57 protein-coding genes (2 of these 57 cut by a window edge) are annotated in these 56,951 nt (G+C 66.6%); 38 read left to right on the forward strand and 19 right to left on the reverse strand.

Annotated features, from left to right (window positions below):
- The 7 genes in view from EDD25_RS14525 to mutM are tightly spaced (at most 27 nt apart) and all read left to right on the forward strand, a layout consistent with a single transcriptional unit that may run on beyond the window.
- Positions 1-979: the 3' portion of an AAA family ATPase gene (locus EDD25_RS14525; RefSeq protein WP_134174229.1), read on the forward strand. 101 nt of this gene lie to the left of the window's left edge; 979 of the gene's 1,080 nt are visible here — the last part of the coding sequence; the start codon falls outside the window, past its left edge; it ends in the stop codon at positions 977-979.
- Between the two features lie 20 nt (positions 980-999).
- A complete protein-coding gene (locus tag EDD25_RS14530) occupies positions 1,000-2,328 on the forward strand; it encodes a DUF58 domain-containing protein (protein WP_166671318.1) in 1,329 nt (442 codons plus the stop codon).
- A complete protein-coding gene (locus EDD25_RS14535) occupies positions 2,321-4,723 on the forward strand; it encodes a transglutaminase TgpA family protein (RefSeq protein WP_134174233.1) in 2,403 nt (800 codons plus the stop codon). Before EDD25_RS14530 ends, EDD25_RS14535 begins: the two co-directional genes overlap by 8 nt.
- Before the next feature lie 10 nt (positions 4,724-4,733).
- Positions 4,734-5,306 (forward strand): YceD family protein, encoded by a 573-nt coding sequence (locus EDD25_RS14540; RefSeq protein ID WP_241986412.1) that lies wholly within the window; start codon positions 4,734-4,736, stop codon positions 5,304-5,306.
- A 2-nt stretch (positions 5,307-5,308) separates the two neighbouring features.
- Entirely contained in the window at positions 5,309-5,512 is a 204-nt protein-coding gene (gene rpmF, locus EDD25_RS14545; protein WP_134174237.1) for a 50S ribosomal protein L32, read from the forward strand.
- A 27-nt stretch (positions 5,513-5,539) separates the two neighbouring features.
- Positions 5,540-6,232 carry a ribonuclease III gene (gene rnc, locus EDD25_RS14550; RefSeq protein ID WP_134174239.1) on the forward strand — a complete coding sequence of 231 codons (693 nt, stop codon included), beginning with the start codon at positions 5,540-5,542 and terminating at the stop codon, positions 6,230-6,232.
- Positions 6,233-6,237: 5 nt separating this feature from the next.
- Positions 6,238-7,188 (forward strand): bifunctional DNA-formamidopyrimidine glycosylase/DNA-(apurinic or apyrimidinic site) lyase, encoded by a 951-nt coding sequence (gene mutM, locus EDD25_RS14555; RefSeq protein WP_134174241.1) that lies wholly within the window; start codon positions 6,238-6,240, stop codon positions 7,186-7,188.
- Here the strand turns inward: mutM and EDD25_RS14560 are convergent.
- Both EDD25_RS14560 and EDD25_RS14565 read right to left on the reverse strand, forming a co-directional pair.
- On the reverse strand, positions 7,183-7,785 hold the full coding sequence (locus tag EDD25_RS14560; RefSeq protein ID WP_134574439.1) for a hypothetical protein: 603 nt from the start codon (positions 7,783-7,785) through the stop codon (positions 7,183-7,185). The two genes, mutM and EDD25_RS14560, sit on opposite strands and share 6 nt — an antisense overlap.
- Entirely contained in the window at positions 7,725-8,279 is a 555-nt protein-coding gene (locus EDD25_RS14565; RefSeq protein WP_134174245.1) for a GNAT family N-acetyltransferase, read from the reverse strand. The genes EDD25_RS14560 and EDD25_RS14565 overlap by 61 nt, the downstream gene beginning before the upstream one ends.
- Before the next feature lie 114 nt (positions 8,280-8,393).
- On the opposite strand from EDD25_RS14565, the gene smc reads away from it, so the two are divergent.
- Positions 8,394-11,999 carry a chromosome segregation protein SMC gene (gene smc, locus EDD25_RS14570; RefSeq protein WP_134174247.1) on the forward strand — a complete coding sequence of 1,202 codons (3,606 nt, stop codon included), beginning with the start codon at positions 8,394-8,396 and terminating at the stop codon, positions 11,997-11,999.
- 15 nt (positions 12,000-12,014) lie between these two features.
- Here smc and EDD25_RS14575 read toward each other — a convergent pair whose 3' ends face one another.
- The 10 genes from EDD25_RS14575 to EDD25_RS14620 form a co-directional block, all read right to left on the reverse strand.
- Entirely contained in the window at positions 12,015-12,983 is a 969-nt protein-coding gene (locus EDD25_RS14575; RefSeq protein ID WP_134174249.1) for an NAD(P)/FAD-dependent oxidoreductase, read from the reverse strand.
- Complete coding sequence (locus tag EDD25_RS14580; RefSeq protein WP_134174251.1) at positions 12,980-14,380, reverse strand: FAD-dependent oxidoreductase; 1,401 nt, start codon at positions 14,378-14,380, stop codon at positions 12,980-12,982. Before EDD25_RS14580 ends, EDD25_RS14575 begins: the two co-directional genes overlap by 4 nt.
- Positions 14,381-14,430: 50 nt before the next feature.
- The gene (locus tag EDD25_RS14585) at positions 14,431-15,360 is read right to left on the reverse strand and encodes an ABC transporter permease (RefSeq protein ID WP_134174253.1); all 930 of its coding nucleotides are present in this window, start codon (positions 15,358-15,360) and stop codon (positions 14,431-14,433) included.
- On the reverse strand, positions 15,350-16,096 hold the full coding sequence (locus tag EDD25_RS14590) for an ABC transporter ATP-binding protein (RefSeq protein ID WP_134174255.1): 747 nt from the start codon (positions 16,094-16,096) through the stop codon (positions 15,350-15,352). The genes EDD25_RS14585 and EDD25_RS14590 overlap by 11 nt, the downstream gene beginning before the upstream one ends.
- A complete protein-coding gene (locus EDD25_RS14595; RefSeq protein ID WP_134174257.1) occupies positions 16,093-17,415 on the reverse strand; it encodes a sulfate adenylyltransferase subunit 1 in 1,323 nt (440 codons plus the stop codon). The genes EDD25_RS14590 and EDD25_RS14595 overlap by 4 nt, the downstream gene beginning before the upstream one ends.
- A gap of 91 nt (positions 17,416-17,506) precedes the next feature.
- Positions 17,507-18,562, reverse strand: a complete 1,056-nt coding sequence (locus tag EDD25_RS14600) for an ABC transporter substrate-binding protein (RefSeq protein ID WP_134174259.1) — start codon at positions 18,560-18,562, stop codon at positions 17,507-17,509.
- On the reverse strand, positions 18,562-19,527 hold the full coding sequence (cysD, locus tag EDD25_RS14605) for a sulfate adenylyltransferase subunit CysD (RefSeq protein WP_134174261.1): 966 nt from the start codon (positions 19,525-19,527) through the stop codon (positions 18,562-18,564). The genes EDD25_RS14600 and cysD overlap by 1 nt, the downstream gene beginning before the upstream one ends.
- Positions 19,524-20,327 carry a phosphoadenylyl-sulfate reductase gene (locus EDD25_RS14610; protein ID WP_134174263.1) on the reverse strand — a complete coding sequence of 268 codons (804 nt, stop codon included), beginning with the start codon at positions 20,325-20,327 and terminating at the stop codon, positions 19,524-19,526. The genes cysD and EDD25_RS14610 overlap by 4 nt, the downstream gene beginning before the upstream one ends.
- Positions 20,291-21,997 (reverse strand): nitrite/sulfite reductase, encoded by a 1,707-nt coding sequence (locus tag EDD25_RS14615; protein ID WP_241986411.1) that lies wholly within the window; start codon positions 21,995-21,997, stop codon positions 20,291-20,293. Before EDD25_RS14615 ends, EDD25_RS14610 begins: the two co-directional genes overlap by 37 nt.
- Before the next feature lie 199 nt (positions 21,998-22,196).
- Positions 22,197-22,919, reverse strand: coding sequence for a sirohydrochlorin chelatase (locus EDD25_RS14620; RefSeq protein WP_134174267.1), 723 nt, complete (start codon positions 22,917-22,919; stop codon positions 22,197-22,199).
- A gap of 78 nt (positions 22,920-22,997) precedes the next feature.
- Between EDD25_RS14620 and ftsY the strand changes: the two genes are divergently transcribed.
- The gene (ftsY, locus tag EDD25_RS14625; RefSeq protein ID WP_134174269.1) at positions 22,998-23,873 is read left to right on the forward strand and encodes a signal recognition particle-docking protein FtsY; all 876 of its coding nucleotides are present in this window, start codon (positions 22,998-23,000) and stop codon (positions 23,871-23,873) included.
- 49 nt (positions 23,874-23,922) lie between these two features.
- Positions 23,923-24,426 carry a DUF2004 domain-containing protein gene (locus EDD25_RS14630; protein ID WP_134174271.1) on the forward strand — a complete coding sequence of 168 codons (504 nt, stop codon included), beginning with the start codon at positions 23,923-23,925 and terminating at the stop codon, positions 24,424-24,426.
- A gap of 30 nt (positions 24,427-24,456) precedes the next feature.
- Here the strand turns inward: EDD25_RS14630 and EDD25_RS14635 are convergent, their stop codons facing one another.
- Together EDD25_RS14635 and EDD25_RS14640 are read right to left on the reverse strand one after the other, a co-directional pair.
- Complete coding sequence (locus EDD25_RS14635; RefSeq protein ID WP_134174273.1) at positions 24,457-25,944, reverse strand: HNH endonuclease signature motif containing protein; 1,488 nt, start codon at positions 25,942-25,944, stop codon at positions 24,457-24,459.
- A gap of 352 nt (positions 25,945-26,296) precedes the next feature.
- A complete protein-coding gene (locus tag EDD25_RS14640; protein ID WP_134174275.1) occupies positions 26,297-26,608 on the reverse strand; it encodes a putative quinol monooxygenase in 312 nt (103 codons plus the stop codon).
- An 81-nt stretch (positions 26,609-26,689) separates the two neighbouring features.
- Between EDD25_RS14640 and ffh the strand changes: the two genes are divergently transcribed.
- The gene (gene ffh / locus EDD25_RS14645) at positions 26,690-28,279 is read left to right on the forward strand and encodes a signal recognition particle protein (RefSeq protein ID WP_134174277.1); all 1,590 of its coding nucleotides are present in this window, start codon (positions 26,690-26,692) and stop codon (positions 28,277-28,279) included.
- A gap of 187 nt (positions 28,280-28,466) precedes the next feature.
- Complete coding sequence (locus EDD25_RS14650) at positions 28,467-29,258, forward strand: LLM class F420-dependent oxidoreductase (protein ID WP_134174279.1); 792 nt, start codon at positions 28,467-28,469, stop codon at positions 29,256-29,258.
- A gap of 9 nt (positions 29,259-29,267) precedes the next feature.
- Here EDD25_RS14650 and EDD25_RS14655 read toward each other — a convergent pair whose 3' ends face one another.
- On the reverse strand, positions 29,268-30,404 hold the full coding sequence (locus EDD25_RS14655) for a glutamate--cysteine ligase (protein WP_134174281.1): 1,137 nt from the start codon (positions 30,402-30,404) through the stop codon (positions 29,268-29,270).
- 203 nt (positions 30,405-30,607) lie between these two features.
- Between EDD25_RS14655 and rpsP the strand changes: the two genes are divergently transcribed.
- The 3 genes from rpsP to rimM are packed head-to-tail and all read left to right on the forward strand — an operon-like array spanning position 30,608 to position 31,935.
- Positions 30,608-31,027: a 30S ribosomal protein S16 gene (gene rpsP, locus EDD25_RS14660; protein WP_134174283.1), complete on the forward strand. Its 420-nt coding sequence runs from the start codon at positions 30,608-30,610 to the stop codon at positions 31,025-31,027.
- A gap of 3 nt (positions 31,028-31,030) precedes the next feature.
- Positions 31,031-31,267, forward strand: a complete 237-nt coding sequence (locus tag EDD25_RS14665) for an RNA-binding protein (RefSeq protein WP_134174285.1) — start codon at positions 31,031-31,033, stop codon at positions 31,265-31,267.
- 8 nt (positions 31,268-31,275) lie between these two features.
- A complete protein-coding gene (rimM, locus tag EDD25_RS14670) occupies positions 31,276-31,935 on the forward strand; it encodes a ribosome maturation factor RimM (RefSeq protein ID WP_134174287.1) in 660 nt (219 codons plus the stop codon).
- Between the two features lie 169 nt (positions 31,936-32,104).
- On the opposite strand, the gene cobA is transcribed toward rimM, so the two are convergent.
- The gene (gene cobA, locus EDD25_RS14675) at positions 32,105-32,899 is read right to left on the reverse strand and encodes a uroporphyrinogen-III C-methyltransferase (RefSeq protein ID WP_134174289.1); all 795 of its coding nucleotides are present in this window, start codon (positions 32,897-32,899) and stop codon (positions 32,105-32,107) included.
- 274 nt (positions 32,900-33,173) lie between these two features.
- On the opposite strand from cobA, the gene EDD25_RS14680 reads away from it, so the two are divergent.
- The 8 genes from EDD25_RS14680 (at position 33,174) to EDD25_RS14715 (ending at position 40,684) form a co-directional block, all read left to right on the forward strand.
- Positions 33,174-35,189 carry a putative bifunctional diguanylate cyclase/phosphodiesterase gene (locus tag EDD25_RS14680; RefSeq protein WP_134174291.1) on the forward strand — a complete coding sequence of 672 codons (2,016 nt, stop codon included), beginning with the start codon at positions 33,174-33,176 and terminating at the stop codon, positions 35,187-35,189.
- Between the two features lie 200 nt (positions 35,190-35,389).
- Complete coding sequence (gene trmD / locus EDD25_RS14685; RefSeq protein ID WP_134174293.1) at positions 35,390-36,109, forward strand: tRNA (guanosine(37)-N1)-methyltransferase TrmD; 720 nt, start codon at positions 35,390-35,392, stop codon at positions 36,107-36,109.
- A gap of 112 nt (positions 36,110-36,221) precedes the next feature.
- The gene (locus tag EDD25_RS14690; protein WP_134174295.1) at positions 36,222-36,770 is read left to right on the forward strand and encodes an MFS transporter; all 549 of its coding nucleotides are present in this window, start codon (positions 36,222-36,224) and stop codon (positions 36,768-36,770) included.
- Positions 36,771-36,968: 198 nt separating this feature from the next.
- Positions 36,969-37,310: a 50S ribosomal protein L19 gene (gene rplS / locus EDD25_RS14695; protein ID WP_134174297.1), complete on the forward strand. Its 342-nt coding sequence runs from the start codon at positions 36,969-36,971 to the stop codon at positions 37,308-37,310.
- An 81-nt stretch (positions 37,311-37,391) separates the two neighbouring features.
- Positions 37,392-38,156 carry a signal peptidase I gene (lepB, locus tag EDD25_RS14700; RefSeq protein ID WP_134174299.1) on the forward strand — a complete coding sequence of 255 codons (765 nt, stop codon included), beginning with the start codon at positions 37,392-37,394 and terminating at the stop codon, positions 38,154-38,156.
- Complete coding sequence (locus EDD25_RS14705; RefSeq protein ID WP_134174301.1) at positions 38,157-38,801, forward strand: ribonuclease HII; 645 nt, start codon at positions 38,157-38,159, stop codon at positions 38,799-38,801.
- A gap of 12 nt (positions 38,802-38,813) precedes the next feature.
- Positions 38,814-39,137 carry a DUF2469 family protein gene (locus tag EDD25_RS14710; RefSeq protein ID WP_134174303.1) on the forward strand — a complete coding sequence of 108 codons (324 nt, stop codon included), beginning with the start codon at positions 38,814-38,816 and terminating at the stop codon, positions 39,135-39,137.
- A gap of 74 nt (positions 39,138-39,211) precedes the next feature.
- A complete protein-coding gene (locus EDD25_RS14715; protein ID WP_134174304.1) occupies positions 39,212-40,684 on the forward strand; it encodes a glyceraldehyde-3-phosphate dehydrogenase in 1,473 nt (490 codons plus the stop codon).
- 49 nt (positions 40,685-40,733) lie between these two features.
- Here EDD25_RS14715 and EDD25_RS14720 read toward each other — a convergent pair whose 3' ends face one another.
- On the reverse strand, positions 40,734-41,174 hold the full coding sequence (locus EDD25_RS14720) for a nitroreductase family deazaflavin-dependent oxidoreductase (RefSeq protein ID WP_134174306.1): 441 nt from the start codon (positions 41,172-41,174) through the stop codon (positions 40,734-40,736).
- 68 nt (positions 41,175-41,242) lie between these two features.
- On the opposite strand from EDD25_RS14720, the gene EDD25_RS14725 reads away from it, so the two are divergent.
- Both EDD25_RS14725 and EDD25_RS14730 read left to right on the forward strand, forming a co-directional pair.
- On the forward strand, positions 41,243-42,376 hold the full coding sequence (locus EDD25_RS14725; protein ID WP_241986410.1) for an alcohol dehydrogenase catalytic domain-containing protein: 1,134 nt from the start codon (positions 41,243-41,245) through the stop codon (positions 42,374-42,376).
- 69 nt (positions 42,377-42,445) lie between these two features.
- Positions 42,446-43,126: an SGNH/GDSL hydrolase family protein gene (locus EDD25_RS14730; protein WP_134174308.1), complete on the forward strand. Its 681-nt coding sequence runs from the start codon at positions 42,446-42,448 to the stop codon at positions 43,124-43,126.
- Between the two features lie 90 nt (positions 43,127-43,216).
- Here the strand turns inward: EDD25_RS14730 and EDD25_RS14735 are convergent, their stop codons facing one another.
- The gene (locus EDD25_RS14735; RefSeq protein ID WP_134174310.1) at positions 43,217-44,533 is read right to left on the reverse strand and encodes a YjiH family protein; all 1,317 of its coding nucleotides are present in this window, start codon (positions 44,531-44,533) and stop codon (positions 43,217-43,219) included.
- A gap of 174 nt (positions 44,534-44,707) precedes the next feature.
- Between EDD25_RS14735 and EDD25_RS14740 the strand changes: the two genes are divergently transcribed.
- The 6 genes from EDD25_RS14740 to EDD25_RS14765 all read left to right on the forward strand — a co-directional run bounded on the left by EDD25_RS14740 (position 44,708) and on the right by EDD25_RS14765 (position 50,839).
- Positions 44,708-45,475 (forward strand): IclR family transcriptional regulator, encoded by a 768-nt coding sequence (locus EDD25_RS14740; RefSeq protein ID WP_241986409.1) that lies wholly within the window; start codon positions 44,708-44,710, stop codon positions 45,473-45,475.
- A 192-nt stretch (positions 45,476-45,667) separates the two neighbouring features.
- The gene (locus EDD25_RS14745; RefSeq protein WP_134174314.1) at positions 45,668-46,024 is read left to right on the forward strand and encodes a YraN family protein; all 357 of its coding nucleotides are present in this window, start codon (positions 45,668-45,670) and stop codon (positions 46,022-46,024) included.
- Positions 46,024-47,559, forward strand: a complete 1,536-nt coding sequence (locus tag EDD25_RS14750; protein ID WP_134174316.1) for a YifB family Mg chelatase-like AAA ATPase — start codon at positions 46,024-46,026, stop codon at positions 47,557-47,559. The genes EDD25_RS14745 and EDD25_RS14750 overlap by 1 nt, the downstream gene beginning before the upstream one ends.
- Positions 47,556-48,884 carry a DNA-processing protein DprA gene (gene dprA, locus EDD25_RS14755; RefSeq protein ID WP_134174318.1) on the forward strand — a complete coding sequence of 443 codons (1,329 nt, stop codon included), beginning with the start codon at positions 47,556-47,558 and terminating at the stop codon, positions 48,882-48,884. Before EDD25_RS14750 ends, dprA begins: the two co-directional genes overlap by 4 nt.
- A 77-nt stretch (positions 48,885-48,961) precedes the next feature.
- Positions 48,962-49,882, forward strand: coding sequence for a metallophosphoesterase (locus EDD25_RS14760; RefSeq protein ID WP_134174320.1), 921 nt, complete (start codon positions 48,962-48,964; stop codon positions 49,880-49,882).
- 24 nt (positions 49,883-49,906) lie between these two features.
- Positions 49,907-50,839 carry a tyrosine recombinase XerC gene (locus EDD25_RS14765; RefSeq protein WP_134175554.1) on the forward strand — a complete coding sequence of 311 codons (933 nt, stop codon included), beginning with the start codon at positions 49,907-49,909 and terminating at the stop codon, positions 50,837-50,839.
- Here the strand turns inward: EDD25_RS14765 and EDD25_RS14770 are convergent.
- A complete protein-coding gene (locus EDD25_RS14770) occupies positions 50,812-51,333 on the reverse strand; it encodes a M23 family metallopeptidase (RefSeq protein WP_134174322.1) in 522 nt (173 codons plus the stop codon). The genes EDD25_RS14765 and EDD25_RS14770 overlap by 28 nt on opposite strands.
- A gap of 342 nt (positions 51,334-51,675) precedes the next feature.
- Between EDD25_RS14770 and rpsB the strand changes: the two genes are divergently transcribed.
- The 7 genes from rpsB to EDD25_RS14805 all read left to right on the forward strand — a co-directional run.
- Complete coding sequence (gene rpsB, locus EDD25_RS14775) at positions 51,676-52,647, forward strand: 30S ribosomal protein S2 (protein WP_134174324.1); 972 nt, start codon at positions 51,676-51,678, stop codon at positions 52,645-52,647.
- A gap of 10 nt (positions 52,648-52,657) precedes the next feature.
- Positions 52,658-53,485 carry a translation elongation factor Ts gene (gene tsf, locus EDD25_RS14780; protein ID WP_134174326.1) on the forward strand — a complete coding sequence of 276 codons (828 nt, stop codon included), beginning with the start codon at positions 52,658-52,660 and terminating at the stop codon, positions 53,483-53,485.
- A gap of 110 nt (positions 53,486-53,595) precedes the next feature.
- Complete coding sequence (gene pyrH / locus EDD25_RS14785; protein WP_134174328.1) at positions 53,596-54,312, forward strand: UMP kinase; 717 nt, start codon at positions 53,596-53,598, stop codon at positions 54,310-54,312.
- 31 nt (positions 54,313-54,343) lie between these two features.
- Positions 54,344-54,898, forward strand: a complete 555-nt coding sequence (frr, locus tag EDD25_RS14790) for a ribosome recycling factor (RefSeq protein WP_134174330.1) — start codon at positions 54,344-54,346, stop codon at positions 54,896-54,898.
- Between the two features lie 12 nt (positions 54,899-54,910).
- Entirely contained in the window at positions 54,911-55,891 is a 981-nt protein-coding gene (locus tag EDD25_RS14795) for a phosphatidate cytidylyltransferase (RefSeq protein WP_134174332.1), read from the forward strand.
- A 45-nt stretch (positions 55,892-55,936) separates the two neighbouring features.
- Complete coding sequence (locus EDD25_RS14800; protein ID WP_175183001.1) at positions 55,937-56,485, forward strand: DivIVA domain-containing protein; 549 nt, start codon at positions 55,937-55,939, stop codon at positions 56,483-56,485.
- A 142-nt stretch (positions 56,486-56,627) separates the two neighbouring features.
- Positions 56,628-56,951: the 5' portion of an aggregation-promoting factor C-terminal-like domain-containing protein gene (locus EDD25_RS14805; protein ID WP_241986408.1), read on the forward strand. The gene runs 291 nt beyond the window's last position; the window shows 324 of its 615 coding nt (coding positions 1-324); the start codon lies at positions 56,628-56,630; its stop codon lies off the right edge, out of view.

The raw sequence follows: 56,951 nt of genomic DNA on the forward strand, positions 1-56,951 counted from the left end.
GGCTCTCTCGCTGCACGACGTGCAGTCCGCCGGCGAGGCGATCAGGCGCAATGTGGAGCGCGTCATCGACGGTAAACACGCTGCAGTCTTCACCGCCCTCACCGTGCTGCTCGCCGAGGGACACCTGCTCATCGAGGATGTCCCGGGTGTCGGCAAGACCATGCTTGCAAAGGCTCTCGCCCGCTCGGTCGACTGCACGGTCAGCCGCATCCAGTTCACGCCCGACCTGCTGCCCTCCGATGTCACCGGCGTCTCCGTGTACAACCAGGCCGATCGCCGCTTCGAGTTCAAACCGGGACCGGTCTTCGCCAACATCGTCATCGGCGACGAGATCAACCGGGCCAGCCCCAAGACGCAATCGGCCCTGCTCGAATGCATGGAAGAGCGCCAGGTCACGGTCGATGGCACGACCTACCCGCTCGCGCTGCCCTTCACGGTGATGGCCACGCAGAATCCCCTCGAGATGGAGGGAACCTATGCCCTCCCCGAGGCGCAGCGGGACCGCTTCATGGCACGCATCTCGATGGGATACCCGGACACCGGCTCCGAGATCGCGATGCTGGATTCTCGTGACACCGGCAGCCCGCTTGCACTGATCGGTGCTGTCGTCTCCGGCGTGGAATTGCGCAGCATGATCCACGCAGCGCGCGGCGTGTTCGCCTCGGCGGCCGTCAAGGAATACGCCGTTGCCCTCGTGCGGGCCACCAGGGACGATCGCGACCTGCGGCTGGGAGCGAGCCCCAGGGCCACGCTTCAGCTGATTCGAGCAGCCAAGGCCCAGGCCGCCCTCTTCGGCCGCGGATACGTTCTCCCCGACGACGTTGACTCCCTCGCCGTGGCGGTTCTCGGCCACCGGCTCGTGCCCACGAGCCGGGCTCTCGGCCACCACCACCAGGACAGTCGCCCCCTCACTGAGGAGGTCATCCACCGAATCCTGGCAGCGACGGTTGTACCGGTCGGTGCCCCAGAGCGCCCCTGACGATCCTCATGCGCCGGTTCGTGCTTTCGCCCTGGTCCCCACGGCTCACTCGCCGCGGTTGGATCTTTCTCGCGGTGGGCCTCGCCTTCGGCCTGGACGCGATCCTGATCGACCACCGAGATCTGCTCTTCATCGCGGGCCTGCTCGTGAGCGTCCCGCTCATGGGGCTCTTCCACGTCATGCTTCGACCGGGACAGGTGCGGGTCGGGCGAATATTCCGCCCATCGATCGTGCCGGCCGGCGACGACACCGTGGTATCCCTGCAGCTGCGCAACCTGTCATCTCGGCCGCTTGACGGCGCAAGCTGGCGTGACCCTGCACCCCCGGGAATGGGGTTGATGGGGCAGTCCGCACCGGCAGACCAACTGCTGCCGGCCCTCGAACGGTACCGTGCGGGGCCGGAGACCGGACCGGACAGCGTGCGGCTCGAATACGCGCTGACTCCACGCATCCGTGGCGTGTATGCCTTCGGACCGCTCCTGCTCGGTCGTAGAGACCCCTTCGGCCTCGCCGTGCGAGAGCACCCCGTCGGGCAGTCGCACGACCTCGTCGTCACCCCGAGGGTGACGCCGCTGGCAACACGTGGTGTCTCCGTCACCCGCAGTGACGGGTCGGTTCGTGACCTGCTTCGTTCGCTCAACCCGACGTCCGACGAACTGATCGCCCGCGAGTACCGGCCGGGCGATCCGTTCCGCCGCGTGAACTGGCCGGCCACCGCCCGCCACGGGGAGATCATGGTGCGTCAGGAAGAGCAGCGCAGCAACCCGGAAGCGCGCATCATCCTCGACACCACGCTCAACTCCCACGGCGCGGCCGAACCGGCCAGGCGCCTCGACCACGCTTTCGAGCTCGCGATCGAGGTTGTCGCATCGATCGGCGTGTACCTGCTCGACGCCGGGCTCAAGGTGCAGCTCCTGGAAACCGGTCCCAGTCAGCTCGTGCCCGGATCCGGCCAGAACCTCGGTGGTCTCGGCGGCGATGCCCCGCTCGTGTGCAGCGCGCCGGGCGGTGACCGCGAATTGCTCGAGGGGCTCGCGAATCTCGTGCCCGTCGCGGCCGCCACCGACGTGGGTGTCGGCCCGGGGTTCGGTGGTTCCCTCCCGACCTTTGCGGTCATCGTGGGCCTGTCCGAAGCGGATGCCGCACTCTTTGCGAGCCTGCGAGGGCGCTGCGAGCCGGCAGTCGTGTTCCTGCTCGATTCGGTGAGCGCCGTGGCCAGGGCCGTACTTCGCGACGCCGGCTGGCGGTGCATCGACGTGCGCAGCTCTCGCGACATTCCGGCCGCGTGGGCAAGCGGCCTGAACGGCAGGGTCGACGCACGGGAGACCTCGGAGACCGACAGTGACTGACGCCGGCCCCGCGGCCGTCGCCGGCCGCGGGGGAGCGCCGTTCCTCCGAGGTCGGGGCACGGCATACGGTGCGCGCAAAGACGCCAACTGGCCGTTCGTGGCGACCTTGCTCGCCCTCCTGCTCGTGGCCAGCGGAGCGCTCGGGCCGCTGCTGAGGGGTACCTCCTGGTGGTGGGTCATGTCCGCCGTGGCGATCATCGTGCTTCTTCTGGGTGCCCTCCTCCCCACGCTGCGGGTGGCGCGACCCGTGCTGCCGCTCTGGCTGCTCGGCGGGCTCCTGCTCACCCTCACACTGTTCTTCGGTGCGGGCACCGCGCTGCTGTGGATCGTACCGACGCCGGCGACCGCTCGGGTATTCAGCGGTCTCGTGGCCAGCGGCGTGGACTCCATCTGGCAGCAGAGCGTGCCGGCCCAGGTGACCGACGGAATCCTCTTCCTGCTCGCCGCCGGCGCCGGCCTCATCGCCGTGCTCATGCACACCCTGGCGGTGACGCTTCGCACTCCGGCGCTCGCCGGGGTTCCGGTGCTCGTGCCGCTGCTGGTGCCCGGAGCGATTGTGGCCGGCCCACCCAACGTGATGGCCCTCGTGGTCACGTCTGCGGTATACCTCGTGCTGCTGCGGGTGGACGTGCGTCACCGCCGCGCCGCCGACGCCAACCACGCCGTCGGGGGAGGCCCGGTCGCCCGGGTCTTCGTCTCGTCCAGCCGACGACGGGTCGTGCCGGTGTGGGGAACCCTCTCCGCGGGTGCCGTGGCACTCGTGGCGGCCCTCGTGCTGGGGTTGGTCGTCCCCTCCGTGACCGGCAACGACCCACGTTCCGGGTCGAACGCCCTCCTGTTCGGCAGCGGGGTGAGCCCGATGATCAACCTGGGCCAGGACCTGAGGCGACCCAAAGCCGGGCCGGTGCTGCACTACACGTCGACGGCCGAGCGGCAGTCGTACTTCACTCTGCTCACCCTCGACTCACTCGTCGGCCAGACGTGGACCGCTCGGATCGACGGAGTGCGAATCGACAACAGCGTCGAGAACATCGACCGACCGCCCGGGGTGTCGGAGGAGGTCGAGACGACGCTCGCCGAGACATCCGTTGTCATTGACGGCGTGAACACCAGGTGGCTGCCGGTTCCGGCACGAACCGTGAAGGTGACCGGCCTCACCGGCGTTTGGTACTGGGACACCCGTACCCGCGCCGTCGCGAGCGCCGACGCGAGCACGATCGGTCAGACGTACATCGCCGAGGCGCTTGAACTCCGGCCGACGGCCGAGCAGATGCGCCAGGCCGGCAGCGAATATTCCTCGGTGCTCGCCCGCAATCTGGATGTGCCGAGCGGGATGCCCACGATTATCGAGGACCGGGCCAGGGAGGTGACCGCCGGCACCACGTCGTCGTATGACGCCGCGGTGGCGCTGCAGGGCTACCTGAACGGGAGCGCATTCACCTATGACACCGAGTCACCGGTTGAGGAGGGGTACGACGGGGGAGGCCTTGATGTGGTCGGCGTGTTCCTGGAGAAGAAACGCGGATACTGCGTGCACTTTGCCTCCGCGATGGCGAGCATGGCTCGTTCCCTCGGCATCCCCTCCCGAATCTCCCTCGGGTACCTGCCCGGAGTCAAGTCCCAGGACCTCGAGCAGGGGCGGGGCCGCTACGACGTGGATTCGCATGACCTGCATTCCTGGCCGGAACTGTACTTCTCCGGCGTGGGTTGGGTGCCGTTTGAGCCCACGCCCGGGCGTGGCACTGTGCCGGACTACGAACAGGCCGCAACCACCGACACCACCACCGGGGCGACGAACGAGACCGCTCCCTCGGCCGCGGCGCGCGAGCCGGTCGACCCCGGTGCGGTCGACCTCCAGGCCTCCGGCGCAACATCCTCCCCAACGCGGCAGGCCGGCACCGTGCTCGGCCAGCTGGCCAGCCTGGCCCTCGGGCTCCTTCTGCTGCTGCTCGTGCCCGCCGGTGTTCGAGCCGTGCAGCACAGGGCGCGGCACCGCCGCATCCGCTCGGGCACCCTCACCCGGCAACAGGCCGTGCTGGCGGCGTGGGGTGAACTCTGCGACACAGTCCTTGATTATGGGATCACCGTGAGGGTGACCGAGACGCCCCGGATGCTCAGGGATCGACTGTGCGCGGTGATCGGGGAAGAGTCGGCCGCGGCGGTGGTGCTGGCCCGCCTTTGTGAGGCCGTGGAACGCGCTCGGTACGACCGGGGGAGCGACGAGGACGGCACGGTGGATGAGGCCGTTGTCCTGAGCCGGGAATTGGGGGAGATGGCACGAAGGATTCACGTTTCGGTCGGTCGCGGCGCCCGATGGCGTGCCGTTTTGCTGCCGCGATCGCTCATTCTCGTTCTCTGGCTGCTGTTGAACGGACGCTCGCCGCGGAACGCGTAGAATGGGGCTGGTGACCAAGTTCAAAAAAACGCCGTACACGGTAGATGTGCGAGACCTCATTAACCGCCCGGGCACCATGCACGAGCGTCATCTCGACATTGTCGTGCCCGAAGAACTCGGAGCTGGCCTGGTTTCGGTCAGGGCGGGTTCCACTGTCGGTGTTGACCTCCGACTCGAAGCCATGCACGAGGGCATTCTGGCAACGACTACCGTTGTCGCGCCGGCCTCCGGCGAATGCGGGCGATGCCTTACCGACATCGAATTCCGCGTCCGAGTCGAGTTTACGGAGCTTTTCGGTTATCCTCAGGAAGAAGCTTTTGAGTTTGAGGTTGTCGACGACCATATCGACATTGAATCTCTCGTCAGGGACGCAGTGGTTATGTCATTGCCGTTCCAGCCATTATGTCGGCGCGACTGCGCGGGTCTTGATCCTGAGACCGGCCAGCGACTGACTGAACCGCCGGAACTCGAACCGATAGAGGCGTTTGATCCCCGGTGGTCTGCGCTTGCGGGATTCCAGGCTTCCACAGACATCAGCACAGATGACGACATCCAAGCTGAAACGCATAGAGAAGAGAAGTAGTCATGGCAGTTCCGAAGCGCAAGCAGTCGCGATCCAACACCCACTCACGTCGAGCACAGTGGAAGGCCACCGCGCCCACCCTGGTGAAGACCATGGAAAACGGCAAGGTCACCTACAGCCTTCCCCACCGCGCAAAGGTCGTCACCGACTCCGCCGGAACCGCGCTGTTCATGGAGTACAAGGGCCGCAAGGTCGCCGACGTTTAATTCGTTCCACCCGGACAGAGTCGAACCATGACGAATCCAGGAGCCGGGCGGTCGTCACTCGTGACGACCCTCGGTGTAGAACTGAATGCGGATCTCCTTGAGCTGGCGCTGACGCACCGCTCATTCGCGTACGAAAACGGTGCCATCCCCACCAATGAACGCCTGGAATTTCTAGGCGATTCAATCCTGGGGCAGGCCGTGACCGTGATGCTGTACCGAACCTACCCGCACCTCGACGAGGGTGACCTGGCCAAGCGCCGGGCCAGCCTCGTTTCGACGGTTGCCCTTGCAGAGATTGCCAGGGGTCTCGGCCTCGGGGAATACGTGCGGCTGGGTAAGGGCGAGATCCTCACCGGCGGACACGACAAATCGTCGATTCTGGCCGACACGGTCGAGGCGCTCATCGGCGCTGTCTATCTCGACCGCGGCGGTGACGTCGCGACGGCCTTCGTGCTGCGACTCGTCGAGCCGCTTCTCGCGAACCCCGACCATTTCGGTGCCTTGATGGACCCCAAAACGAGCCTGCAGGAGCTTGCTGCTGCTCGCGGCGTGGGGGCACCGGCCTACACGGTGACCGAAAGCGGTCCCGATCACGCCAAAGAATTCATTGCCCGTGTCGACCTCGGCCACGCACTTTGGGCCCAGGGCAGCGGTACGAGCAAGAAATTTGCCGAGATGGCCGCCGCGCGCGAAGCCTTCACCCTCCTCAGCGCCCGCTAACGGTCGTGCCCGAACTTCCCGAAGTCGAGGTCGTACGGGCCGGAGTCGAACCGGCGGTTACCGGCGCGCTCGTGGCCGGAGTCGAGATCTTCGACGAGCGATCCCTGCGACGCCACGACAGGCGAACCGGATCGTTCACGGAGCAGCTCACCGGTCGGCGCATCCTCGGCGCCGTACGCCGGGGTAAATTCCTCTGGCTGCCGCTCGACAGCGGACGTGCCCTCGTGGTGCATCTGGGGATGAGCGGACAGGTGCTCCTGCGCACGCCGGGCTCCGCGATTGACCGGCACCTTCGCATTCGTCTCTGCCTCGAATCGGTGTCGCCGCAGGTCTTGCCGCCCACCGCCTGGCCTGACGACGGCGCGGCCGGCGAATTGTGGTTCGATTTCGTGGACCAACGCGTCTTCGGCAGCCTCGTCATCGACAACATGGTTCCCACCACAGACGGCGCCGCCGGGGGATTCGCCGGCAGCGGCGCCGGGCCGTGGTCCGCCCTGGTTCCCTCGCAAGTGGCGCACATCAGTCGGGATCCGATCGACCCGGCCTTCTCGCAATCGGCGTTCTTCGCCGGCCTCGCACGTAAGAAGACGGGCATCAAACGGGCGCTGCTCGACCAGACGCTCATCAGCGGCATCGGCAACATCTATGCCGACGAGGCCCTCTTCGCCGCTGGATTGCACTACAAGACACCGACCGCATCGTTGTCGCCCGCTCAGGCTGCAGAGCTGCTGGCCGCACTGAGGGCGATCCTGCAGCGCGCCCTCGGCGAAGGGGGCACCAGTTTCGACTCGCAGTACGTGAACGTGAACGGGCAGTCGGGGTATTTTGCGCACAGCCTCGAGGTCTACGGCCGACAGGGAACGCCGTGCTCCCGCTGCGGAACCACCCTCGTGCGGGAGTCGTTCATGAACCGCGGTTCACACCTGTGCCCGAGCTGCCAGGTGGTCACCTCATAGCGCGACGAGCTTCCACGCTCCCTCGTAGCCCATCGGCGTGAAACCGAGGGTCTCGTTCACCGCAAGCATGTGCCGGTTCTCCTCCGCGTTGAACGTGATGACCGATGGACGCCCCGGGTGCAGGCGTCCGAGCGGCTGCAGGTTCGCCACCTTCATCAGCATGCCCAGTCGGTGCCCCCGATGTTCCCTGAGCACGAGCGTGTCCTCCTGGCTCACCGCGCGGTCGGGTTCGGCCGGAACAGAGAGTTGGCTGAACCCGACGAGCCGACCTGTGGGTTCGTGCAGAGCGACCGCGGTGAGCAGGGTTCGCGGCCCGGCGGCCGTCAGGTTCTCCAGCGCGACCAGTCGTTCCTCGTTCGACACGTCTTCGGGTTCCTCAAGGCCGGCCGTGGGCGCATCCGTGCTCATCCGGGTGTGCAGCAGGGCCATGTCGGAACGCCAGGCCGCGGGGGCCTGCTGGGTCCACAGGACCACCGTGTAATCAGGGTCGGCGTGCTGAGCCGCGTGATCGGCGAGGCTCGTGAGCGTGTCCGCGCTCACCGGCAGCACGAGGCGACTGCCGCGTTCGACCTGTTCGAGAACGAAACCGCGACGCAAGAGAAACTGTACCTCGGCGTTCTGCAGCGGAACCGACCCAAGCCCGTCGGTGACGACAGCCGCTCACCGGGCGCATTTCGAGACACCGCATAGGTGACGTGCACGGACCGATGCTCGGTGCGGGCTAGGGACTCGAGGTGATCGACGAGTGCCGTGCCGATACCCCGACGCCGATACGGCGGTAGTACCTGCACCGTGAACCACGCGAAGTGCGCTGCAGGGTCGGCGAGCGTCTCATAGACCCCCCGCGCCACCACCCGGCCGTCTGCCCGCGCGACGAACAAGCGCATGGGGTCGTGCGCCTGGTTGAGCCACGTGGGTAGTGCTTCCTCAGCGGAAAAATTGAGGTCTGTGGTGCCGTACCCCTCGGTCTCGCTCCCATTGCGCACCTCGGCAGCGGCGGCGAAGTCGTCCCAACCCGAGTCTCCGGGGAACGCGGGAATGGGCACGGCATCAATGCGGACGTCGTCACTGCTGCGATGAAGTTCGCTCATGCCGCACACGCTAGCGCGCGTCTGGCTCACCGTCGAGCCTCACGGATTGTGTCGGTGCCGTCGAGTACCGTTTATACGACAGTCACCGGACACGAAAAGGCGGGAGGTGGAACGGTGTATCTGAAGAGCCTCACGCTCAAGGGTTTCAAATCCTTCGCCCAGTCCACGACCTTCGCGTTCGAACCCGGCGTCACGTGTGTGGTCGGGCCCAACGGTTCCGGCAAGTCCAATGTCGTCGATGCCCTTGCCTGGGTCATGGGGGAGCAGGGGGTCAAGACGCTGCGCGGCGGCAAGATGGAAGACGTGATCTTCGCCGGCACGTCGACCCGCGGACCGCTCGGCCGCGCAGCCGTCATCCTCACCATTGACAACTCGGACGGCGCGCTGCCCATCGACTATTCCGAAGTCACCATTTCGCGCACCCTGTTCCGCAACGGGGCGAGCGAGTACGCCATCAACGGGCGCAATTGCCGCCTGCTCGATGTACAGGAGCTTTTGAGCGACTCCGGCCTGGGCCGGGAGATGCACGTGATTGTGGGGCAGGGCCAGCTGGATGCCGTGCTGCGCGCAACACCCGAGGAACGGCGCGGTTTCATCGAGGAGGCCGCGGGGATTCTCAAGCATCGCCGCCGCAAAGAGAAAACCCTGCGCAAGCTCGACGCCATGCAGACCAACCTGACCCGGCTGAGCGACCTGGCGGGCGAAATTCACCGCCAGCTCAAACCCCTCGGGCGCCAGGCCGAAATTGCCCGGCAGGCACAATCGATTGCCGCGATCGTTCGTGATGCCAGGGCGCGCCTGCTCGCGGACGAGGTCGTCACGCTGCGCACCGCCCTCGACCAGCATGGTCGCACCGAGAGCGAACGCCACGCCGAACGCCTCGTGCTGCAGGAGCAGCTCTCGCAGACCGGGCAACGCGTGCAACGACTCGAAACCGCCCAGGTCGGCGATGCCGTCGACCGGGCCCGGAGCACGAGCTTTGCGCTCGAGTCGGCGCAGGAACGCCTGCGCGGACTCTTCACCCTCGCCAACCAGCGTCTGGCGCTGCTCGGCTCGCAGGGCGAGGCGCCCAGCGGCAGTCCCAGCGTCACGCCGCGCGATCTCGAGGCTGCCGACGCCGAAACTACACGCCTGCGTGTGCGGATCGAGACGGCAGATGCGGCCTGGCTCGCGGCGAAAGCAGCCAGCGCCGTCGCTCGGGCCCGCCTCGATGCCCTCGACGAACAGATCGCCGCCCAGGCGCTCCTCGTGTCGGGCCATGACCTCGACCTCTCGCGCCGAGCGGGCAGGAACGAAACGGCGGCCTCCCGACTCGCGGCGGTGCGCGGTGAGGTTCTGCGGCAGAGCTACGCGCTCGACGCCGCGGGGGAGCGTCGAGTGCAGGCCGAGGCTCTGCTCGCCGGGCTCGACGCGGCTCACGGCGAGCCCGGCGCGGACGATCCCGGCGCCGACGATCCCGGCGCGGAGGGGAGCGCCGAAGCGCTCGAACTCGCGCAGGCGGCGGTGCAGGCCACGCAGGCCGAGGTGGAGCGGCTGCGCACCGAATTGCACGGGCATGAGAGGGAACGCGATGCCCAGGAAGCTCGCCGGGGCGCGTTCTCCCTGGCCCTTGACCAGAAAGATGGTTCCTCGGCACTGCTCAAGGCCGGCCTGGCGGGCATCCGTGGTTTGGTCGCCGAGCACGTTCGCGTGCAGCCCGGCTACGAGGCCGCCATTGCAGCCGCACTCGGTTCCCTCAGCGACGCGGTGCTCGCCGACACCCGGGAGGTGGCCCTCGACGCCATCGTGCTCGCATCGACTCGCGATCTCGGTCGGGTGGAGCTCATCGTCGCCGGGGCACCGGGCGCCGACCGCAACAGCGATGCCGAGCAACACGCGCAACCACCCGCCGGGTCCCGCGGGCTGGTGGCAGCAGGGTCTGTTGTGGACGCCCCCAGCGGCGTGCTGCGCCTGCTCGCCACGACCGTCATCGCCGAAGATCTTGGCGCGGCCCGCGCCGCCATGCTCGAAACCGTCGCCGTCGATATGACCGTGATCACCAGGGCAGGTGAAGTGCTCTCCCCGTGGGTGCTGCGCGGTGGAAGTGGCGCCGCGCGCAGCCGGCTCGAACTCGTGGCAGATCGGGACACGGCCGCCGAGAAGCTCGACGTCGTGACGGCGCTCATTCCCCGGGTGGCATTTGAGCTCGCCGAGCAGCGCGCGCTTCTTCAGGCCCTGCAGGAGCAGGTGTCGGCCGCCCGCACCGCCCTGCGCTCGCGGGAGGCTGCGGAGACCCAACAGGCGGAACGCGTCAACCGGGCGACGGTACAGGTCGAGGCCTCTCGCGCCGAATTTGATCGCCTGCACGCCGCCCGCGAGCTCGCGTCCCGTGCTGTCGCCGATGCGGAATCGGCCGCGCAGGAGGCTGCCGCCGAGCTTGTGACGGCCGAGGCCCGGCCGCGCCCGGTGTTGGACTCCTCGGCGCGCGATGCCCTCTACCGCGAGCTGGAGGCGGCTCGAGAGACCGAGGTGGAGGCGCGCCTCACCGTGGACACGGCCCGCGAACGGGTGCGGTCGAGTGAGGGGCGGGCCGCGTCGCTGGCGCGGCAGTTCGAGGCAGACCAGGTCGCGGCCGAGGCTGCGGCGCGACGCGCCGTCATCCGTCGCCGACAGCTGGATGCCGCTTCGGCCGTCGCACTGGAGCTACCCGCCGTTCTCGGCGCCGTGGACCGCTCGGTGGACGAATCCCGGCAACGACTGGCCGCGGCGGAAGCCCAGCGCACCAGCCAGAGCGCGGAACTGTCGAGCCTGCGACGCAGCGAGAACGATCTGCGCGATCGACTGCAGGCCGTCACCGAGAACGTGCACGGGCTCGAACTGCAGATCTACGAAAAGAAGTTGCAGCTCACCGGCCTGCTGGAGCGCGCGGGAAGCGAGCTGGGCCTCGTCGAATCCGTGCTCGTCGGCGAGTACGGTCCGGCCGAGCTCATCCCTGCCGACGACGGGGAGAGCGAGCCTGTGCCCTTCGACCGCGGTGCGCAGCAGAGCCGGTTCGCGGCCGCTGAACGCCGACTCGGACAGTTGGGGCGCGTGAACCCCCTGGCCCTCGAAGAATTCGCCGCACTCGAGCAGCGGCACCGTTTCCTCACCGAGCAGCTCACCGACCTCACGAATACCCGCACCGACCTGCTCACGATCATCGCGGAGATCGACGGCAAGATGGAGACTATCTTTGCCGACGCTTTCGAAGACACCAGGGCAGCGTTCGCGGAGGTGTTCCCCGTGCTTTTCCCCGGCGGCACTGGCAGCATCTGGCTGACCGACCCGGAGGCACTGCTCAGCACCGGCATCGAGGTATCGGTGAAACCCGCCGGCAAGAAGATCGAGCGGCTGTCCCTGCTCTCCGGCGGCGAGCGGTCGCTCGCCGCGGTCGCGCTGCTCATCGCCATCTTCAAGGCCAGGCCGAGTCCGTTCTACATCATGGACGAGGTCGAGGCGGCTCTTGACGACGCGAACCTCGGCCGCCTGCTCACCATCTTCGAAGACCTGCGCGAGAGCAGCCAGCTCATCATCATCACGCACCAGAAACGCACGATGGAGATCGCCGACGCGCTCTACGGCGTGTCCATGCGCCAGGACGGGGTGTCCGCCGTCGTGGGTCAACGCGTTGCCCGCGAGCAGGAACCACAACCTCAGCCCGAGGCACAGCGGGAGCCCGAGGCCGCAGCCGCACCACACTAGCGACCGCGGACCGCCTCAGCGGATGGCGGCGCCGAGCAGATCGTGGGTCATCGTCGACGCCGCCCGGGCCCCCGCACCGGCGGCGACGATGAGCTGCTGCGGGCCGGGAGCCGTGACGTCCCCGGCCGCGTAGAGCCCCGGAATGCTCGTGCGACCATCGCGGTCGGTCACCAGGTGCCCTGCTTTGTCAGTGCCCGGGTTCAGCGAATCGAGAAATTCCACGATCGGGTGCCACAGCGGGCGCACGAAGCCGCCGGTGATGGGCAGTCGTTCCCCGCCGACGAGGCGCACGGCACGAATCAGGCCGCGCTCACCCTCCAGGTCGTCGATGCGGCGACGCTCCACCCGAATCCCACGCTCCGCGAGCAGCACTTCTTCCGCCGCATCCAGGCCGACGGCCCCATTGGTGAACACGGTCAACGTCGTGGTCCACTGCGCCACGAGGAGCGCGCGGGCACAGAGATCGTCGGTCTCGCCGATCAGGGCGAGGGCCCGGTCGCCCATTTCGTAGCCGTCGCACGCGACGCAGCTGAACAGGCTCATGCCGTAGAACCCACGAATTCCGGGAACGTCGGGAAGCGTCTCCCGCAGTCCGGAAGCCACGAGCACGGCCCGGCTCGTGACGGCGCCGGAGAGCGCGGGGGTGCGGCCAACGACCGACGTGACGAAGGGATGCGCCGAGGATGCGGCATCCGGGGTGTGTTCGACGGACGCGACAGAGGATCGCCGCAGCACGCGCGTCTCCGGGTAGCGCTCGACCTCCTCGCGGGCGAGGCGGCGAAGCTCGTGCGGGGGCACGCCGTCCCGGGTGAGGAAGCCGTGCGACACCATGGTTGCGGCGTGCCGGGGCCGGTCGCTGTCGACGACGAGAACGCGCATACGAGCACGGGTGAGGTTGAGGGCGGCCGACAACCCGGCCGGGCCGGCACCGATGATGACCACGTCATACGCATCGACGCACGGCAGGGCAATCACGTACGTCACGAGAGGACCGCCGCGTCGGCACGGGCAATGTGAACCTGCTCGTCGCGTTCGACGACTTTCACCCGGTCGCGCACGGCCGCGTGGCTGGTGCCCAACGCCTTCTCGTGCGCGTCGAGGATAAGCCAGCCCGGCCAGGTCGTGACGTGCACGCCGCGCTCGGTGAGCACACGCAGGATCTCGTCGCCGTCTCCGGCCGCCCACCCGGCCGGTTGCTCGAGCGTCGTGGCATCCTCCATGAGCCGGGTGATGGTTTCCAGGGCGTCGCCCTTGGTATGGCCGATGAGGCCGACCGGGCCGCGCTTGATCCAGCCGGTGGCGTAGATGCCGGCGATCGGGGTGCCGTGCGCGTTCAACACGCGCCCGCCGTCGTTCGGGATCACTCCTTTCGCCTCGTCGAAGGGCAGGTCCGGTAGTGCGCTGCCCCGGTAGCCGACGGCCCGGTACACGGCCTGCACCGGGTAGTCCACGATCACGCCGGTTCCGCGCACGCCGCCGTCGCCGCTGGGCTCGGTGCGTTCGAAGCGAATGCCCTCAACCCTCCCGTTGCCGTAAATCTCCAGCGGAGCCTGCAGAAAATGCAGGTGCAGTCGACGCGAGGCGCCGGTGGGCTGCCGGGTGAGCCAGCCCTCCAGCGTGCGCGTCATCACCTTGACCTGGTTGTTCGTGGTGGCGAGCGCCCTGGTGTGCTCGTCAAAGACGAAGTCTTCCTCGTAGACGATCACGTCGACGTCGGGCACCTGGGCGAGTTCGCGCAGTTCGATGGGCGTGAATTTCACCTGGGACGGTCCTCGTCGCCCGAAGATGTGCACGTCGGTCACGGGCGAGCTGTCGAGGCCGGCGTGCACGTTGTCGGGAATGTCAGTGCTGAGCAGGTCCTTCGGGTGTTTGGCGAGCATGCGGGCCACGTCGAGCGCCACATTGCCGTTGCCGATCACGGCAATGTCGGTGGCGTCGAGCGGCCAGCTGCGGGCCACGTCGGGGTGTCCGTCGTACCAGGACACGAAGTCCGCGGCGCCGTAGGAGCCGGGCAGGTCGATGCCGGGCACGGTGAGCGGAGCGTCGGCAATGGCACCGGTGGCGAAGATCACGGCGTGGTACTGCTCGCGCAGGTCCTGCAGCGAGACGTCGACGCCATAGGTGACATTGCCAATGAAGCGGATGCTGCCCGAGTCGAGCATTTCATGCAGCGACGTGACGATTCCCTTGATGCGCGGGTGATCGGGGGCCACGCCGTAGCGGATGAGGCCGTAGGGCGCCGGGAGCTTGTCGAAGAGGTCAATGGCGACCGAACCACCGGCATCCTGAACGGCCTTGCTGAGGATGTTGCCCGCGTAGATACCGGCGGGTCCGGCGCCGATGATGGCGACGCGAAGGTTGAAAGGGGAGGTGCTGGGCATGATGGCCTTTCGGGGAAGCAGGAGGAGAGAGGGGGCGGCTCGCGCTGACGTCAGCGCCTCCCGGCGGGAACGAGGCCACGCCGGCGCAGGAGCCGACGTTCCAGCGGCGCAAAGAGCACGAGTTCCACGAGGATACCCACGAAGAGGATCACGACGATGGTCGCGAGAACGCCGGGCAGGTCGGCCAGTTCGCGGCTCTGGTCGAGCATGGAGCCCAGCCCGAAGCCGATGGTGCCGCCCATGGCGATGATTTCCGCGGCCATGAGTGAGCGCCAGGCGAAGGCCCAGCCCTGCTTGAGACCGGAGAAATACCCGGGCAGGGCCGCGGGAAGAATCACGAGCGTGGCCAGTTGCACGCGGCTCGCGCCGAGCACCGTGCCCACACGGCGCAGCTGCGGCGGAACATGATCGATTCCGGAAACGAGGCCGTTGGCAATCGACGGCACGGCTCCCATGAGCACGACGAAGTACACGGTGGCGTCGGTGAGGCCGAACCAGATGATCGCGGCGGGAACCCAGGCAACGGAGGGCAACACCTGCAGCCCCGACAGCAGTGGGCCGAGGGCGTGCCGCACCGGGCGGCATTCGGCCAGCAGCAGCCCGATCGGGGTGCCGATGGCGACGGCGATGAGGAACCCGATGCCGCCGCGTTCGAGGCTCGTCAGTACGGCGAGCTGCAGCCGCCCGTCGGCCCAGAACGCGCTGATGGAGCTGAGTACGTCCAGGGGCCCGGGGATGAGATCGGGCCGCGGGCGGGCAACCAGAATAGAGATCTGCCAGGCCACGATGAGGCCGAGGATGAGCAGAACGGGCGGCAGGACGCCGTCAATGGCCTGCCTGGTCCGGCCACGGGGTGCGGCGGGCACGGTTTGCAGCGCGTCAAGCCCGGAGGAGAGGCGGCGCTCGTCGGCGTCGGCGACGGCGTCGACATCGACCCGGTCCGTGAGGATGGCGGGCGGCGCCTCGCTTCTAAGCGGCATTGCGTCGAATCTCCTGTCGCAGTTGCGTGGTGATTTCGTCCCCGAGGCGGGCAACGTCGGTGGACTCGATGCGGCGGTCGGCGCGGTCATCGATGTGCCACTCGTTCACGATGCGTCCGGGGCGGCTCGACATGAGCAGCACCCGCTGTCCGAGCCGGGCCGCCTCGCGCACGTTGTGCGTGACGAACACTATCGTGCGGCCGGTCTCCCGCCACACGCGTTCGAGCTCGTCATGCAGCAGGTCACGGGTGATCGCGTCGAGGGCGGCGAAGGGTTCGTCCATGAGCAGTACCTTTCGGTCCTGGGCGAGCGACCTCGCGAGGGCCACACGCTGGCGCATGCCCCCGGAGAGTTCGTGCGGGCGTTTGTGGGCGGCATCGGCGAGATTCACCAGGTCGAGCAGTTCGAGCGCGTCGCCGCGTCGACGCTGCCGGGGAACGCCGCGCAGCTTGAGCGCGAGCTCCACGTTGTGCGAGGCCGTGAGCCACGGAAAAAGGGCGGATTCTTGAAACATGACGGCCGCGTTTCCGCTGTCGACCGTCACCGTTCCGGTCGTGGGGCGTTCCAGCCCCGCGATGATGTCCAGCAGCGTTGATTTGCCGCACCCGGATGCCCCGAGCAGGCACACAAATTGGCCCGCCTCGATCGTGAGGTTGATGTCATCAAGCACGAGGGGGGCCGTCGGGCCGAACCGTTTGCCGAGCGATTCGATGCGGATGGCGGCGGGCGCATTCATCGGGCAGCCGTCACGATTCCGGCAGCGAGGGTCGCGCCATCCTGGGGGTGGATCACGAGGAATGCCCCGGAGCGACGGTTGACGGCATAGTCCTCAATCGGAAGCTCGCTCGCCAGCCGCAGGACCGCACGACCGATGTCGTTGATGTCGAGGCCCTGTTGGGCGTCGTCGTCGACCGGTTCGAGGGTGAGGGTGTCGAGGTCGAGCCGCCCGGTGATCTCGGGGATCATCGCCTGCACGAGCGCGGTCCCGAATTTCACCAGCACGCGGGCTCCGGGGCGCAGTGCTCTCTGGTCGAGCCAGAACAGGTCGGCGGTGAGATCGCGGGTGAGCGCGGGGAGCGTGTCGGCCGCGGCAATGACGGCGCCGCGGGCAATGTCGAGGTTGTCGCGCAGCCGCAGGGCCACCGATTGCGGGGCGAAGGCCACGTCGAGCTCCGTGCCGGCGTCGTCGATGCCCGTGACGATGCTTGTGCCGCCGCCGGGAACAATGGTGACCGACTCGCCCACTCGAATCGTGCCGGAGGCTATCTGGCCGGCGTAGGCGCGGTAGTCGCGGAAAGAGGCATCGACGCCGGGGGCGACGGCGCCCTGAGGGCGCAACACGAGCTGTACCGGAAGACGGAAGTCCTCGACCTCGCTCTCCACCTCGGCGGCGGCCGGCAGGGTCTCGAGCAGCTCCAGCAGGCTCGATCCGGCGTACCAGGGGGTGCGCGCCGAACGATCCACCACGTTGTCGCCCTCGAGGGCGGACACCGGGATGATGTGCACGGCCCCGACGCCGAGTTCGCTCGCGACGGCGAGCACGGAGCGTTCCACCTCGCGGTACGCGGCCTCGTCGTAGTCGAGCAGGTCGATCTTGTTCACGGCCACGATCACGTGCGGCACCCGCAGCAGTGCCACAACCGACAGGTGCCGGCGGGTCTGCTCGAGCACGCCCTTGCGCGCGTCGATGAGCATGATCACGGCATCCGCGGTGGTGGCACCGGTGACCATGTTGCGCGTGTACTGCACGTGACCGGGGCAGTCGGCGAGGATGAACGAGCGCTCTCCGGTGGCGAAGTAGCGGTATGCCACGTCAATGGTGATGCCCTGCTCGCGCTCGGCGCGCAGGCCGTCGGTGAGCAGGGCGAAATCGATTCCGCCGGCCGCCCCGCCGAAACCCCGCTCCGTGGAGGTTCGGGTGACGGCGTCGAGCTGATCGGCGAGGATCGCCTTCGAGTCGTGCAGCAAGCGTCCGACGAGCGTGGACTTGCCGTCGTCCACGGAGCCGGCGGTGGCGAAGCGGAACAGCGTCGCGTCGTGTGTCTGGGTGGTCATGCTAAACCTCGAGCCTGTCGTGGATGTGGGCCTGTCGTGGAATCGAACTGCGTGGATGCGACCCGGTCTGGCCCGGGTCGGCGCGTCATGGTCATTCGCGGCCGAGCCCCTCGGCCGGGACGGGGGCGCCGCCCGCCTCGGCGAGCACGGCGTTGAGCAGGCTCAGGTCAAAGAGTCCGTCCAGGTCGCCGTTCTTCCCGATCCCGGCGGCGCGGGCGGCCCGGAGCGACACGGGGAACGTGGCTGCCAGCGGGTCGATGGTGAAGCGCATGTGTTCGAGAGCGCGGTTGATCACGGGGTCGGGCAGGGCCGTGCCGGTGTCGGCGAGCAGTTCCGCGTTGATGGCGGCGGTGGCCTCCGTGGGGTTGGCGTTCAACCACGCCACGGATGCCGTGTGTCCGGTGAGCAGGGCGGTGACGGTGTCGGGGTGGTCGCGCAAAAAGTCTTTGCGCACGAGCAGCACGGTGGTGGGGAAGTCTCCCTGATCCCAGAGGCTCGCCTCGTCAACGAGCACGTGGGCTCCCGCTTCGAGGACGAGACGGGATGCCCACGGCTCCGGCAGCCAGGCGCCGTCGATCGTGCCGGCCTGGAAGAGGGACAGGGTCACCGAATTATCGGTGGGTGACACACTCACATCACCGCCGCCGGTGATGCTGGTCTTGTAGCCTTCGCCCGTCAGCCAGGAGCGCAGCGCCACGTCCTGCGTGTTTCCGAGCTGGGGGGTGGCGAGCGTGGTGCCGGCGAGGTCGGCGGCAGACCGGATGCCGTCGCGCACGACGAGGGCGGCGCCGCCCGTGGTTGCGCCGGCCACGATCGTCGCCGACGCGCCCCGGCTCTGAATGAACGTGTTCACGGCGGGGTTCGGGCCGATGTAGGCGGCGTCGATCGCGCCGGCGCTGAGCGCCTCGACCGCCGCGGGTCCGGCGCTGAAAATCTGGGTGGAGAGCGTCGTGTCGCCGAGCGCCTCGGTGAAGAAGCCCTTCTGCACGCCCACCAGTGCTGGCGCGTGGGTGACGTTGTCGAAGTAGCCGAGGCGTAGTTCCGTGGCCGGTCCCGGTTCGGGGATCGCGGTGGCAGCGCATCCGCTCAGCAGGAGGGCGCTCGCCGCGAGCACGAGGCTGGCGCGCAGGGTGGTCTTCAGCGTCACTAGAAGTACCCCTCCTTTTTTCGGTCCTCCATGGCGGCTTCGGAGATGCGGTCGTCGGCGCGGGTGGCGCCGCGTTCCGTGATGGTGCTCACGGCGACCTCCCGCACCACGTCGTTCACGTGGGTGGCGTCGGAGTCAACGGCCCCGGTGCAGCTCATGTCGCCGACGGTGCGGTAGCGCACCGTGCGCCGTTCCACGGTTTCGGTGGGGCGGGGTTCGCTCACGGGACCGACCGCGCGCCACATGCCGTCGCGACGGTAGACGTCACGCTCGTGGGCGTAGTACAGCGGCGGCAGCGCGATGTTCTCCCGTTCGATGTAGCGCCAGACGTTGAGCTCGGTCCAGTTGCTGATCGGAAACGCGCGAACGTGCTGGCCCACCGTGTGGCGGCCGTTGTAGAGGTTCCACAGCTCGGGGCGCTGGTTGCGCGGGTCCCACTGGCCGAACTCGTCGCGCAGCGACAGGATGCGTTCCTTCGCCCTGGCCTTGTCCTCGTCCCGGCGGGCGCCGCCGAAGACGGCGTCGTGGCGACCGGCCGCGATGGCGTCGAGCAGCGGGAGGGTCTGCAGCGGGTTGCGGGTGCCGTCGGCGCGCTCGGCCAGGCGGCCATCCGCTATGTAGTCTTCGACGCGCGCCACCTCGAGGCGCACGCCGAGGCGTTCCACGGTGGCGTCACGGAAGGCGAGGACCTCCGGAAAGTTGTGCCCGGTGTCCACGTGCAGCAGAGAGAACGGCACCTTGCCCGGCCAGAAGGCTTTCGCGGCGAGGTGCAACACCACGACGGAGTCCTTGCCGCCGGAGAACAACAGCACGGGGCGTTCGAACTCGGCGACGACCTCACGGATGATGTGGATCGCCTCGCTCTCAAGCACGTCGAGTTCGGAGAGGCGGTGAGCGGATGCGGCGGGGATCGTTTCGGGAGTGACCGTGCGTGGCGTCTCGGTGACGGTGGCTGAAATGCTCATAGGTGGAGTCCGCATTCTGTCTTCTCGAGGGTGGCCCAGCGTCCGGAGCGGGGGTCGGCGCCGGCGGCGACGGGTTGGGTGCAGGGCGCGCAGCCGATGGACGGGTACCCTTGGGACAGGAGCGGGTTCACCGGCACCGTGTGCTCTGCGGCGTAACCGAGGAGTTCGTCGTAGGTCCACGCGGCGACGGGGTTCACCTTCACGAGGCCGTTGCGTTCGTCCCAGGTGATCAGTGGCGTGTTGGCGCGGGTGGGTGCCTCATTGCGGCGTACGCCGGTGAACCAGAGTTCGTAGTCGGCGAGCGTGCGCTGCAGGGGTTCGACCTTGCGCAGGGCGCAGCATTGGTTCGGGTTCCGAGCGAAGAGCTCTGCGCCGTGTTCGGCGTTCTGCTCGGGGACGGTGGTGAGCGGTAGCACATCGACGATTGTCACGTCGAGGGCCTCCTCGACCGCATCACGCGTGGCGTAGGTTTCACCGAAGTGGTACCCGGTGTCGAGGAACAGAACGTCAACGCCGGGGACCTGCACCGACACGAGCGCAGGGAGCACGGCGTCGGCCATGGAGCACGCCACGGCGACGGAATCGGCGCCGAAGTTGCGGGCGACCCAGGCGATCACCGCGGTGGCGCTCGCTTCGGTGCCGTCGGTTCGCCAGAGCTCCGCGGAGCCCTGTTCGGCGAGCGCCTTCAACTGCTCGATCGATCGACGTTCGGGCAGCACACGCGTGGGCGTCGGCGTGGATGTGTTGAGGTTCACGGCGGGGCTCACTTCAGCGCCTCCTCGTCGGCACGGTGTGACCATTCGGCGAAGGTTTCGTCGCTGCTGCGGTCGGCGAGGAAGCGAAGCACGATGCGCTCGACGTAATCGGCGAGGTCGTCGGCCGTCACCTTGAGGCCCCGCACGGTGCGGCCGAGGCCGGCTTCGTCGCGGTTCGGCGAGGAGAGGCCTCCGCCGAGGTGCACCTGGAACCCGGGGGTCTGGCCGCCGTTGCCATCGGGCAGCAGCTGCCCCTTGAGGCCGATGTCCGCGGTCTGGATGCGGGCGCAGGAGTTCGGGCATCCGTTGACGTGCAGGCTGATCGGCTGCGGCACGTCGATGCCGGCGAGCCGCGTCTCGAGCGAGGCGATGGCATCCGTTGCCGTCTGCTTCGTTTCCACGATCGCGAGCTTGCAGAATTCTATGCCAGTGCAGGCAATCGTCGACCGGCGGAAAAGGCTGGGCCGGGCGGCGAGGCCGAGCTCGTCGAGGGCCGTGATGAGCGGTTCCACGTGCTCTTCGGCAATGTCCAGCAGCACGAGTTTCTGGTGCGGTGTCGTGCGCAGGCGCAAGGAGCCGTGTTCTTCGAGCAGGTCGGCGAGGCCGGTGAGCAGCGGGCCGGCGACACGGCCGACGAGGGGCGCGACACCGATGTAGAACCGGCCGTCCTTCTGCTTGTGCACCCCGATGTGGTCGCCCTGGGCGGTGGGGCGAGGGGCGGCGGGACCATCGGGCAGGGCATGGCCAAGGTAGTCGTCTTCGAGCACGCGACGGAACTTCTCGGTGCCCCATTCGTTCAGCAGGAACTTGAGGCGGGCCTTGCCGCGCAGGCGGCGGTAGCCGTAGTCGCGGAAGATGGAGACGACGCCGCGCCACACCTCGGTGACCTGCCCGGGTGCCACGAAGGCGCCGAGGCGTTCGGCGAGGCGCGGTGTGGTCGAGAGGGCGCCGCCGACCCAGAGGTCGTAGCCCACGCCGAGCTGAGGGTGGGTCACGGCGACGAGGCCGATGTCGTTGATCTCATGCACCACGTCCTGGCTGGGGTGGCCCGTGATCGCGGTCTTGAACTTGCGCGGCAGGTTCGCGAACTCGTCGGTTCCGAGGAACTTGCGGGCCAGCTCGGCGATGGTGTCGGTCGGGTCGATGAGCTCGTCGGCGGCGATTCCGGCCACGGGGGAGCCGAGGAAGACGCGCGGCACGTCGCCGCAGGCCTGGGTCGTCTCAAGGCCCACGGCTTCGAGGCGGCGCCAGATTTCGGGCATGTCCTCGATGCGGATCCAGTGGAACTGCACGTTCTGGCGATCGGTGAGGTCGGCGGTGTCGCGCGCGAAGTCGCGGGAGATGTTGCCGATCACACGCAGCTGTTCGGTGGTGAGCTGGCCGCCGTCGATGCGGACCCGCAGCATGAAGTATCGGTCTTCGAGTTCGTGCGGCTCGAGCGTCGCCGTCTTACCGCCGTCGATACCGGGCTTGCGCTGCGTGTAGAGGCCCCACCAGCGGAACCGGCCGTGCAGGTCGGTGCCGTCGATGGAATCGAAGCCCTCTTTCGAGTAGATGCGCTCGATGCGTTCCCGCACGGCGATGCCGTTGTCGACCTGCTTCCACTCTTCGTTGCCGTTCAGTGGTGCGGTCCCGTCGACCTTCCACTGGCCGTTCGGGCGCGTTGCCGCACGCGGTACGCGTGCTCTGTCGGTCTCGGTCACGGTCTGCGACACGGTGGCTCCTCTCGATGGGTGCCCCGGTGTGCAGAATCTGTGCCGGGGCGCCCGTTGGCGGTAGAAGAAAACTACCGAGGAGCCAGCGGTTGCGCTGCGCGGCCGGTCACGCCCGGTCATGCGAGGTCGTGCGGCGTCACACTCCGGCACGGGTCGTCGGTCTGGCGTACGCTCGCGTCACGAGATCAGCCCGAGAAACCTACCGTTGCGGGGCCAGGGCGTTCTGGTACCGGCTCGCGACCACGGCGACGAGCTGCTCCGGCGCCGGGCCGGAGAACGTCAGCAGCGGCCCTGTGACGGCATCCGCCCCTGCCACCTCGACGAGAGACTGAAAGTAGCCGGGAGCGAGCAGATAGCTGCTCACGACAATGCGACGACCCGGGTGCGCATCGCGTGCTGCGGCGACTGCGTCGGGCAGCCGCGGACTCGCCGCCGAGAGAAAGCCCACCGAAACCTCGCGGCCGAGCAGCGCGGCCAGCTGGGCGCGCACGACGTGGCAGTCAGCCACCGCTCGGGCATCACTCGAACCGGCCACGGCGAGCACGACAACGTCGTCGTTTGTGAGGCCGGCCTCGGTGAGGCGAAGCAGCAGGAGGTCGGTGAGGCGGGGATCCGGGCCGAGGGCGCCGGTGAGCACGACGTGCCGGTTGGTCTCGGCCTGCACGGCCTCGGTGAGGTCAACGTGCACGTGGTAGCCAGCCGACAGGAGGAGGGGAACAACGACGACGGGTCGGCCGCGTTCGACCGCGCCGAGGGTCGCGGCGGGGTCCGGCTGCTGCACGTCGACGTAGCCCAGTCGCACGTCGATGGCCGGGTGAGCTTTGGCGACGGCACGCATGAGCTCAACCGTGGCGGCCTGCCCCTCGGCCGACGACGTGCCGTGGGCGAAGCCGGCCAGCACAGGAGAATTCGAAGTGGTCACCCACCCAGTCTGGAGGGTGACCGGCCGGTTTCGGGTTGCCTCGGTAATGCGGCGCCTTGCGCGCCGTAGGCTAGAGGCATGGCAGCACGCACCCCTTGGTCACTTTCCGGCGCTCTGCGCGGCATGTTCGCGAAGAAAACGATCGATGCCGAGACCTGGGAAGACCTCGAAGACGCGCTGATCCAGGCCGATTTCGGCCCGGACGTCACCGAGGTGGTCGTGGCCGAGCTGCGCGCCAAGGTCGCCACGTACAACACGACCGACCCGAAAGATCTGCAGCGGATGCTCCGCGAAGGCATTGAGGAACGTCTCTCCCTTCTCGACTCCACGCTCACGCTCAGCGAGCGCCCTGCCGTGGTACTCGTCGTGGGCGTCAACGGCGTGGGCAAGACCACGACCATCGGCAAGTTCGCCAAATTTCTGAACACCTACGGGCGCACCGTTGTCGTGGGAGCAGCCGACACGTTCCGCGCTGGTGCCGTGGACCAGTTGGCGACCTGGGCGGAACGCGCGGGGGCGCAGATCGTGCGGCCGCAAGCCGTGGGCCAGGATCCGGCATCCGTTGCCTTCCAGACCGTCGAGAAGGCCAAGAACGAGGGGATCGAGATCGTCATCATCGATACCGCCGGTCGGCTGCACACCAAGGGTGGTCTCATGGACGAGCTCACAAAGATTCGCCGCGTGGTGGAGAAGCAGGCGCCGATCGCCGAGGTTCTGCTGGTACTCGACGCAACGACGGGCCAGAACGGGCTGGCGCAGGCCGAGGCTTTCATCCAGCACGCCGGCGTGACCGGACTCGTCCTCACGAAACTCGACGGTTCAGCTCGCGGCGGCTTCGTGCTCGCCGTGCAGGAGCGCACCGGGATCCCCATCAAACTCGTGGGGCAGGGTGAGGGCATCAACGACCTCACCGGGTTCACTCCTCACGTCTTTGCCCAGAAGCTCATCGGCTAGCACGATGGCACTGCCCCCGACCTTGAAGACAATCTAGAAAGCGGACGACATGACTATTGAGCACGATTTCTTCGGAATCCTCGGCAGCGACGACTCAGGCGAGGTGTACTGGTCGGAAACGGCCGAACTGGGTGATCAGGACATCGAGGTCGACCTGAGCTCGCCCAGCGAGGACGACGTGGCCGCCGAATCGCTCGACATCGCCGCCGCGATGATCAACAACATCGAGGACCTCGACTCCGCCGCGCGCGAGTCGCTCGTGGCTGAGCTGACCACGAAGGCCACGCCCACGTCCACCTACATTGACCAGCACGTCGACGAGATGGACCCGGAGGCCCTCGCCGACGCGATCATCTGGGATTCCGGCGACCAGCAGATCGACTTCCTGCGCTCGCTCCGCCTGCAACGGGTGGGCTTTCACCCGCACCACACCGGGTCAGAAGAGCATTTCGCCCTGCTGGAGTACTCCATCAGCCCCGATGACACTGACTCGCTGCTCATCGTGGCGATCGACATCAACGGCGACACGGTACAGATCGCGATCGAAAACTAGCCGAGTTGCTGCGTTGAGGGAGACCGACCCCTACTGTCTGGATCTGAGCCACGGCGGATCGGCACTCGGGGTGTTCGCCCGGTGGGTGGCGGCGGGTCGCCAGGTTCGGGTGGGGTCGAAGAGCACCGGGCCGCGCAGGTGGGGCCTCCCGTTGATCATCTGGATGTCCCACCCGGCGGTGTCGATGGTGTGGTGGTGGAACCAGCACAGCAGCACACCGTTTTCCACGTCGGTCAGTCCGTGGGATTGCCACGGGATCACGTGGTGTACTTCGCACCAGGCGGCGGCGATTTTGCAGCCGGGGATGATGCAGCCGCCGTCGCGGGCGGCGATCGCGCGGCGCTGGGCGGGGCTGAAGAATCGTTCCTTCGCTCCGAGGTGCAGTACGTGGCCGTCGTCGTCGCCGATGATGACCTGCTGGTAGCCGCCCGCGCACAGCCGCTGGTTTACGCTGCGGAGGCTGATCGGGGCGTCCACGCCGTCGATCCAGCCGACGCCGCGACCGTTCTTCAGGTCGCGGGCGTTCACGTGCACCATCACGACGGGGGCGGCGCCGCCCATGGTCGGGGTTTTCGGGTCTCGGGCGGTCTTTTCGAACACCGCCCGCAGAATGTCGGCGCATTTCTCGCCGCCGGTGCGGTCGTCGACGGCTTCTTCGGCGCCGGGGATGAGTTCCCCGGCCTCCAGGCGCGCCTGGTCCTCCGCCGACGGAAAAGCGGGTGCCGCGTGGGCTGACAGGAACGTGTTGAACACGCCGTTCATCACGCCGCGAAGGTCGGGCGTCACGCCGCCGCGCAGCGGATACAGCCCATCCCGCAGGAGCCCGAACCCGAACGTGCTCTTCGCGGCCGTCTTGTCGTCGCTCGGCGCGGCCCCATCGGGGTCGAGCATCGCCGCCCATTCGTGGGCCTGCGCCCGAATGAGGTCGGCACTGAACGCGATCCCCGCACCCGGGAGTCCTTCGGTCTCCGGGGTGATCGCCCCCGTCGCCGACGCCACCAGGGCGCGTTCGGCCCGGTCGAGGTCGTCCGGGGCGACCCGGGTCGAAATCTGTTCCAGTGCGGTCACGATCACGTCGGCGGCGTCGATGCCGAGTTCCCCGGCGGCCAGACTGTCGGCGACGGCGGGGTGCCGCACCGGCATGACTTGCCCGACCAGTCCGCTGGTCGCGGACGAGACCCCGGTGATGGTGCCGCCGAGGCGCATCCGCCGTTTCGCTTCGCTGCTGGAGATACGCGTCACCCCGGTGATCAGTTCGAACTTGCCGCGGCATCCGTTCTTCCACGCGAGCGAGTCATGCCCGAGGCCGGAGTCGGCGCGAAAAGCCACGTTGGCGGCGGAGCTGATCCGGCCACCATCCACCCGACGCCCCACGGCCTCCAACGCGCCCATCACGCTGAGTGCGTCGTCATCATCGAGGAGGCTGAACTGCACTCCGGCGAGGGCGGCCGTGACGAGTTCGCCGGCCTGCAGTAGCAGGGCGACCATCTCAGCTCCGGACTTCACCGTCGTGAACATACCCCCATTTTAGCGCAAATCGAACGTAAACGCGAGGGTTACTCACATAATTCTTTAGAGACTCTCGTAACTATTTTCCCCGACCGGATCTCCTCAACTGAGCCCGCCAGAGCCCCCATGGGCGCGCCTGACGACGCTTGCCCAGCCCCACGCAGCCCGCCTCGTGGCCAATCGCCCGCCCTGAGAATGGCGCCTCGCGAGCTGGCGACTCCGCCCGAAGGCGGCGCGGGCAATCGCGGCCGCCCCGCCAACAAAGGTTGCCCCTGCGGACAACTGTTGCCCGCGTACGAGGCGCAGATGTCCGATTCGGCCGCCTTTACGTGGACCGGGGCCAGTCGGGCTGCGGCATCCGCTACTGGATGGTGCCCTTGGATGACACGCCGGTGGGCACGTTCGCCATGATCGATACCTCGGGCGCCCCGGTGAGCGCATCACCCATCAGCCGGTTGAGTTCGGCCATGGCGTCCCCCGTGGAGTGGGCGGCCAGATCGTCGGCTGTCGCCCAGCGTTCCACCATGACGAGCTTGCTCTGGTCGGTGTGCAGCGCATAGAGCTCGCACCCGGCCTCTTCGTGCACGAGGGGAGCGGCGCCCGCAAAGGCGTCGAGGGCGTCCTGCACGCGGCCAGGGTTCGGAAGAAGAGTGGCAATGACGATGATTGACATGAAGTCTCCTGACTTTGGTCTGAACAGACAGCATGCCACGCTGATTCGGGAGCCTCCCTCATCCCGTAAACTGAATCAATCATGGCTACTTTTGGAAACCTCTCAGATCGCCTGGCCGAGACGTTCAAGAATCTCCGCACCAAGGGCAAGCTCAGTGCAGCGGATGTTGACGGCACGGTTCGTGAAATTCGGCGCGCGTTGCTCGACGCCGACGTTGCCCTCGAGGTCGTTAAAGACTTCACCGGCCGGGTGCGCGAGCGCGCACTCGGCGATGAGGTCAGCAAGGCGCTCAACCCCGCCCAGCAAGTCGTGCAGATCGTCAACGACGAACTCGTCACGATTCTCGGTGGCCACCAGCGCCGCCTCGAGTTTGCGAAGAAGCCGCCGACCATCATCATGCTCGCCGGGCTGCAGGGCGCGGGTAAGACCACCCTCGCGGGCAAGCTGGCCAAGTGGCTCGCCAAAGACGGTCACACCCCGGTTCTCGTCGCCGCCGACCTCCAGCGCCCCAACGCCGTCACCCAGCTCGAAGTTGTGGCCAAGCAGGCCGGAGTTGCCGTGTACGCGCCCCAGCCCGGAAACGGCGTGGGCGACCCGGTCAAGGTCGCTCGCGACGGCGTGAAGTTCGCCGAGCAGAAACTGCACGACGTCGTCATCATTGACACCGCGGGACGCCTCGGCGTCGACGCCGACATGATGAAGCAGGCCGCCGACATCCGCCGGGCGACGAACCCCGACGAGGTTCTGTTCGTCATCGACGCGATGATCGGCCAGGACGCCGTAGCCACGGCGAAGGCGTTCCAGGAGGGCGTGGACTTCACCGGCGTCGTGCTCACGAAGCTCGACGGCGACGCACGCGGTGGCGCGGCCCTTTCGGTCGCTTCCCTCACCGGACGCCCCATTATGTTCGCGTCCACCGGCGAGGGTCTCGACGACTTCGAGCCCTTCCACCCCGACCGCATGGCCGGTCGAATCCTCGACCTCGGTGACATCCTCACCCTCATTGAGCAGGCGCAGGGCGCCTTCGACGAGGATGAGGCCCGCAAGGTCGCCGAGAAGTTCGCGACCGACTCGTTCACCCTCGACGACTTCCTCGGCCAGATGCAGCAGCTGCGCAACATGGGCTCGATCAAGAAGATGATGAGCATGCTTCCCGGCGCGGGCGCCATGAAGCAACAGCTCGACAACTTCGACGAGCGCGAGATCGTGCGCACCGAGGCCATCATCCAGTCGATGACCAAAATGGAGCGCACCACTCCCAAGCTCCTCAACGGCTCCCGCCGTATGCGTATCGCGAAGGGTTCGGGATCAACGGTCACCGAGGTCAACCAGCTCGTTCAGCGCTTCGAGCAGGCAGCGAAGATGATGAAGACGGTGGCCAAGGGCGGAACACCCAACATCCCCGGCATGGGCCCGATCCCCGGCGCTGGCTACGGCGGCAAGCCGAAGGTTCAGCAGAAGAAGAAGGGCTCGAAGTCGGGCAACCCGGCCAAGCGCGCGGCAGAGAACGCCGCCATTGCCGCGGGCGAGAAGCCGGCCAACGAGACCTCGACGGCCGGGGGCTCTGGGTTTGGCCTCGGCGGCGGCAGCGCCGCGCAGCCGGGCAAGGGAAAAGTCGGCGGGCCGAGCGAAGAGGAAATGACCGCCCTGCAGAAGATGCTCGGGCGCTAAACTCGGGCGAAACCAGCTTTGCCAGAGCAGGGAGGCCAGCTCATGCCCGCGCGACATTCACCGTGATCGATGCTGTGCTTTCAGTCCGGGGAGGGGTCGGCACCTTTCCGCTGGGGCCGAGCGCTCTCATCGGATGCAGCGGTGAACCATCACCCCAACCATTGCACCCACAAGTTCAGGCGGAGTCATGACCTCGACAACCACGCGTCCCGTGCGCCTCGGCGTGCAGATCGCTCCCCAGCACGCCACCTATTCGAAGATTCGCGAAACGGTGGAAACCGTCGAAGGCCTCGGCGTTGACGTGGCCTTCAACTGGGATCACTTCTTTCCGTTGAGCGGAGACCCGGACGGCCTGCACTTCGAGTCCTGGACCATCCTCGCCGCGTGGGCCGAGCAGACCTCGACCATCGAATTTGGCGCGCTCGTCAACTGCAACAGCTACCGCAACGCCGACCTGCAGGCGGACATGGCGCGCACGATCGACCACATCAGCGGCGGCCGGTTCATTTTCGGCACCGGGGCCGGCTGGTTCGAGCGTGACTACGACGAGTACGGCTACGAGTTCGGCACCCCGGGCACCCGTCTCAACGCCCTCGACGACAGCCTTAATCGCATCGAAGCTCGCTGGGCGAAGATCAACCCGGCGCCCACTCGCCAGATTCCCGTGCTCATTGGTGGCGGCGGCGAGAAGAAAACCCTGCGCATCGTCGCCCAGCACGCGAACATCTGGCATTCCTTCGCCGACCCGACCGTGCTTGAGCACAAGCTCGGGGTGCTCGGTGAGTGGTGCGAGAAGGTCGGCCGGGACATGTCAGAGATCGAGATCTCCACCGAGCTGCGCGGCCGCACCCTCGCGCAGGCCGAGGAGCTCTACGACCTCGGTGCGCGGTTGTTCACGATCGGGGTCTCCGGCCCGGGCTATGACCTGGCGCACGCCGTGGACTGGCTCGCCTGGCGCGACTCCAAAAACGCGGGCTGAGTAGCCCCGTTACGCGCCGAGCCCGTTCTGCAGCTCGTGGCTGAGGGCGGCCACGACGGCCGGGAGGCTGCCGCCGGCATCCGTTGCCACGCGCAGCTGGCGCTGGTAGCTCCCGCCGCCCTCGATGATGAGGGTGAGCGCACGAAGCTCGTCGAGGCAGCCCAGGCGCTCGGCGGTGGGGGAGAGAACCTCGATGAGGCGACGCACGTCGTCGGTCACGAGGCGTTCGGTACCCGCAGCGTCGAGAATGATCTCGGCCTCGAGGCCGTAGCGCGCGGCGCGCCACTTGTTCTCGCGCACGAACCAGGGCTGCATCGTGGGCACCGTCTCCCCGGCATCCAGCCGGGTCGACATCCATTCAACGAGGCACTGGATGAAAGCCGCGATTGCACCGAGTTCCTGCGTCGTGGAGACACCGTCGCAGACGCGGACCTCGATCGTGCCCCACCGCGCTGCGGGGCGAATGTCCCAGCGAACCTCGGTGACGTCGTCGATGATCCCCGTGGCGGTCATGTCGCCCACGTAGCGCTCCCAGGCCTCCCAATCCGTCAAGTCCCACGGCAGCCCGGCCGTCGGCAGCTGTTGGAACATCAGGGCACGGTTCGACGCGTACCCGGTGTCGATACCCGCCCAGTAGGGGCTGGAGGCTGACAGCGCCTGCAGGTGCGGAATGTACGTGAGCATGCCGTTCAGAATGGGAATGACCTTGTTCTTGTCTTCGATGCCCACATGCACATGAATGCCCCAGATCATCATGTTGCGCCCCCACCACTGGGTGCGGTCAATGAGGCGGTGGTAGCGCGGCTTGTCGGTGATCGTCTGTTCATACCATTGCCCGAACGGATGCGAACCACTGCAGATGGGATCAACGCCGAGCGGCGCGACAACCGCGCGTACCTCGTCGACCTGGCCCGCGACATCCGCTACAGCCTCGGCCACCGTCTCATGCACGCCGGATACGACCTCGACGGTATTGAGGAGCAGCTCGCCCGTGATGGTGGGGTGCAGGGAACCATCGGGGGAGCGGAGCGCGACGAGCACCTCTTCGGCAATTGAGGCGAGTTCACCGGTGTCCCGGTCAACGAGCGCGATCTCCCATTCGATGCCGACCGTCGACCGGGCCGACCGGGCGAATTCCAATGTCACGTGCACTCCTTCAAGCGGCTGAGGAACAACCCGTCGGCTGACGATTATCACAATGGGGGGAATGTCTGGCAGAATGATCAGTTGAGATCACTATGCCCCGCCCTCTATCCCGGTGTAGGAAGATCCCCTAGAAGCTTATGCCGAGTGTGCCCCCACGCTCACGGCCTCAGGTTCGCCAAACATCGAAATAACACTGGAGAATTGTGGCTGTCAAAATCCGTCTGAAGCGCATGGGTAAAATCCGTGCACCGTACTACCGCATCGTCGTTGCCGACTCGCGCACCAAGCGCGACGGTCGTGTCATCGAAGAGATCGGCGTTTACCACCCCACGCAGGAGCCCTCCGTCATCGAGGTCAAGTCCGAGCGTGCACAGTACTGGCTGAGCGTCGGTGCACAGCCGACCGAGCAGGTTGCGGCCTTGCTCAAGCTCACCGGCGACTGGGGCATCTTCAAGGGCGACAAGAACGCCAAGAGCACCGTCAAGTTCAAGGAGCCGAAGGCTGCTTTCGTCGCTGACGAGAAGAAGAAGCCCGTCCTGAAGCCCAAGGCCGATAAGCCTGCCGTCAAGGCCGAAGAGTCCACCGAGGCTGCCGCAGAGGCAACCGACGAGACCAAGGCGTAAATCTTGCTCGCTCCCGCACTTGAGCACCTCGTCAAGGGGATCGTAGATCACCCGGACGATGTGCACGTTGCTGAGAAGAACTCGCCCCGTGGTGAGGTTCTTGAGGTTCGTGTGAACCCCGAGGACCTCGGCCGTGTCATCGGCCGTGCGGGTCGCACGGCCAAGGCGCTGCGCACCCTCGTGGCTGCTCTGGCCGAAGGTCGGCGTGTTCGTGTTGACGTCGTCGACACCGATTCCTAGGGTCTCCCATGAATTCGGTCGACGACGGCACGCCAGCACGCAACCAGCTTCGGGTGGGACGACTCACGAAGGCTCACGGGCTTAAGGGAGCGATCAAGCTTGAACTGTTCACGGACGACCCGGGACGACGTTTCGTCCCGGGTGCCGTGTTCACCCTCCAGGTGCCCACCGGTACGCCGTGGCATGGAAAAACCCTTGAACTTGTCGAACTTCGCTGGTACAACCAGCATGCCGTCGGCTTCTTCAAGGATGTTCCGGACCGCACCACCGCGGAGACCCTCGCCAAGGCGATTCTCTGGATCGAATCCGACGCGGCAGAGCAGTCCGACGAAGAAGATGCCTGGTATGACCACCAGCTCATCGGCCTCGCCGTCATGCGTGACGGGGTGAAGATCGGCACGATCTCCCGCCTCGAGCACATGCCGGCGCAGGACCTCCTCATCGTCAAGACGCCCGCCGGCGACGTGATGATCCCCTTCGTGAAGGCGATTGTTCCCGCTGTCGACGTGAAGGCCGGAACGGTCACCATCACTCCGCCCCCGGGACTGCTCGAAGAGCTTCCCGAGCAGGCGGACGACGCCGCAGATGACCAGGCTGGTTCAGAAGTGGATGCCGCGGCATCCGTTGATGAAACCGGCTCTGACACACCCGAGGCCGAGAAGGCCTGACCGGCACTGATTTTTCACTGATCGCCCATCCCCACTGGGGGTGGGCGATTTGTGCGTTTCCGGCCGGGGCAGCGCTACACGTTGAGTCGGTAGCGGCGGGACACGATGGCTTCCCGCCGCACGGGTACCGCCACGTGCCGGGGGACCGGACTCGATGGTTCGGTGGGCATCAGGACGTAGCCTGGAACTGGGCCGCCTGGCTGATCAGGTCTTCGGCGCTCTCATCGCCGGTGAACGCGAGCCGCACGACGTCACCGACCACGAGCACAGCGGGGGAGGAGACGCTGGCCTGGGCAGCGGCGCCGAGAACGGTAGCGAGGGTGGCGATGGTGGTGCGCTGGGTGTCGCTGAAGCCGCGTTCAATGATGGCCACCGGCAGGTCCGAGGCCATTCCGTGCCGCAACAGGCCCTGGGTGAGAGTGGGCAGAGTGCCCACGCCCATCAGTACGACAATGGTGCTGCCGAGCAGAACAAGACCCTCCAGTTCCCTCTCGGTCAGGGGAGCGTGGCCGGAGATGACCGTGAACGCATGGCTGAGACCGCGGTGGGTCAGGGGAATGCCGGCGGCGGCGGGAACGGAGATCGCACTCGTCACTCCGGAGACCACCGAGACCGGGATGCCCCGCGCATGGCAGGCGAGCACTTCTTCACTACCGCGCCCGAACACGTAGGGGTCGCCGCCCTTGAGTCGAACGACCCGGGAACCGGTGAGCGCGTGGGAGACGATGAGGTCCTCAATATCGCACTGGGAGACGGCGTGGTTGCCCGGGAGCTTTCCCACGTCGATGAGGAGGGCGTTCGGCGCGAGCGTCGTCAGGTGCGCGGTCGGGCCGAGCCGGTCGTACAGCACAACATCGGCTTCGAGCAGCGCGTTCGCGCCGGCAACGGTGAGCAGCCCGGGGGCTCCCGGACCGCCGCCGACGAGGGTGACCGCTCCGGTCTTCCCTGAAGGGTGGACTGTCATTTTCTACTCTCCTCGCACCGGAATACGACTTCCGCTGAGAATGACCGTACGTGAATCGGCCCGCTCCGCTGTGGTTGCAGGACGCATTTGGTCACGTTCGCCCACGAGGGCCAGGCCCGGGTTGTCGGCGCAGGCGTACGTCACCGGACCTGTCCGTGTCTGTTGGGTTCCTTGCACAGCGTGACGGTTGCGAACCCTCTGACATGTTGATGGGCCGCGCGCATGTAGGCTAATCGTCGCGATATGTGTTCGTTCGATCTCACTGAAGGAAACCATGACCCTGCGAACGAACGGAAACGTAGATGATGGCCTGGCCTCAGTGCTCGTGGCTGCCCGGGGGGCGACCGCTGATATCGCGCTGATAACCGACTCAACACAAGCCGTCATGTATGTTTCTGCTTCTTTTACCGCCATGACCGGGTATGAGCAGGCTGAGTTGATGGGCCGGAACTGTCGCGTCCTGCAGGGACCGGGCACCGATTCCAGCACGAGACGCATCATGCGGGAAGTCCTCGCTTCGGGGGAGGTCTTTGAAGGAGAAATACTCAATTACCGTAAGAACGGTTCCGCGTTCTGGACAGCGCTGAAGATCATCCCGATGCGGGTGGGCGCCAGCACCGCGATCACCCACTTTGTGAGTATCCAACGCGATATCAGCAACCACGTGGCCTTGCTGAAGCAGCTGCAGAACCAGGCGCTTCACGACTCCGTGACGGGTCTGCCGAACCGGACGGCGGCCGAACGGGCTGTGGAGGAGGTCGTGAAACGCGCTCCTGACCGTGAAGTGACGGCGGCAGTTGGATTGATTGATCTGGATGATTTCCGTCTCGTCAACAACACCTTGGGTCATGCGGCGGGTGATGCAGTGTTGCAGCAGTGGGCGGCTCGCGTGCTCTCACGCCTGCGTGAAGGCGATGTTCTGGCCCGGATGGGCGGGGACGAATTCATCCTGATCCTCAAAAACATCACGCGTAGCACCGCAAACGAGGACCTGCCCGGAATGCTCCACCGGGTGCATGAGGCGGTGAAGGCGCCCTTCACTGTTGACGGCCAGCAGGTTCGCATCGGAATGAGCCTGGGGATCGCACTGGTTCCCGAGGACGGCACCGATAGCCGGTCCATTCTTCGCAGCGCCGATGAGGCGCTCTATACGGCCAAGGAACGCCGAAACCATCGGAGGACCTGGTGGGAGACCGCGGAACACGCCAGCATTCACTCACAGGACAACGGAAACAGCGGTACCACCAATGGACGCTCCGGCACGGGACCAGAAGCGAATCCGGAGGATTATCCAGGCGCTCTCACGAGTGGAAATATCCTTGTTCACTTCCAGCCCGTGGTGGATCTTCGCGAGGGGACCGTGCACCTGTTCGAGGCCCTGGCGCGCCTGACACTCCCCGGAGGACGCGTCGCGTACCCCGATGAGTTCCTGCCCCACCTCGGGACTGACGATCTGCGCGTCTTGTTCGTCGGCGTCCTCGATCGGGCGTTGGAAATCCTGGCGGCGTGGGATCGAGAGGGTACCCGTCACGACGTGTCAGTGAACCTGCCACCAGCAATCCTGCTCGATGGGTCGATACCGGCACTCGTCGACAAGCTGCTCCACGCCCATGACATCCAGCCGGGCCGCCTGGGATTGGAGCTGCTGGAATCGCAGGTCATAAGCCTCGACGCGCAGCGGACAGCTTTGCGGGAGCTCGTCGCCTTGGGAGTAAACCTTGCCATGGATGATCTCGGATCCGGCTACAGCAGCCTGCAAAGGCTCTCATCGTTTCCGTTCAGCGCCATCAAACTCGATCGCGGATTGCTCTTTCACGTCCAGGACAGGCCCCTGGAAACGCTCAGCGTCCTGGCAACCCTCATCCAATTAGGCCGGGACCTGGGCATGAATGTCGTTATCGAAGGGCTGGAGAACGAAAGCCTGACCGAAGCCGCTACCGTCCTCGGGGCACCGCTGGGCCAGGGGTATTACTTTGCCAAACCAATGCCACCCGAAGACTGCCTGCGGTGGTCTGATTCCTTCACCCTCCACTCAGACGTGTCTCTGATAGAGACACCGCTCGGCGCTTTGGCTTATCACTTGAAGTTCGCCCGACTAGCCGCACCGCACCCACTGGAACTCGACCGCTGCCCTCTCACCCGATTCCTCCACGAAGCCAACGCCTCCGCCGAGGTGGAAGCATGGCACGCACAACAACACGAAGCACCGGGGATACACCCCGGCTCCAGCAAATTCCTCATCGACTGGCTCACCCCACACATCCGCGAACACAGCCCACAGGAATCCTGACAGCAGGTTCCGTCCCTCCCCACCTGACGCTCGCGCCAGTCGCCCCGCCGCCGCGACCGCCAGCCTTGATGGGCATGGGAGACACCGATCAGCGATCTGCTCAGCGAGGGCGATCCGTGTATCTCTGTTTATGGGTCCGAGAGACCGTGGCCTCGCGTGACGCGGCCGCACTGCCGTCGTCCAAATATTAGAATCTGACTATGCGCATTGATATCGTCACCATTTTTCCTGAATTCTTCGATGTGCTCGACCTGTCGCTGCTCGGCAAGGCCCGCCAGTCCGGTCTGATCGAACTGGGCGTGCACAACCTGCGCGACCACACGCACGACCGGCACCGCACCGTCGATGACACCCCCTACGGCGGGGGCGCCGGAATGGTCATGAAGCCCGAGCCCTGGGGGGACGCACTCGACTCCATCCTCGGCGACGCGCCCGCCGCCGACGAGGGCCCCACGATCATTTTTCCGTCGCCCGCCGGCGAGCAGTTCACCCAGGCCACCGCGAGGGAGCTCGCCGAGGAATCCCATCTCGTCTTCGGATGCGGGCGCTACGAGGGCATCGACCAGCGCGTCGTCGACCACTACGCCACCCGCGGACGCGTGCGCCTGATCAGCCTCGGTGACTATGTGCTCAACGGGGGAGAGGTCGCCGTGATGGCGATGATCGAGGCCGTGGGCCGGCTCATTCCCGGTGTGGTCGGAAACCCGCAGAGCCTCGTGGAGGAATCACACGAGGACGGCCTGCTGGAATACCCGAGTTATACGAAACCGAACGAGTGGCGAGGACTGTCGGTTCCCCCGGTTCTGCTGAGCGGCAACCACGCCGCTATCGCAGCCTGGCGCCACGAGCAGCAGCTTGAGCGCACGAGGCTCGTTCGTCCCGACCTGCTGGCCGAGCCGGTGGAGAGTCCCGCTCCGTAGCTTGCTCCCAGTCCCAGTCCCAGTGCCAGTGCCAGGGTCGGGGTCGGCGCGGCCCGGTTTGCCCACAGCGAACGCCGGGCAATCACTCAGCGCGCGCGGATAGTCTGTAGGCGTGTTTATACGCCGCACCTTCTTCCGTTGGCAGTTTCCTGCCGTTATTGTCCTGCCGCTATGGCTCCTGATCGGCTCGTCGATCTTCGGAACGGGCGGCTGGGCGGTACTCGGGATCTTCTTCGGCGCCGTGCTGCTCGGCCTCGGAATGCTCATCGTGAGCCTGTTCCTCTTCGCCCGCCGCGAGGTGCGCGAGGAGCGCGCCCTGTCGTGGATCGACGTCGGCGTGCTTGCCGTCTGGCACGCCCTGATCATCGCACTCGGGCTTGCCTCTGATCCCTCCGGCTGGTTGTCCGTGCTCGTCATCGTTGTCGGGATCGGCGCGTTCTGGTACGCCGTGTGGGCGCTGTTCAGTGCCGCCCGCAAGCGCGTGCGGGCCATGCTGGATCTCATTGAGCAGACTGCGGCCGGCACCGCTCCCGCCAGCCCCCTGGCATCACCGCCGATGCGGCCGAGAACGGAACACGGCGCATCCACGCCGCCTCCATCCGGCCGCGCGAACGATCCAGAGGTCATCGTGATCAAGGAAACGCCGCACGACGCTCCGTAGGTCGGCGCCAACACGCCCGGGATTTTTTGCAGCACGACCCGGAATGTGACAGAATAGGCGATTGTGCCGCGGCAAGCCTCTGCCACAGGGGAGCTGCTTCTAATCGGCACACACTTACCTATATCGGTTGCCGGAATCGCCAAAGCGTTCCGGCACGAACCGTGTTCGACCTGTGGCGGATACAGAGAGCGAAAAACTATGCATATTCTCGACTTCGTGGATGCACCGTCCCTCAAGAAGGACATCCCCGCGTTCCGTGCCGGCGACACCGTCAAGGTTCACGTAAACATCATTGAAGGTACCCGCTCTCGTATCCAGGTCTTCCAGGGCATCGTCATCGGCCGTTCCGGTGAAGGCGTCCGCGAGACCTTCTGCGTACGTAAGGTCAGCTTCCAGATCGGCGTCGAGCGCACCTTCCCGGTGCACTCGCCGATCATCGACCACATCGAGGTCGTCACCCGCGGAGATGTTCGCCGCGCGAAGCTGTACTTCCTCCGCGACCTGCGCGGCAAGAAGGCCAAGATCAAGGAAAAGCGCTAGTCATTACCGATTAGCCCCGGTTCACCGGATTCTCCCCTGAGCTCCCGATCACGTAAACTGATCGGGAGCTCAGGCGGTTTAATGACAGAAGAAGCGGTACCTACGCGAAGGATTCGCCTGGGATCACACTCGCGTGCACGCTCCGGTCCAAAGACCAAGAAGCAAAGTGTCTTACTGTTCGTCCGCGACCTCATCATTATTTTTATTGTCGCCCTCCTCATCTCCTTCCTGATCAAGACGTTTTTGGTTAGGTCGTTCTACATTCCCTCCGGGTCGATGGAAAACACGCTCCAGGTCTATGACCGGATCCTTGTGAATCAGCTCGAGCCCCGGTTCATGCCCATCAAACGCGGCGACGTCATGGTCTTCCGTGACCCGGGCGGTTGGCTCTCGCCGCAGGAGGTCGTTCAGCAGAACCCCCTCGTCGCGAGCGCGGACTGGCTCATGGCCGCGGTCGGACTATCCGCTCCCGACAGTAACGATCACCTGATCAAACGTGTCATCGGACTGCCGGGTGATCACGTGGTCTGCTGCAACGCCCTCGGCCAGATGAGTGTTAACGGCGTGCCCCTCTCCGAGCCGTATGTGCTGCTGCCGCAGGGAGCGACCATGGTGTCCCAGGACGACTTCGACGTGGTGATCCCCGCGAATTCCCTCTGGATGATGGGGGACAACCGCTACAACTCGAAGGACTCCCGGTACAACGGGGAGACCCCTGGTAAGGGTTTTGTCCCGATCGACCACGTGGTCGGTCGCGCCCTCGTTATCAGCTGGCCCCTCGCCAGATGGTCCTGGCTCGACGACTACCCCGACGTCTTCCGCAGCGTGAAAGACGGGGCGCAGTAGGTGGCCGTGTCCGACCCCAACCTTGACGTGGAACTGGCCATGCTGGCAGACGGAGCGAGGTTCGTTATCGGCTGTGACGAGGTGGGCCGCGGCGCATTGGCCGGGCCCGTTGGTGTTGGATTCGTCGCGATCGATGCGAGCGTCACCCCCATTCCGGCCGGTTTACGCGACTCCAAAATGCTCAGCGAGCCCAAACGCGAGTTGCTCGCGCCGCTCGCAGCGGCCTGGGCGCTGCACTCGGCGGTGGGCCTCGCCTCGGCGCAGGAGGTCGACGAGCTCGGCATCATTGCGTGCCTCGGTCTGGCAGGCAAGCGTGCCCTGGCCCAGCTGCACGCCTCCGGGGTCGACATAACCGGCAGCGTCGTGCTCCTCGACGGCAGTGATGACTGGCTCAACAAGGCGCTCAAGACCCCGCTGACCGTCGTGACCCGCATCAAGGCCGACCGGGACTGCGGCTCGGTCGCCGCAGCATCCGTTATCGCCAAGGTGCACAGGGACCGCCTGATGATCGCGGCGGATGCTGTTTCTCCCGGATACGGGTGGTTGGGCAACAAGGGGTACGGTAGCGCCGAGCACATGAGAGCCATTGCTCGGCTGGGAGCCACCGAGCTGCACCGCAAATCGTGGTTGAAGATCTCGAAGTAGGATTGTTTCACCATGGAAGAAGACGAATTTGAGGACTACGACCGCGAGGTCGAGCTGGCCCTGTACCGTGAATATCGAGACGTGGTTGGCCAGTTCCAATATGTCGTTGAGACGGAACGGCGCTTCTACCTGGCCAATGACGTCGAATTGGTGCGCCGTGACACGGAGCACGATTTCTACTTTGAGCTGAACATGAAGGACGTGTGGGTGTGGGACGTGTACCGCTCCGATCGCTTCGTGAAATCAGTGCGTGTGCTCACATTCAAAGATGTCAACGTGGAAGAACTTGCGTCGAAGGAGTTTGAGCTGCCCAAGGAATTGGCGCTCGACGAGTAACGACGCGCAAAATTTGAGTCACCGACGCGGCCCGCCGCGCGGTGAAAACCAACGAGGGTTTAGGAAAACAGCCTGTGAATCAGTCAACAGATCGTGCCCGTCAAATGTGGATCGGTCGGGAGGCGATCGCCGAGGCGATGATTCCCCTCATCGGCCGCCTGTATCGCGACAACAATGTCGTGACGAGCGTGTTCGGTCGCGGCCTTGTGAACAAGTCGGTCATCGGTCTGCTCAAGGCTCACCGCTTCGCCCGCCACATAGCGGATGTCGAGCTTCCGCTCGAAGAGACGCTTCCGGTCCTGGAGACCCTGCTGCGTCTCAACCTCGGTGCAGCCTCGATCGACCTGGCCCGTCTCGCGATTGCGTACCGGAAAGACGCCGAGGAACTCTCGCTGGAGGAGTTCCTGCGCGCCGAGCTCGCCGGCATCGTCGACCAGCACGGCCTGGACGAACGCACCAGCACCGACGTTGTGCTCTACGGCTTCGGCCGCATCGGGCGTCTGCTCGCCCGGATCCTGATTGAGCACGCCGGCGGCGGCCAGGGCCTGCGCCTGCGCGCCATCGTCGTGCGCAAAGGCTCGGAGAACGACATCATCAAGCGCGCGAGCCTGCTGCGACGCGACTCCGTGCACGGTCCCTTCGAGGGAACCATCACCGTCGACGAGCGCAACAACACGATCCTCGCCAACGGAACGCTGATCCAGGTGATCTACTCGAGCGACCCGTCCACCGTGGATTACGAGTCCTACGGCATCCACAACGCGGTCGTCGTGGACAACACGGGTCGCTGGCGCGACGCGGACGGCCTGTCCCAGCACCTCAAATGCCCCGGCGTCGCGCGGGTGCTGCTGACCGCTCCGGGCAAGGGCGCGCTGAAGAACATCGTGCACGGCATCAACCACGCCACGATCACCGACGACGACACGATCGTCACCGCGGCATCCTGCACCACGAACGCCATCGCCCCCGTGCTCAAGGCCATCAACGACCGCTTCGGCATCGTGGACGGTCACGTCGAAACCGTGCACTCGTTCACCAACGACCAGAACCTCATCGACAACTTCCACTCGGGGGATCGTCGCGGACGCTCGGCCGCCCTCAACATGGTGATCAGCGAAACGGGCGCGGCCAAGGCCGTTGCCAAGGCCCTGCCCGAGCTCGTCGGAAAACTCACCGGCAACGCCATCCGGGTGCCGACGCCCGACGTGTCCATGGCGATCCTGAACCTCAACCTGGAAACAGGCACCGACAAGGACGAGGTCAACACCTACCTGCGCACCATGTCGCTGCACTCCGACCTGCACAAGCAGATCGACTACATCGACTCACCCGAGGTGGTCTCCAGCGACTTCCTCGGATCGCGCCGCGCCGGGATCGTCGACGGTCTCGCGACCATCGCCAACGGCACCAAGGTGATCCTCTACGTCTGGTACGACAACGAATTCGGCTACAGCTGCCAGGTCATCCGCGTGCTCGAAGAAATGGCCGGCGTGCTGGCCCCGGCCTTCCCGAGCGCCATGGTCGACGAGCTCGAAGCGGTTCTCTAACTCCGGAGGCACCGTCACCCCGGCGGCGCTGAGCCAGGGCGGCCCCGGGTCAGCGCGGCTCGCAGATGACGACGGGGATGTCCCTGCTCGTCTTCTGCTGGTACGCGCCATACCCGGAGTACTCGGCGACGATGCGGGGCCACAGCTCCGCCTTCTCCGCCGGGGTAGCCGTGCGCGCCCGCATCGGGAGGGTCGCGCCCCGCACGGTGAGCTCGACATCGGGCTGGTCCAGCAGATTGAGGTACCAGTTCGGATGCCGGTCGTCACCACCCTTGGACGCGACGAGAACATAACGCCCGTCGCCGTGCACCGGCGCGGTCAGCATCGTGGAGCGTCGCTGACCGCTCGACCGGCCCGTGGTGTGCAGTTCGACGGCCGGCATCGGACCGATCGTCCAACCCCAGCGACCGCCGGACAGGAAGAGAATCGTGCGGTGCACACCGTTCATCGCTTGCATGCTCAGGTCCGTGACGGTGTGGCGAATGCTCATGCCCCGATCGTACGTGAGCCGCCTGCTGCCCGGCCGCGAGCGCCGGCTCAGACCGCTACGTTGGAACCATGACGACAGCAACGATGCTCAGCTCGATCCTCCGCGATCCCGGTTCGGACGCGCCGTACGCCGACAGCGCACCGCTCACCCTGGAAACCATTCCGGTACCCGAGCCACGCCGCGGCGAGCTGCTGGTGAAGATCGAACGCGCCAGCCTCTGCCACTCCGACCTGTCGGTGATCAATGGCTCCCGCATCCGCCCGCTGCCGATGGCACTCGGACACGAGGCCGCCGGAACCGTGAGCGCGGTCGGTGCGGATGTCGATGATGTGCGCATCGGCGACCATGTCGTGCTCGTGTTCGTGCCGAGCTGCGGGGACTGCCGTGCCTGTCTCGCCGGCCGCCCGGCGCTCTGCCACCGCGGCGCCGAGGTGAACAACACCGGGGACCTGCTGCACGGCGACGCCGTGTTGCGGTCGGAGGCGGGGGAGCGGGTGAACCACCACCTCGGGGTCTCCGCCTTCTCCCAGTACGCCGTCGTCGCACGCGAATCGGCCGTCGTGATCGCCGCCGACGTGCCGTTCGACGTGGCCGCCATGTTCGGCTGCGCGGCACTGACCGGCATCGGCGCCGTGCTCAACACCGGGCAGCTCGTGGCCGGCCAGTCTGTGATCGTCTTCGGGCTCGGCGCCGTCGGACTGATGGCCGTCATGGCCGCCGCCCAGGTGGCGGGCACGACCGTGATCGCCATCGACCCGCTCCCCGAGAAGCAGGCCCTCGCGCTGCGGTGTGGCGCGACGGCCGTCGGCGCGCCCGACCAGGCGGCCGCCCTCGTCACCGAGCACGCCGGCGACGGTGTCGACCTCGCGATCGAGGCCGTCGGCAACTCCCGCGTGATGGAGGCGTGCCTCGGTCTGCTGACCCGCGGCGGCGCGCTCGTCTCGGTGGGGTTGCCTCACCCCGACCAGACGATCACGACCTCGGCCCTGCAATTCGCGGGCACCGGCCGACGCCTGCTCGGCTGCTACATGGGTGATTCGGTACCCGACCGGGACATTCCGCGCTACCTCGACATGTGGCGGGCGGGAACGCTGCCGGTGGAGCTGCTGCACACCGACACGCGCCCCCTCAGCGAGCTCAATGAGAGCCTCGACGCTCTCGCCGAGGGCCGGGTCGTGCGCCGCCTCTTCACCCTGGACTGAGAGAGGCCGGAGAGGGCACTGGATGGCTGCCGCACCAATCGCTACCGCGCCGGGCGACGAACCCCTGACATGACCACTCACCGCTTTTTGCCTTCCCGGCTCATCGCAAGTGTCGTCGGCGCGGCGGTGGTCGCGGTGATGGCCGCGTGCGCGCCCACGCCCATTCCGGCGGTGCAGGCCTTCCCCGACGGGCCGACGGTCGCGTTCTACGGTGACTCCTACACCCGAGGGACGGGGGCCTCCGACCCCTCGAAACGCTGGTCGAGCCTGATCTCGACCGAACGCGGCTGGAACGAGGTGAACCCGAGCGCCAACGGCCTGGGCTTCATCAACAAGCGGTCAGGCGCGCCCGGGACCGGCCTCGTGCAGCAGGTGATCGACGCGAAACCGGACATCGTCATGGTGACGATGGGACTCAACGACAACTTTTCCATGCCGGGCAAGGCCGACGCGATCGAGGCGGCCATCACAACCGACCTCAGCACGCTCGCGACGGCCCTGCCCGAGGCGCGCATCGTCGTGGTGGAACCGTTCTGGTACACCGACGAACGGCCGAGTTCGGTAGCCACGATCATCAGCTGGGTGAGGGATGCGGCCGCGGGCATTGACGCCGATTACATCGAGGATGCCTCCCACTGGATCGAAGGGCACCCCGAATGGATGGCCGGTGACGGCCTGCATCCCAACGACGCCGGCTACGCGGCCATGGCCACGCGGATGGACGCCGAGCTGAGCGCCCTCGGGTTGTAGGGGCGCCCGAACTCAGGCTTCGGCGGCGGATCCGCGGGCCACTACATGCGCGCGCCCCCGCATACACCCACGCGTGCCGCACGCCACGCGTCAGAACAGCAAGAACGCGATCGGAGTCACAATGATCAGTGTCAGCACGACGCGCTGGAACCAGACCACGACGAGTTTCCACACCGGGATCGGGATGTCCGTTGCCATGATGCAGGGCACCAGCGCCGAGAAGAAGATGATTCCCGAGACCGACACAACACCGATAACGAACTTCACGATCGGCACCGACCCGGCCACGAGCAGCGCCGGCAGGAACATCTCGGCCACGCCCACTGCACTGGCCTTGGCCACGAGCATCGGCTCGGGCAGCTGCAGCGCCCAAGTGAAGGGATAAAACACGTAGCCGAGCCAGTCGAACACAGGCGTGTAGGTGGCGAGCACGAGCCCGAGCAGCCCGATAGAGAGGATGGAGGGCAGGATCGCCATCGCCATCAGAAGACCGTCGCGCACGTTCCGCCACACATTGACGCCGAGCGAGGGCGCCGCCGCGACCGTCTCCTGAGCATGCGCCCAGGCCACCGACAGCCGTTTGCCGGTGATGATCTCCTCGGGTTGCGCAGTCGCATCCGGGTGGTAAGTGTCGGGGATGCTGTTCAGGGGCCAGATGCGCACCGTGATCGCCGTGACCAGGAAGGTCACGAGGAACGTCACCCAGAAGTACGCCGTCCACTGGCCCATCAGGTTGAGGGTTTTGGCCACAATGACCATGAAGGTGGCCGAGACTGTGGAGAATCCGGTGGCGATGATCGCCGACTCCTTGGCGGTGTACTTGCCGTCTTTGTAGGCCCGGTTAGTGATGAGCAGCCCGAGTGAGTAGCTGCCCACGAACGAGGCGACCGCGTCGATGGCCGAGCGCCCCGGGGTCTTCCAAATCGGGCGCATCACCCGCTGCACAAGCACTCCGATGAATTCCAGCAGGCCGTAGCTCACCATCAGCGCCAGGAACACGGCGCCGATCGGCACGAGCAGCCCGACCGGAATCACCAGCTTCTCAAAGAGGAACGGGCCCATGCCCGGTTCGAACAGCCAGGCGGGGCCGACCCGGAAGACCATCATGACGCCCACTACCAGGCCCAGGACCTTGAACAACGAGAACACCACACCGACGACGGACCGCTTCCAGTTCCCGGTCACGAAGGGGTACACGGCGCCGGCCACAATGATCGCGAGTGCGTAATACGGCAGCGCCGGGCCGATACTCGCTTGCAGGAACGTGACGATGTGGTCGAGCATGATCGTGCTCTTGCCGCCGATGGTCAACGGAACGAAGAACATAAACGCCCCGATACCGCTGTAGACGAACAGCTTCCACATCCCGCGGGTTCGGGTTCTCGGGGCCTCGGTGGTCACTGTCATCGTCGTCTCCTGACGCCTTCGTCGGTAGGGGACGGTTGCCGCCCAGCATTTTCTGCCTACATCCATGGAACCGTGAACCTGGATCAGGGACAATACACGAGCGGCGGATAGAGTCTCAGATATGAGATTCTGCCCGGAAAGCACGACACCCTGAGTGACACCACGGACAGTTCATTGCGCCCCCTGCGCATCCTGAGCTATCTGGCCACCCAGGCGAACCCGGTCCCCGCCGCGCAGATCGCCCGGGCCATCGGCACGCCGCGCTCCTCGACGTTCCGTCTCTTGCGAGGGATGCAAACGCTCGGCTATGTCACCCACCTGCCCGAGCTGAAGACCTACGCTCTGGGCATTGCGGCGCTGGAAATCGGCCAGGCGTTCGGCATCCACGTGCCGCTGGCCCGATTCGGACGGCCCGTGCTCGAGCGCCTGGTCGCCACCGTCGGCGAGTCCGCGCACCTAGCGGTGCTACACGGCCACGAGACGCTGTACATTCACGAGCAGACGGCGCGTTCCCGCGCCCCTCTCGTCACCGCCAAGGACGTTCGCCTCCCCACACACCTCACGGCCTCTGGAAGAATGATCCTCGCTGACCTCGGGCACGACCAGTTGCAGGCCCTGTTTCCGCCCAACTACGCCTTCATTCAACGCACCGGAAAAGGACCGCGCACGCACGCCGAGTTCCTGCACCAGCTCGACGTGGTGCGCCGACAGGGTTTCGCCCGCGAGTTCGGCGAGGTGACGGATGGTCTCACGTCTTTCGCCAAGCCGGTGCGGGACCGCAGCGGCCGTGTCGTGGCGGCCATCGCCGTCACCCACGCATACAGTATCCAGGCGGCCGTCACTCCGTCAGGCCCGGCGCAGGTGCCTCTGCAGGAGTCGATCCTCAAGGCGCTCGAGCATGCCGCCCGCGAGCTGAGTCGCCGGCTCGGCTGGAACCCGTAGCGAGGAACGAGCCCAAGGCGGTCGGCGCGCAATCCGCACTCCTTCGGGTCCGCAAATTCGCGAATGCACGGTCCCGGTACCGGCGGACCAAATGGTCCTCCCCAGCCGTTGACGCGCGGGGAATCTCACCGATGGCGTCGGCGTGCCCCCGGCAGGTTGCAGCACCGGCCACTCTGGTGGCCGGAGGCACTCGTGGCACGCAAAGATCAACTCGGCAGGTACGGCGAAGACTGTGCGGCCGCGTACCTGGGCGCCGCAGGCTACCGCGTGATCGCACGCAACTGGCGGTGTCCCGACGGCGAGGTCGACCTGATCGTCGAACGCGACGAGCAGGTCGTCTTCGTGGAGGTGAAGACGCGCAGCAGCGCAAGCTTCGGGCATCCGTTTGAGGCGATCACCGCGAAGAAGCTCGCCCGAATGCGGCGGCTGGCGGGCCTGTGGTGCTCGCAGGCGGAGGTGTGGCCGAACCGCATCCGGGTGGACGCCGTCGCGGTGATTGCCGAACGGGGGCGGGAGCCCGTGATCGAGCACCTGCGGGGCGTGTTCTGATGTCGCTCGCGCGCACTCACGCGGTGGCCCTGCTCGGGCTCTCGGGCGCGATGGTTGAGGTCGAGGCCGACATTTCCGCGCAGCTTCCGGCGATGGTCCTGATCGGGCTGCCCGACGCCGCCCTGTCCCAGGCCACCCAGCGGGTGCGCGCGGCAGCGACGAACTCCGGGTGCCCGCTCACCAGCCACCGCCTCACCGTCGCGCTGTCCCCGGCCGCCCTTCCCAAACACGGCGCGGGATTCGACCTCGCCATCGCGGTCGCGTGCCTGGCGGCCGACGGCGTCGTGTCCGCTGAATCGGTGGGATCGGTCGTGCACTTCGGGGAACTGGCCCTCGACGGGCGCCTGCGGCCGACCCCCGGAATCCTCCCCGGCGTCGCCGCCGCGGCGCGGTTCGGACACCAGACCGTCATGGTGCCCGAGGGCAACGCGGAGGAGGCCGCGCTGGTGCCCGGCGTACGGGTTGTCGGTGTGGCCTCGTTGCGGGACGCGGCGATCTGGCACGGCGCGGCCCTGACGGCCCGGCCGGTCGAGACAATCCGCCCGCCCGACGACCCGGCCCTGCCGGTGACAGAACTCGATCTGGCCGATGTGATCGGCAACGACGACGCCATCCTGGCCCTGCAGGTCGCGGCCGCGGGCGGTCACCACGTTTTTCTGCTTGGCCCGCCCGGCGCGGGCAAGACGATGCTCGCCGCGCGTCTTCCCGGGCTGCTGCCCGACCTCGGCCCGGCCGCATCGTTGGAGGTCAGTTCCCTGCGCTCGCTCAGCGAACGGGGGCTCGGCGGGGCGTTGATCACCCGACCGCCGTTGGAGGCGCCCCACCACACCATCACTGCCGCGGCGATGGTGGGTGGCGGTGCCGGGCACATTCGACCGGGGGCCGCCGCGCGCGCCTCCAACGGCGTGCTGTTCCTCGACGAAGCCCCCGAGTTCGCCTCTCCTGTGCTCGACGCCCTGAGGCAGCCGCTCGAATCGGGAACGATCAGCATCCACCGCGCCAACGCCATCGCGCACTTCCCGGCCAGGTTCCAACTCGTGCTGGCCGCCAATCCCTGCCCCTGTGGGCAATACGGTGCCGGCGACCTCGAATGCGCGTGTCCGCCCAACGCAAGACGCCGGTATCTGGCGCGCCTTTCCGGTCCGCTGCTCGACCGCATCGACATCCAGCTCGGCGTCAAACGCATCACAGCGGTCCAGCTGCGCCTGGCCACCGACACGGTGCGCATCCCAAGCGCCGCGGCCCGCGCCCGGGTCGCCGACGCGCGCGGTGCGGCAGCCGACAGGCTCCGCGACACCCCGTGGCAGGTCAACTCCGAGGTCCCCGGGCCGTGGCTGCGCGGCCCGGGCACCCGACTCGATCTGCGCACCACGGCGGGGCTGGACCGGGCTCTCGAACGCGGCGGAATCACCATGCGCGGCTACGACCGCGTGTTGCGCGTCGCGTGGTCCATCGCCGATTTGGAAGGCGCGGCCCGCCCGGGCAGCGAACACGTGGGGCTCGCGCTCTACCTACGAAAGGGAATGACGCCATGACCATCTTCGGACTGCCCGAGCAGCGGGTGCGGGCACTCGCCGAGACCGTGCACGGCGACGCCGGAACGAATGCCGGGACCGGGAGTGCACTGCACGGCAGCGCAGGGCACGACAGCGCAGCGCGAGACACCGAAGCGTTGAACTCCGAAGCTGATGACGGGTGGGCAGAGGTGTTCGCGCGTGCCGCCTGGACCGGGATTGCCGAACCCGGAGACGGCATCGCGGGACTTGTCGTCGGGGGCCTCGGAGCGAGCCTCGGCCTCACCGCCGTCGTCGAGGGCTGGGCGCCGGCGCGGCTGGCCGCGCTCCTGCGGGAGTCCGGCGTCGACGATTCCGACGACGAACTCGGCACGAGCCTTGAACAGGGGCTGTTCCGCTGGCGCCCGCGCCTCAACTCGGCGGACGTCGAGCGGTCCCTGCAACTGGCCGCGCGCGTCGGTGCCCGGCTGCTGCTGCCGCGCGACGAGCTCTGGCCGGTCGGGCTCAACGACCTGGGTGCGCATGCCCCGGTCGCGTTGTGGTGGCGGGGCACGTGGGCGGCCCTGGCCCGCCTCCCACACTCGATCGCTCTCGTCGGTGCCCGCGCGGCAACCGGGTACGGCGAGCACGTGGCGATGGAGGCGGCCGCCGGACTCGTCGACCGCGGCTTCGCCGTTGTGTCCGGCGCCGCCTACGGCATCGACGGGATGGCGCACCGGGCGGCTCTCGCGAGCGAGGGGATCACGGCGGCCTTTCTCGCCGGGGGAGTCGACCGGTTCTACCCGAGCGGGCACGACGCCCTGCTCACACGCATCGCCGCCGACGGTGTGGTGCTCTCCGAACTCACCTGCGGTTCGGCACCCACAAAGTGGCGGTTTCTGCAACGCAACAGGCTGATTGCCGCGTCGAGCCTGGCCACGGTGGTACTGGAAGCCGGCTGGCGATCCGGGTCGCTCAATACTGCCGGGCACGCGGCCGCCCTCGGCCGTCCGCTCGGTGCCGTACCCGGGCCGGTCTCCTCGCCCACATCGGCCGGTTGTCACCGGCTGATTAGAGAATTCGATGCCGTGTGTGTCACGACGGCCGCCGAAATGGCTGAACTCGTGGGGGAAGGTTCGGTTCCGCTGGACCTCACCGGCCCCGACGGCGTCCCGGGCGACTCTGACGGGAGAACCAGCGACCAGGTGCGCGTGTTCGACGCCTTGAGCGGGCGGTCTCCGCGGGGACTGCCCGACATCGCGCGCCGGGCCGGGCTGTCGGTGACGGCCGTGCGCGCGGCGCTCGGCGCCCTCGATGTGGACGGCGCCGTCGGCGAACGGGAGACCGGCTGGGTGCGAGCGCACTGACTCCGCGCCATGCCGCCCACCGCCGCCCTCATGTCGGTACCAGGCCGTAGTCTGGTCGAACCGACGAGAGGCACCCCATGTCAGGCATACAACTGGGCCAGTATCCGGCCGCGAGCCATCTCATTGCGCACCTGAGCGACACCCATTTTCTCGACGACGAGGCGCTGCTCTACGGCACCGTCGACACCGACAGTCGGGTGCACCGCGCCCTCGATCAAATCGACCGGTCGGGACGACACCCCGATGCGATCGTGATCACCGGTGATGTTGCCGACCGAGGCGAGGCCGGCGCGTACCGGCGGGTGCGCGACCTCGTCGAAGCCGCCGCAAGCGGCTGGGGGTCCGAGATCGTGTGGGTGATGGGTAACCATGACAAGCGTGATCTCTTCCGATCGGAGCTGCTGCGCAACGAGCCGGCCGAGGCCGCCTTCCAGCATCCGGGCAGCCCGGTCGACCGGGTTGTCGACGTGAAGGGGCTGCGCATCATCTCCGTCGACACGAGCGTTCCGGGGTACCACCACGGTGAGCTCTCGGATGCCCAGCTGTCATGGCTGGCCGAGGAACTGCGTGACCCCGCGCCGCACGGCACCCTGCTCGCCCTGCACCACCCGCCCATCCCGACGCCGCTCGCGCTGATGACCGTGCTTGAGCTGCGCGCGCAGTCCCGGCTGGCCGACGTGATCCGCGGCACCGACGTGCGGTCGATCCTCGGCGGGCATCTGCACTATTCCACCCACGGCCTGTTCGCCGGAATCCCCATCTCGGTCGCCGCGGCCCTGTGCTACACCATGGACTTGAGCGCCCCCGAGCGTGAACTGGTCGGGGTGAACGGCGCCCAGTCCCTGAACCTCGTGCACGTCTACGACGACCAGATCGTGCACTCCAACCTGACGATCGGACCCTTCGACACGGTGACGCGTTTCCCCGCCGCCTACCTCGACAGCATCGAGGCGATGGCGCCCGCGGAGCGCACCGAAACGTTCTCCCGGCAGGTCTGAGTGCACACCAACGACCCGTCACCGATGTCGCTCGAGGCGGCCATCGACCGCTTTCTGCTTTATCTCGCGGCGGAGCGCGGCTATTCGGAGCACACCCTGCGCGCCTACCGCACCGACCTGACGCAGCTTTCGGTCTTCGCCGCGACCAAGGCCGGCGGCGAAGCAGCCGACGTCACGCTCGAACTGCTGCGGGAATGGCTCTGGGCCGGCACCCAGGCGGGACTGGCGCGCGCCACCCTGGCCCGCCGGTCCGCATCAGCTCGAAGTTTCACGGCCTGGCTGTCACGCTCCGCCGACGACACGGCAGACCAGGGCGTGCGGCTGCGCTCACCCAAGCCCGGGCGAACGCTTCCGCGGGTGCTGAACCGCGGCCAGACGGACGAACTGCTGGCCCGGCTTGAGGAACGAGCCGGCGGGGGAGACGCCGTTGCCCTGCGCAACCTCGCCATCGTGGAACTTCTCTACGCCTCCGCCCTGCGCGTCTCCGAACTCGTCGGTCTCGACGTCTCCACCGTCGACCTCAACCGCCTGACGGTGCGGGTCACCGGCAAGGGCTCCAAGGAACGCGTCGTGCCGTTCGGCGTGCCCGCCCAACGTGCGGTGCTGCGCTACCTCGGTGAGGGCCGACCGGTCCTCGCCGCGGCGGCCCCCGCGGCCGCACCCGGCAGTCGCGATGCGGCGGATGCCCTCTTTCTCGGCACCCAGGGGCAACGGCTCGGCGTGCGCGGCGTATACCGCCTCGTCGCCGCCCTGCTCGGCGACATTCCCGGCAACGGGCCGGCGGGCCCGCACGCGCTGCGGCATACGGCCGCGACCCACCTCCTCGACGGAGGGGCGGACCTGCGCGCCGTGCAGGAATTGCTCGGCCACGTGAGCCTCGGCACCACACAGATCTACACGCATGTCTCGGCCGAGCGCCTCAAGCACAGCTACCGGCTGGCCCACCCTCGCGCCTGATTCGGCAGCAACACGGCCCGCGGCAGCCCGCCGAGAAACCGGAGCGGCGACACGTAGAGTCCGTGCTCACGCACGCCGAAGTGCAGGCAGCGCCTCGCGCAGTGGCCTCCGGCCGCCAGCGTTCCCACCTGCTGCCCGGCAGCCACACGATCGCCCACCGTCACGACAGCATCGACCGGTTCCACGCTTGAGATCAGGTCGCCGGCGTGGGCGATGGACACCACGGGCCGGTCCGCAACGACTCCCGCGAACGAGACGACGCCGGCGCTCGGAGCGAAGACCGCCGCGCCACGTTCGGCGGGCACATCGATTCCGCGATGACCGGCCACATACGGGGTGAGCGGTGCGATGAATCCGGCCTCAATCGTGTGGGGCGGCGCGAGCGGCCAGGACCACGGCGTCGCCGCGGCCGTGGCGGACGCGAAAACGACCAGGACCAGCGGCGCCAGCAGCGCGATGCGAAACGACCGTGCTGGCCCCTTCCGAGTGAACATGGCCCCACTCTGCCCGGATGCTCGGCCGCGCAGACGCCGGGTGCCGTGATCGGTGCCGTGCGGCCCCGGCGGCAGCGTGTGGAGGGGGACGACCCGTCGAGACGGATCCGCGCAACGCCGCGCAATCCGGTGATAAGCTACTCCAAGCAGCGCTTCGTGCGCTGACTACGCGTGCCCATCAGGCCGCCATGTCCCATCGGTCCCCGCATCTTCGAAAGCACCATCTTCGAAAGCAGGGGCGGGCGTGTGCCGGGCACCAGGAGCGAAGATCGACCGATCCTCGCACAAACCGATTGGCGTTTCGTGCACTCATGCACGCGCGCCGGACAAGGAGAACGGCTCATGGCCGTCGTAACCATTCGCCAGCTGCTCGACAGCGGCGTGCATTTCGGGCACCAGACCCGCCGTTGGAACCCGAAGATGAAGCGCTTCATCTTCACCGAGCGTTCCGGCATCTACATCATCGACCTGCAGCAGTCGCTCGGGTTCGTTGACAAGGCCTATGACTTCGTCAAGGAGACGGTTGCCCACGGCGGCACCGTCCTCTTCGTCGGAACCAAGAAGCAGGCGCAGGAATCGATTCAGGAGCAGGCGACGCGTGTCGGCCAGCCCTACGTCAACCAGCGCTGGCTCGGTGGCCTCCTCACCAACTTCCAGACGGTCTCCAAGCGTCTTGCTCGCATGAAAGAGCTCGAAGAGCTCGACTTCGAAGACACCGCCAAGAGCGGTTTCACGAAGAAGGAAATGCTCATCAAGAAGCGCGAGCTCGTCAAGCTGCACAAGAGCCTCGGCGGAATCCGCAACCTCACGAAGACGCCTTCCGCGTTGTGGGTTGTTGACACCAACAAGGAGCACCTCGCCATTGACGAGGCGCGCAAGCTTGGCATCCCCGTGATCGCGATCCTCGACACCAACTGCGACCCCGATGACGTTCAGTACCCGATCCCGGGCAACGACGACGCCATCCGTTCCGTTGGCCTGCTGACCCGCATCATCGCGGACGCAGCAGCCGAGGGCCTCATCCAGCGCCACGCCAAGCCGGAGGCCGAAGTTGAGCCCCTCGCCGCGTGGGAAGCTGAACTCCTCAAGGGTTCCGACGACGCCGCTGCTGAGCCCGCCGCTGCTGAGTCCGTAGCTGCTGAGTCCGTAGCTGCTGAGCCCGTTGTGGCTGAGCCCGTTGCTGAGCCTGTTGTTGAGGCCGTTTCGGCAGAGCCCGCCGTTACCATTGCCGACGCCATTGCCGACGCCGACGTTGCAGCCGTACTTGCTGCGGCCGTTGACGCCCCGGCCGAGTCCGCAGAAGAAACCAAGTAGGGAACCCGGTATGGCAAACTTCACACTCGAAGACGTCAAGGCTCTCCGCGAGAACCTCGGCACCGGCATGGTCGACACCAAGAACGCCCTCGTTGAAGCTGACGGCGACATGGACAAGGCCATCGAGATCCTGCGTCTCAAGGGTGCAAAGGGCAACGCCAAGCGCGCTGACCGTTCCACCTCTGAGGGCCTTGTTGCCGCGAAGGAACTCGGCACCACCGCGTACATGATCGAGCTCGCCTGCGAGACCGACTTCGTCGCCAAGGGTGGCAAGTTCGTCGCCCTCGCCGAGAAGGTCCTCGATGCGATCGCAGCCGCCGGAGCGACCACGGTCGAAGCCGGTCTGGCCGCGACCAGCGGCACGCAGACCGTCGGGGACCTGATCGACGGTGAGGCAGCAATCATCGGCGAGAAGTTCGAACTTCGTCGCGTGGCCGCCGTCAACGGCGAGCTGTTCTCGATCTACCTGCACAAGACCAGCAAGGACCTGCCCCCGCAGGTCGGCGTGATCCTGGGCTACTCCGGTGCCGACGCCGAGACCGCTCGCAGCATTGCGCAGCACATCTCGTTCGCCAACCCTGAGTATCTCTCGAGCGACGATGTTCCCGCAGAGGCCGTCGAGACCGAGCGCAAGATCGTCACCGAGATCTCGAAGAACGAGGGCAAGCCGGAAGCGGCACTGCCTAAGATCGTCGAGGGACGCGTCAAGGCCTACCTCAAGCAGGTTGCCCTGCTTGAGCAGGACTACGCAAAGGACAACAAGGTTTCGGTGAGCAGCGTTCTCGCCGATGCTGAACTGACCGTTGCCGGCTTCGCCCGGTTCAAGGTCGGCGCGTAACAACAACTGGTGGAGATCGGATTGCGTAAGCGATCCGATCTCCATTGGTGTGTGTGCCGCTGGTACACCCGGTAGTTTTGAATCACATCGTACGAAAGGTCTCGCAGTACATGATTGACACGGGCAAGAAGCGCAGAGTTCTTCTCAAACTTTCCGGCGAAGCATTCGGCGGAGGCGCGGTGGGGGTCAACCCCGACGTCGTCAGCTCGCTTGCCCGGGAGATCGCCGAAGGCGCCAAGCAGGTCGAAGTTGCCATCGTCGTCGGTGGCGGAAACTTCTTCCGCGGGGCGGAGCTCTCCCAGCGCGGAATGGACCGTGAACGTGCCGACTACATGGGCATGCTCGGTACCGTCATGAACGCGCTGGCGCTGCAGGACTTCCTGGAACAGGCGGGGGCCGAGACGCGCGTTCAGTCCGCGATCGCCATGACCCAGGTCGCAGAACCCTACATCCCCCGCCGCGCGGAGCGCCACCTGCAGAAGGGACGCGTCGTCATTTTTGGCGCCGGCGCCGGGCTGCCCTACTTTTCCACCGATACCGTCGCTGCCCAGCGGGCGCTCGAGATCGCCGCCGACCTCGTGCTCGTGGCCAAGAATGGCGTCGACGGCGTGTATTCCGATGACCCGCGCACCAACCCCGACGCACGCAAGATTGACCAGATCACGTACCAGGACGCCTTGCAGCGCGGGCTGAAGGTGGTTGATTCGACCGCATTCAGCCTGTGCATGGACAACAACATGCCGATGCAGGTCTTCGGCATGGCGCCGGAAGGCAACGTGACCGCCGCAATTCTCGGTTCCGATCTCGGCACCCGCGTCTCCAACTAGTATTCTCATACCCACCGAAGAAGGAGTCACCGTGATCGCGGATGTTCTGTCCGATGCCACTGCGCGCATGCAGAAGGCGCTTGAAGCAGCCAGAGACGACTTCGGGACCGTGCGCACCGGGCGCGCGAATCCCCAAATGTTTGCCAAGATCCTGGTGAACTACTACGGCACCGCGACGCCGCTTGAGCAGCTCGCGTCCCTGCAGAACCAGGAGGCACGCACGCTCCTGATCGCGCCCTATGACAAGAGTGCGCTGCGCGACATCGAGATCGCTATTCGCGACACTCCCAACCTGGGAGCAAACGTCGGCAACGACGGCGTGACCATTCGGGCAACCCTCCCGGAACTCACGACCGAGCGCCGCAAGGAATTCGTCAAGATCGTCAAGGCCAAGGCAGAGGACGCCCGCATCTCGGTGCGCAACATCCGCCGCAAGGCCAAGGACGAGCTCGAGGCGCTCAAGAGCGAGGTCGGTGAAGACGAGGTTGGGCGCGCCGAGAAGGAGCTTGAGCTCCTTACCAAAAGTCATGTTGACGGCATCGACGATGCCTTCAAGCGCAAGGAAGCCGAACTCCTCGAGATCTAGGAGCGCGCTCACATGAAGGATCAGCCGCACGATCAACGGCCGCCCAAGCGCGGGCACGGCGTTAGCCGTGCCGAATTCAGGGCGCAGCTCAAGGCGACTCGGGGCGATTTTGAACGGCAGGTGCAGGCCACCCGTGCGCAACTCGATGCCACATCGGAGCGTATTGAGGCGCGCACGGGCCGCAATCTGATCCTCGCGATCCTGATTGGCCTCGTGCTGGGCGGTGCCATGCTCGGCAGCCTGATCTTCGTCAAAGAACTCTTCATGATCTTTGCGAGCGTGATCATCGGGTTCACGTCCTTCGAGCTTGCCCAGGCGCTGCGCCATGCCGGCCGGAACGTTCCGCGGATCCCGGTGGTGATTGCCGCCGTTGGTGTCGTTCCCGCTGCGTTCTACCTCGGTTCCGCGGGACAGTGGCTGGCCACACTGGCCGGAATCCTGCTCATCGCGCTCTGGCGTGTTGCCCTCGCGGTGCTGCCCGCGCACCGAGCCGCCACGCGTGCTGTCCTGGGCGACGTGGGCGCCGCTGTGCTCATTCAGGTTTACGTCGTGTTCCTCGCGTCTTTTGCTGTTCTGCTCGTGGCCCAGCCCGATGGTCAGTGGTGGACCCTCGCCTTCCTGCTCCTCGTCATCACCGCGGACACCGGTGCGTACGTGAGCGGACTCAACTTCGGTAAGCACCCGATGGCGCCCACGATCAGCCCGAAAAAGACCTGGGAAGGTTTTCTGGGGGCGGCGCTCGCGTGCATGATCGCCGGTGTGCTTCTCGGGCGGTTCATGCTGGGGCAGCCCTGGTGGTTCGGACTGATCTTCGGCCTCGTCATCGTACTCACGGCAACATTCGGGGACCTCGCGGAGTCGCTCATCAAACGCGATCTCGGTATCAAGGACATGAGCTCGTGGCTTCCCGGCCACGGCGGATTCCTGGATCGGCTCGACTCGATTCTGCCCTCCACTGGTGCCGCGTACGCCCTGTTCCTGATATTCGCATGAGCCGCAGATTGTCGGCACACCTGGTGAATGAGGGAGAATGAAGCGGTGAGCACTATTTTTCCACGTTCGGCCAAGAAAACCCTCGGATACAGCCTTGAGCAGGTTGAGGCTTTTCTCGCCTCCGCACGACAGGCCTACGACGCCAACGATGGGGACATCCCGCTCACCGCTGAAACCATTCGGCACACCGCCTTCTCCATGCAGAAGGGGGGTTACTCGCCCGAGCACGTCGACGCGGCCCTTGAGCGACTCGAGGATGCTTTCGCTGCTCGGGAGCGCGAGCGTGCGACGGGGACCGACAATGAGGAGGCTCGCGGGCAGGAAGCGCGGGCAATCTCGAACGCGCTGCAGAGCCGGCTGAGCCGCCCGCCCGGCCGTCGTTTCGCCCACACGAGCCTGTTGAGCGTTGGCTACAAACGCTCCGACGTCGACCGGTTCACCAATAAAGTTGTCAAGTATCTGCGGGACGGGCGGCCGCTGACCATAGACGAGGTTCGGACCGCCGTTTTTCGACCGGAACGCGGAGGATATCGCGAAGCACAGGTCGATATCGTGCTCGACGGTGTTGTCGACGTGATGCTCTTCCTTCGTTGAGCCCGCGCCACGGCGGGGCACCTCGGTTAGGTGGATTCCGGATTCATGGGCTAGGGTCGGTGAACATATGGGCAGGCATCTGAGCGTTATCGAACCCGTCACAGTCACGGCTGGGACCTCATTTCGGAGAACCTCTAAGCGGGTGAAGGCTTCCCACTTCCTTTTTGCGTTCGTCGCAGCCTTCGCCTTCGTGCTCGTGACCGTCGTCGATCCGTATTCGGGCGCCACAGCATCACCGTACTTCCAGGTAGCGGGTGACCGCTACCAGGGTGGCGCCACCCAGACGTTGGGTGCCACCGGTTCCTACACCAACGCGGTTGACCGCGACGGCTTCACCGTCACGGCGATTGTGAAACCCGAGCCGGTTCCCGAGCCGGTTCCCGAACCGGTCGCCGTTGCTGCCACGCCCACGCCCAAAAAGAGCATCGCGGCTCCGTCAGCGGCCGTCCCTGACCCCGGCTCGGCG

Source organism: Cryobacterium psychrophilum, assembly GCF_004365915.1.
GTDB classification, from domain to species: domain Bacteria; phylum Actinomycetota; class Actinomycetes; order Actinomycetales; family Microbacteriaceae; genus Cryobacterium; species Cryobacterium psychrophilum.

Bases quoted from the DNA above. Each gene is read 5' to 3' on its own strand.
- EDD25_RS14735 (WP_134174310.1), bottom strand. From the start codon at position 44,533: ATGACAGTGACCACCGAGGCCCCGAGAACCCGAACCCGCGGGATGTGG.
- ffh (WP_134174277.1), top strand. From the start codon at position 26,690: ATGGCTACTTTTGGAAACCTCTCAGATCGCCTGGCCGAGACGTTCAAG.
- EDD25_RS14760 (WP_134174320.1), top strand. From the start codon at position 48,962: ATGTCAGGCATACAACTGGGCCAGTATCCGGCCGCGAGCCATCTCATT.
- EDD25_RS14565 (WP_134174245.1), bottom strand. From the start codon at position 8,279: ATGAGCGAACTTCATCGCAGCAGTGACGACGTCCGCATTGATGCCGTG.
- EDD25_RS14710 (WP_134174303.1), top strand. From the start codon at position 38,814: ATGGAAGAAGACGAATTTGAGGACTACGACCGCGAGGTCGAGCTGGCC.
- EDD25_RS14585 (WP_134174253.1), bottom strand. From the start codon at position 15,360: ATGCCGCTTAGAAGCGAGGCGCCGCCCGCCATCCTCACGGACCGGGTC.
- rimM (WP_134174287.1), top strand. From the start codon at position 31,276: ATGAATTCGGTCGACGACGGCACGCCAGCACGCAACCAGCTTCGGGTG.
- tsf (WP_134174326.1), top strand. From the start codon at position 52,658: ATGGCAAACTTCACACTCGAAGACGTCAAGGCTCTCCGCGAGAACCTC.
- EDD25_RS14630 (WP_134174271.1), top strand. From the start codon at position 23,923: ATGACTATTGAGCACGATTTCTTCGGAATCCTCGGCAGCGACGACTCA.
- EDD25_RS14595 (WP_134174257.1), bottom strand. From the start codon at position 17,415: ATGACCACCCAGACACACGACGCGACGCTGTTCCGCTTCGCCACCGCC.
- EDD25_RS14580 (WP_134174251.1), bottom strand. From the start codon at position 14,380: ATGCCCAGCACCTCCCCTTTCAACCTTCGCGTCGCCATCATCGGCGCC.
- rplS (WP_134174297.1), top strand. From the start codon at position 36,969: ATGCATATTCTCGACTTCGTGGATGCACCGTCCCTCAAGAAGGACATC.
- EDD25_RS14750 (WP_134174316.1), top strand. From the start codon at position 46,024: ATGTCGCTCGCGCGCACTCACGCGGTGGCCCTGCTCGGGCTCTCGGGC.
- rpmF (WP_134174237.1), top strand. From the start codon at position 5,309: ATGGCAGTTCCGAAGCGCAAGCAGTCGCGATCCAACACCCACTCACGT.
- EDD25_RS14770 (WP_134174322.1), bottom strand. From the start codon at position 51,333: ATGTTCACTCGGAAGGGGCCAGCACGGTCGTTTCGCATCGCGCTGCTG.
- rnc (WP_134174239.1), top strand. From the start codon at position 5,540: ATGACGAATCCAGGAGCCGGGCGGTCGTCACTCGTGACGACCCTCGGT.
- cysD (WP_134174261.1), bottom strand. From the start codon at position 19,527: ATGAGCATTTCAGCCACCGTCACCGAGACGCCACGCACGGTCACTCCC.
- pyrH (WP_134174328.1), top strand. From the start codon at position 53,596: ATGATTGACACGGGCAAGAAGCGCAGAGTTCTTCTCAAACTTTCCGGC.
- EDD25_RS14795 (WP_134174332.1), top strand. From the start codon at position 54,911: ATGAAGGATCAGCCGCACGATCAACGGCCGCCCAAGCGCGGGCACGGC.
- EDD25_RS14635 (WP_134174273.1), bottom strand. From the start codon at position 25,944: ATGTTCACGACGGTGAAGTCCGGAGCTGAGATGGTCGCCCTGCTACTG.
- lepB (WP_134174299.1), top strand. From the start codon at position 37,392: ATGACAGAAGAAGCGGTACCTACGCGAAGGATTCGCCTGGGATCACAC.
- dprA (WP_134174318.1), top strand. From the start codon at position 47,556: ATGACCATCTTCGGACTGCCCGAGCAGCGGGTGCGGGCACTCGCCGAG.
- EDD25_RS14640 (WP_134174275.1), bottom strand. From the start codon at position 26,608: ATGTCAATCATCGTCATTGCCACTCTTCTTCCGAACCCTGGCCGCGTG.
- EDD25_RS14725 (WP_241986410.1), top strand. From the start codon at position 41,243: ATGACGACAGCAACGATGCTCAGCTCGATCCTCCGCGATCCCGGTTCG.
- cobA (WP_134174289.1), bottom strand. From the start codon at position 32,899: ATGACAGTCCACCCTTCAGGGAAGACCGGAGCGGTCACCCTCGTCGGC.
- EDD25_RS14650 (WP_134174279.1), top strand. From the start codon at position 28,467: ATGACCTCGACAACCACGCGTCCCGTGCGCCTCGGCGTGCAGATCGCT.
- EDD25_RS14730 (WP_134174308.1), top strand. From the start codon at position 42,446: ATGACCACTCACCGCTTTTTGCCTTCCCGGCTCATCGCAAGTGTCGTC.
- EDD25_RS14680 (WP_134174291.1), top strand. From the start codon at position 33,174: ATGACCCTGCGAACGAACGGAAACGTAGATGATGGCCTGGCCTCAGTG.
- EDD25_RS14590 (WP_134174255.1), bottom strand. From the start codon at position 16,096: ATGAATGCGCCCGCCGCCATCCGCATCGAATCGCTCGGCAAACGGTTC.
- ftsY (WP_134174269.1), top strand. From the start codon at position 22,998: ATGGCAGCACGCACCCCTTGGTCACTTTCCGGCGCTCTGCGCGGCATG.
- rpsB (WP_134174324.1), top strand. From the start codon at position 51,676: ATGGCCGTCGTAACCATTCGCCAGCTGCTCGACAGCGGCGTGCATTTC.
- EDD25_RS14765 (WP_134175554.1), top strand. From the start codon at position 49,907: ATGTCGCTCGAGGCGGCCATCGACCGCTTTCTGCTTTATCTCGCGGCG.
- EDD25_RS14720 (WP_134174306.1), bottom strand. From the start codon at position 41,174: ATGAGCATTCGCCACACCGTCACGGACCTGAGCATGCAAGCGATGAAC.
- EDD25_RS14610 (WP_134174263.1), bottom strand. From the start codon at position 20,327: ATGGTCACACCGTGCCGACGAGGAGGCGCTGAAGTGAGCCCCGCCGTG.
- trmD (WP_134174293.1), top strand. From the start codon at position 35,390: ATGCGCATTGATATCGTCACCATTTTTCCTGAATTCTTCGATGTGCTC.